Here is a 45,172-nt window from a genome sequence, read left to right on the forward strand (position 1 = left end):
GGGCTAGAGGCGGGCAGCAGGGGCAGGGGTAGGGGCCGGCAACAGCGCCGGGCCCCTCCTAGCCTTGCGGCACGTACGCGTTCGTGAAGGCGTCGCCCTCGAGCGGCTTCTCGAGGAGGTCCTGCTCGCTCATGAACGTCGCCATCGTGGCCCACACCTCGGCGTCGTTCGTGAAGAGCGGCTGCCCGTCCTGCGCGGACAGGAACGGGATGGTCGCCTCGAGCGTCGCGAGCGCGTCGCTCTTCGCCTCGTCCGTGTAGAGGGTCGGGATGTACTCGGCGGCGATGTCGATCGATTCCTCCGGGTTGTCGATCACGTACTGCGTTGCGAGGGCAAGCGCCTCGAGCACGGGCGAGATCGTCGCGTCGTCACCCTCGATGATCGAGTCGGCCACGCCGAGCGACGGGCCGACGAGGGTCGGCGCATCCGCCGGCGCGATCTCGATAGTGCGCACCGGGAAGCCCGCCGTCTCGAACTGGACCGCGTCGTTGTTGATGTAGCCCATGACGCCGTCGACGGCGCCCGTCGTGAGCGCCGCCTGCTGCGTGTAGCCGATGTGCTCGATCTTCACGTCATCGGCCGTCAGCCCGTTGCTCTGCAGCAGCGAGAGGAGCGCGAAGTAGGTCTGCCCGTAGGGGCCGGGCGTTCCGATCGTCTTGCCGCGTGCATCAGCGGCGGTCTTGATGTCGGAGCCTTCCGGCACGATGAGCGTCGCCGGGTAGGTGTTGTAGAGCGTCGCGACCGACGTGACCGGGATGTCTGCGGCGCGGGCCTGCGTGATCTCGTCGCCGCCCGCGTACACGAAGTCCTCCGTGCCGTTCGCGAGTGCCCCGAAGAGGTCTTCGCCCTCACCGTGGTGGCGCAGCTCGACGTCGACCCCCTCATCCTCGAAGAAGCCATTCGCCTCGGCGACGTAGAACGGCACGAACTGGATGTTCGGGGTGTACGTGAGCCCTATCGTGACGGCTCCCGCGGGCTCGGCCGTTGCGTTCGTGGCGTTGCCGTCGGCGGAGGTTGAGCAGCCGGCGAGCACCGCCACTGCGGCCACAGCGCCAGCGGCGATGACGGTGCGCATGACGCGCGACCGGCGAGAGGATCGGCCCGCGGTTGTTGGACGAGTGTTCATGAGCGTCTCCTGGTCGAGAGATGAGGGGGGTTTGGGTCAGGTGGGGAGCGGTTCGTCCGCGAGCACGCGGGCGCGACGCTTCGTCTTGGGCTCGTCGTCGTTCCAGGTGACTGCGTTCTGGAAGAGGCGCATGAGGACGTACAGCGCGACGGCGAGGAGGACGAGCATGAGGAGGGTCGAGAAGATCCCGGGGATGTCGTTGGCGTCGCGGTTGAGGGTGAGGAGCATCCCGAGTCCCCTGCCGCCCATCGTGAACTCGCCGACGACGGCGCCCGTGATGGACAGGGTCACTCCGGCTCGAATGCCCGCGAGCACGCTCGGCAGGGCCAGCGGCCCCTCGACCCACCACAGCAGCTGGTACCAGTTGGCGCCGTCGATGCGGCCGGCCTCGATGACATCCTGGGGCAACTGCCGCACGCCGAGAACGGTGGTCACGAGCATCGGGAAGAACGACATGATCGCGCACAGCACGACGGTCGGGGCGAGGCCGTAGCCGATCCACAGCACAAGCAGCGGGGCGAGCGCGATGGCTGGCACGGCCTGGGATGCGGCGACGTACGGGGTGACGGCGACGTCGACCCAGGGAAGCCTGGCGATGAGGTAGCCGAGCGGCACGGCGACGACGATCGCGAGGAGGCTGCCGAGGAGCGCTGCAGACAGCGTCACCCAGGCGTGGGCCAGCATGGGCCCTTTCGTCACGTCGAGCCAGAAGCGCTCGGCGAGGTGGCCCGGGGCGGGCAGGAACTGCGGCGAGATGAGGCCCGCCGCCGTGACGAGCCACCACACAGCGAGCACCGCTACGGCCACCGAGATCGGTGCGAGGATGCGTGCTGACGTCGTGTTCATCTACCCGGCTTTCGTGGAAAGCTCCGGGGATGACGAGGCGCGTGGGCTCGCCGAACTGGTCGACGGGTTCCACGAGCTGACGGTACGCCGAGGCGTGCCGTCACGTGCGCCTCCCTTCCGGACTTTCACCGTCGGTTCCGGAATTTCACCAGATCAGCCGCTCCCTTGCGGGAGCAGGTCGCGGACTATAACCGCCGGCTCGGAATTACACCGACCCCGGAGCACGTGGACTCTGCCGTCAGGTTACGCCAGGTCCCCGGGAAGCGCGACATCGTGACGCTCCGCGACAAGCGAACAGTGCAGCGACCAGCGCAGCGGAAGAGCTCGCCGCCGTCGCGATCAACTCGGGATGGGTTACACACACGCGGATGGCTTGCAACGCATCCCGAAGTGCGAAGGCCATCCCGAAACGTGGCTGACTAGCTGGCGGCCTGCGCCTCAGCTTTCTTCTTCGCGTTGCGGAGCTCGTTGGCGATGGCAGCCGCCGCGATTGGCTTCGCGAGGCCAAGGCGCTCGGCGATGCCGCCCGCGTCGAATTCCGCGTCAACCGTCACGCGGGTGCTCGCTGGCGTGATCGCCTGAGTGCGGACCTCGGCGGCGAACGATGCGCGGCCCTCGACCGACTCCCAGCGCAGGCGCTCGCCCGGCTCGTTGACGACGACCCTCGCGTCGATGGACCGGCGCTGGCCGACGAGCTCCACATCCCAGCGGATGAGGTCGGGGCCGAGCACTTCGACGTGCTTCACGATGCTGAGCACGCTGGGGAGCGACTCCGGCTCCGCGTACAGGCTGAAGAGCACGTCGACGGGCACATCGATGTCGATGGATTCACTCACGAAGGTCATGCGACGAGCGTAGCCGCCGCCACCGAAGTCTGCCCCCGGCTAGGAGCTCGCGGCGAGTGAACCCGTCGTGGATGCACCAGGGGTGGATGCGAAGCAGCGATAGCCGCGGAGCCCCGAATCCCAGTCGGCCTGGTTCAGCGGGTAGCTGGCCTCGATAACAAGGCCGGGAACGGCGGATGCCGCTGCCGTGTCAAGGACATCGCCCGCCTGGCAGGTGATCTGGGCTCGGTCGCGCAGCGCTTCCTCGCCCGGGTACTCGTCGCTGCCAGAGAGGGTGGTCGCCTCGACCTCGGCGAGCAGCTGGCCCGAGTGCTCGAGGGCGCAGTCGACCACCTCGAAGCGCGGCTCCCACGCCGACACGAAGTCCTGGATGCACTGCCCGGGTTCGAGCAGCGCCTCATCCACCCCGGAGAGCGGCACAGTCGTGATCGGCGAGCCTGCTGTCTCCTCCGGGGGCACGGTCCCGTCACCGAACGGCTGGAGCCAGACGCCGAGCGCGACCCCGCCGAGGACGAGCACGCCGATCAGCGCCGCCAGCACGCCACGGTTGCGGCGCCCAGCAGCTCCGCGGGTGGCGCTGGCGTCGTTGCCGACGCCAGCATCTGCGTTCGAGTCGTCTTTGTCGCTCACGAGCACGTCCGACTTTCAGCGTCTCTGAGACCGCTGTCCATCTTCAGTGCAATATCCGCCGGAACACGGACCGCTGGACGAGATCCGAGGCTTTCTGCACTGATGTTGGTCACGCCGCGAGTGCCTAGGCGAGGCCCAGGTCTCCGAGGCCGATGGCGGCGCGGTACGGGTACCCGGCGGCCTCGATGATGCCCTGCGCCTCGGTTGCGCGGTCGACGATGACGGCGACGCCGACGACGTTCGCGCCGACCTTCTCGAGGGCTTCGATTGCCTTGAGTGGTGAGCCGCCGGTCGTCGACGTGTCCTCGAGGACAACGACCCGCTTGCCTTCGAGGTCTGGCCCCTCGACCTGCCGACCGCGGCCGTGGTCCTTCGGTTCCTTGCGCACGACAAACGCGTCGACGATCTTGCCCTGCGCGAGTCCCTGGTGCATGACGGCGCTCGCGAGCGGGTCGGCGCCCATCGTGAGGCCGCCCACTGCGTCCACTGGCCCGAACTCCTCGATGAGGTCGAGCAGCACGCGACCCATGAGCGGGGAGGCGCGGTGGTCGAGGCTCAGCTTGCGGAGGTCGATGTAGTAGGTGGCCTTCTTCCCGCTCGTGAGGGTGAAGTCACCGTGGAACACGGCTTCGTCGCGGATGAGTTCGATGAGGGCGTCGCGGTCTGTCGTCACGGGTCAAGCCTACGACGCGAGCGACAAGGGTCGCGCCTGCCCCGCCCCTCTATTGGAGCGAGGGGCGGGGCAGGACAGGGCGGGGCGGGGCGGGATGTGCGCTCAGCCGCGGAGGCGGTGCGCGCCGACGGCGTCTGCGATCGTGGCCCCGGGGTGCTCGCTGCGCCACTCTCGCAGCTCAGCGCCGCTCGGGAGCGCTGCTGCGGAGCCCGTCGCCCGGTTGGGGGTCTCCCCCGAACCGGTTCGGGTATCGGTGCCGGACGTGAAACGCCCGAGGATGGGTGGCCCTGCAAAGACGACGAGCAGTGCCGCGACCGCGAGGCCCGCGGAGAGCAGCCATTGCCCCGTGATCAGACCGGTGGCGACGGCGGCTGCGAGGAGCGCCAGGGAACCTACTGTGGTGAGCGTTGCACGTGTGGACTCTTTCGACATCTCAACTCCTTGGTTTCCGGGGCCGGAGCCCCGGTCTTGTCAGGGTCGCGTATGGGGCTTGTCAGTGTCGCGCTCGGGCGCGCCCACTCGAAGCACTGCGCCGCGCTTACTCGAAGCACTGTTCCTTGATGGACGCGATGCCGATGAGCTCGGCGCCGAGCGATGCCAATGCGCCACCGGCAGCCTGCACCTTCTCGTAGTTGAAGCTCGCGCCCCAGAGCAGGTCGACCGCCTTCGCGACGCCACCGAGCTCATCGGCGAGCTTCTTGATCTTGAGGATCTTCGCCGCGGGGAATGCGACGCCGGCGATGGCGACCGCGATCGAGCCGATGCAGCCGGGGATGCTCGCGTCGCGAGTCGTCGATCCGCCCGTGTCCACGTCGGTGTTGGCCTCGATCCACGCGATCGTGGCCTCGTCGCCCTGCGCGAGCACAGAGTCGGGAACGGCTGTGATGTCTTCCAGGAACGCGGTGAGGTCGGCGGCCTTCTGCTCGTCGGTGAGGGTCGCGCTTGTGGAGGAGGCGAACGGGGAGGCGGCTGCCTCGCTCGCCGTCGCGGCCGCCTGGGCGGGGGCAGCGCTCGCGGCGGACGCACCGCCGATCGCGAGGGCGATGGCGGTGATGGAGCTGAGGCCGATCGTGCAGATCTTCTTGTTCATCGAGTTTGCCTTTCTCGTGATGCCGCCCAGGAGGCGGCCGGATCAATGCGTGCGATTGCCCTCTCATTCGAGCAAGCGGCGCGTTCGAGGTCAAACTCGTGGGCCGACACGCCCGGCAACAGCCGCAGGAATCCGCGCATTCAGGCAACTCACCGTTCGGCACGAGCGCAGCGAGGACGGCGGCGCCAGGGGCCGGCGAGGGGCGAACCTGAAAGTTCGCGCCTTTCTCGCCGGCCCCGGCGTCGCTACACCGGTCGCTACTCACCAGTCGCTGCTCACCGGCGCTGCGGTCAGCGGCTCAGGAACTCCAGCACAACTCGGTTCCACTCGTCGACGTGGCTGACGTTGACGCCGTGGGGCGCATCGGCGACGACGTACAGCTCGGATCCATCGATGGTCTCCTGCGTGCGTGCGCCCGACCCCTCAAACGGCACGGTCGCGTCGCTGTCGCCGTGGATAACCAGTGTCGGCACCTTCACTGCCTGCAGGTCGTCGCGGAAGTCGGTGCTCGCGAATGCCGCCATCGCCTGCAGCGCGGCGGGTTTGAAAGCCTGCTTCGTGAGCTCGATTGCCGCGAGACGTTCGTCCTCGGAGACGGCGAGCTTGTCGTCGACCGAGTAGAACGTGGTGATGAAGTCGTCGTAGAACGACTCCTGGTTGGCGGTGAGCGCCGCCGTCATCTTGGCGGCCTCGCCAGCCTCGAGCGGGCCGTCGGGGTTGGTGGCATTCTTGAGCAGGTATGGCGGCACGGCGGATGCGAAGACAACGCTGTGCACTCGCTCGTCGCCGAACTTCGCGAGGTAGCGGGCGACCTCGCCGCCGCCCATGGAGAAGCCGACGAGCGTGGCATCCCGCAGATCGAGCGCCTCGAGGACCGCCTGCAGGTCGTCGGCGAAATTGTCGTAGCTGTACCCGGTGAGGGGTTTGTCGCTGCGACCGAACCCGCGGCGGTCGTAGGTCACGACGCGGTAGCCGGCCGCCGCGAACGCGGGCACCTGGTGGTTCCATGCCTCCCCCGAGAGGGGCCAGCCGTGGATGAGCACAACCGGGCGTCCGGTTCCGCCCGTGTCGTCGACGTGGAGCTTCGTGTCGCGGAGCAGGCCGTGGTGTGCGGTGATCTCAGTCATTGCGTCGCCTTCCCGCGCCGCGATCTGCGACGCATCGACAATCGTTCGGAACGAACCTCCGCATCGGATCGGCGGCTCCCGGGCAACGCCCAGGAGCCGCCGAGGTCACGCGCGGGATGTCAGCGGCAGTATCGAATCTCGACCTGTCCTGCGTGCCCGCGGAGGTTCGGGACGTCGGGGTTGAGCGTCGACGTCGTGTACACGTTGGTGTTGACGCGCGCCGAGACTGTCCCCGAGGTAACCGCGGTCGTCGCGACGAAGGATGAACCCGCCGCTCCGGTCGAGACGGCCGCTGAGGTGCTGGTCTGGGCTCCGAAGCGTCCGCGGGCGATGCCGCCACCACCACCGCCGGCGTAGCCGCCACCACCGCCACCCGCGGAGGCGCTCAGGTTGCGGGTGCCGCTGATGGCGCCCAGCACTGCAGCGCCGTTTCCGCCGTTTCCGCCGATCGTCGTGCCGAAGCTTCCGCCGATGCTGCCCGAAACGGACGACACCTGCGACCATCCGGTCGTGGGGTTGGCCGTCGGACTCGGGAGGGTTGAGTAGGTCTGCGCGCCGCCGGCGATACCGCCGACGCCGGCAAGCGCGCCCGTTGGCGCGAGTCCGGGAGAGACGGAGAAGGTCGTCACGGTCTCGTTGATGCCGGCCATGCCGGAGCCGCGGCCGTTCGGGGAGGCGATAGCGCTTGCGGTGCCGTACTGGAGGCCCTGGAACGGCGCCGACAGCACCGCCTGCTGCTTCGTGCTGTTGGTGATGAACTCGGAGATGCCTCCACCACCGCCGCCGCCCGCGACGACCAGCGGCACACCGCTCGCGAGGGTGATCGCGCTCGCGCCGCCCCCACCTCCCGTGTAGATGGTGGCCTGGTTGCTCTGCGCGGGACGCGTCGGCGTGGAGCTGCCGCCCGCGCCGTAACCGGTGCCGCCGAGGGCGACCGTTCCGGTCACGTTCGAACCCAGCTGGCCGCCCTGGCCGACGTAGACCCGCAAGGAGAGCGGGGCCGTGAGCGCGGAGCCGAAGACAACCCGCCCCGTCGCGATGCCGCCCTGGCTGCCGGGAATCGTCGAGCTTCCCGAGCTCGAACCGCGCCCGCCGCCCGCGCCGCGCACGACGTAAGTGAACGCGCGGGTTCCGGTCGGCACTTCGACCGCTGTGAATGAACCTGGTGTGGTGAAAGGGACAACGGCGCCGGTGCAGACAGCCGAGGCGGCGAATGCCGGAGTCGCGGCAGCCAACGCGATGACCGGCACGCTCCACGCGGCACCCTGCAGCAGAGCCCGGCGGTTCGGGGATGGAATAGGGGAAGAGGAGGGGGTTTCGGACACGCTATTCCTTGGGTTCGGACCGGCACAGCTTCTCTGTGAGTTGCACCGGGATCAGAGAGGCGCGGTCGCAGAGGAGGGAGGGCACGGGGGATGCTCTCCGCAGTTCATTCGGAACCGCGCGAATCATGGATTGCAGGGTTCTGGCAGGAACTTGACACTGAGTTTACTGAAGATCGTCGCCTGCTCAGACGTCGATCGTGAAGGCGAGCAGCTGGAACGGCGCGCGCCCGTCCCCCGGGTCGACGGTGCGCACGCGCGACTCGAGGTTCGAGAAGCCGAGCCGCTCGTAGAGCCGGTGCGCCCGCACCATCTGCGGTCCGCTGTTCATGACCACCCGCCGTAGGCCGCGAAGGCGCGCGAGCTCGACCACGAGCCTCGTGAGGAGCGCACCGACCCCGCGACCGCGAGCGCCGGGGTCGACGGCAAGTAGCCGGAAGTCGAGCTCGTCGCCGCTTTCTGGCAGCGAGGTGAGATGCTCCCCCGGCTTCGGCGTCGTGACGGATCCGAGCAGCTCGCCGCTCTGCGCATCCACCGCAACCCAGACCTGGTGTGTCTCGGCGCGTTGCCCGACGGACACGATGTCGTCGCGATAAGCGCTGGAGATCTTGTACTCGAGCTCATAGGCCCGAAGGGACAGCTTGGCGACGGCCTCGATCTCGTTCGGGTGTACGAGCCTCACGACCGCACCGTGCTCGAGCTGCAGCGGCAGGCGGTAGTCGACGTGCGGGATGCGCCCCTCGGTTTCATCGGACTGGCTAGGCTCGCTGGTGCGTTGGTAGCCGAGGCCCTCGTAGAGCGTTTGGGCTGCGAAGTTCTTCCCGCCTGTGTCGAGCACAAGCGCGGATGCGCCCCAGCCGAGGGCAGTCTCGCTGGCCGCGAGCATGAGGCGCCGCGCGACGCCGAGCCGCTGCGCCGTCGGCGACACGGCGAGGAGGCGCACCTCCGCCTCATCAGCGACCGCGAGCCGCGACGGACCAGTACCCGCGCGGGCGATGCTGAGCGTGCCGACGATCTCGCCGCGGCTGGAGCCATGACCCGCACGCTCGGCGACCAGCACAGTGCCTGCGGCGGCGCGGCCCTCGACGTCACGCACGAAGCGCTGCCGTTCCTCTCGCACGGGAAGGTGTCCGTATGGCCCGGCCGCGAAAGCCGCCTCGCTGACGCGAACAACGTCTGGCCAGTCCGCGGGCTGCGCCTCGCGGACACGCACGGCTGCGGGCCTGGTCGCGTGCGCATCCTGGACTGCCACAGGTGCCGTCTGCGTCATGCGGCGGGCGCCCCAACAAGCTGCTCGCTCCACAGTGTCGTCGGGAACTCCTCGCGGAGCGCGGGGATGACGGCGGTCGCGAAGTACTCGAGCTGCTCCAGCTGCTGATCGTGCGGGAGGGTCGTTGGCAGGCTGATCGACTGCAGGTCGTGGTCGAACGCCCCGTGGAAGCGGCCGATCTTGTCGATCACCTGCTGCGGGCTGCCGACGAGCGCGGGGCCGTCGGCGATGGCGTGGTCGATGTCGCGGAAGACGGAGTTGTTGCCTGGCACGTTCGTGGCGGCGACGAGTGCCTCGTAGACGGGGCCGTACTGCTCTTTGGCTTCCTGCGAGGTTTCGGCGATGAAGAGCGACCCGGCACCGGCGCCGACGTACGCCGTGCTCGGGTCGTGGCCGTGGCGCTCGAACTCGTCGCGGTAGTGGCGCACGAGCACCTCGTAGTTGCGGAGCGGCTGGATGGCATTCGCCGAGAAGAGCGGGTCGCCCCACTTCGCGGCGAGGGCCGCAGAGGCGAGGGTCGTCGCCGAGCCGTGCCACACGCGGGGCGGGCCGGCGTAGGGCCTGGGCAGGGTCGTGACCTTCGTGAGCGGGCGCGTGAACTCGGTGCCTGGCCAGTCGAGGTCAGTCTCGCGCCACAGCTGCCGCAGGAGCGCGTACTTCTCAGCGAGGAGCTCCCACTGGTCGTCGATTTCGAGGCCGAAGAGCGGAAACTGGGCGACCTCGTTGCCCTTGCCGATCGTGATCTCGAGGCGGCCGCGGGAGAGCTGGTCGATGGTGGCGAAGTCCTCGGCAACCCGCACGGGGTCGAGGATGGAGAGCACCGTCACGCCCGTCTGGAGACGGATCGTGGACGTCTGCGCGGCGATGGCCCCGAGGAGCACGCTCGGCGACGACGAGAGGAAGCGGCCCGCGTGGCGCTCGCCCACGGAGAAGGCGTCGAAGCCGAGCTCCTCGGCGCGCAGCGCGAATTCGAGGGTCTCGTGGAGGCGCTCCGATGGGGTCAGCTGCTCCCCTGTGACGGGGTTGGCGACATACGGGACGATGTCGAGGACCTGGAACTTCACGCCGACGCGCTTTCTGCGTGCTCGCCGGCCTTCGCGAGCGGCGTCTTCTCGCCGGCCTCGACGCCGACCGGGAGGCGGTTCTCGGCGGGCGGCAGGGGGCACGTCGCGAAGACCGTGTACGCGCACGGCAGGTTCACGGCGCGGTTGAAGTCGACCGTGACGCGCCCATCCGCATCCGGTGCCGAAACCGAGAGGGCGCGGTTGGCGGCGTACGTCGTGAGCCCGCTCGTGGCATCAGTGAACAGCACCAGCAGCGAACCCGCCTCGTGGCCGTTGAAGGCCGTGAGCGAGAACTGCTCTCCGCGCAGCTCGAAGTTGACCTTGCCTGGCGAGGAGTACACGTGCTCAAGCCCCTCGACGGCGGCGCCGACGGTGACGTCGCGCGGCTCGTCGAATGCCTCGAAAGTGCCCTCGGCGCGCCACCGCAGGTTGGGCAAGTACGTGGGGGTTCCCGAGTAGGCGGCCAGGTAGTTGTAGTCCGGGTCGCGGGGGCGCACGATCGTGAAGCCGCCACGCTTAGCGATCTCGATCAGCACCTTGCCGGCACGCGCATTGACGCCGTCGCGCTCGGCGATGCATGGGAAGCGGTGGAGACGCGGGCCCTGCAGGAGCAGGCCGTCAGCCTCGAGCGTCTCACCGTCGGCGAGGTCAACGATCGCCCGCCCATCCTCGAGCGACCAGGTGCCGGGGATGCCCTCGATGGCCTGCGGCTCCTCGGAGAGGAAGTTGAGGCTCGTCACCGCGAGGAAGCCGTGGCCGTCTGTGCGCCGCTTCTCGTGCTCGACATGCCACGCCTCCCAGTCCTGGTTGAACTGGGCGCGGTCGACGGATGCGTCTTGGACGAGAGAAACCGAGGTGCTCATGCGGGGATGGTAGGCAGACGCCGCGTGCATCCGTAAGACGGGGACTACGCCGGGCTACTCAGGGCGTCACATTGCGCAAGGCGGGCGGTGAGTTTCGCGCGATGCCGTGGAAACACGACCGCAACACACTTCGTTCGTTCGCGTAACACGACCGCCGCGCAGGCGAAACAGGCTGAGCGCAAGCTGAATGCACCCCGACGCCCCACGTGCGTCCCTTGCAGAGAGGTCTACAACGATGGATCAAGGAAATACCGCATTCATCCTCTTCGCGGCGGCGCTCGTGCTGCTGATGACACCAGGACTCGCCTTCTTCTACGGCGGCCTCGTGAAAGCGAAGAGCGTCATCAGCATGATGATGATGAGCTTCGGCGCGATCGGCCTGATCGGCGTCCTGTGGGTGCTCTTCGGCTACTCGATCGCATTCCCGGCGGCTGAGGGCCTGAGCCCGCTCTTCGCGATCGACCCTTCCGCGATGGGGCTCTCCAGCCTCCTCGAGGTTCCGGAAGACGCCGCCTACCCGCCGCTCGCGTTCGCCGCCTTCCAGGCGACCTTCGCGATCATCACCGTCGCTCTCGTGTCCGGTGCGATCGCGGACCGCGCGAAGTTCGGCTCGTGGATGATCTTCGCCGGCATCTGGGCGACCGTCGTCTACTTCCCCGTCGCCAGCTGGGTCTTCAACTTCGGTCTCGCCGAAGACGGCTCCTTCGCGTACGGCGGATGGACCACCTACGGCTTGCAGGAGACGTTCGGCCTCGGCGTCATCGACTTCGCCGGTGGCACCGCAGTGCACATCACGGCTGGTGCGGCAGCCCTCGCCCTCGCGCTTGTCCTCGGCCGCCGCGTCGGCTTCGGCAAGGGAGCGCATGTCCCCCACAACCCGCCGTTTGTGCTCCTCGGCGCGGGCCTCCTCTGGTTCGGCTGGTTCGGCTTCAACGCCGGCTCGGAACTCGCAGCTGATGGCGTCGCAGCTCTCGCCGTCGTGAACACGATCGCAGCACCCGCGGCGGCGCTCCTCGCGTGGCTCGTCGTCGAGAAGGTCCGCGATGGCAAGCCCACCTCGGTTGGTGCCGCATCCGGTGCGGTCGCGGGCCTCGTCGCCATCACCCCGGCCTGCGCTTCGCTCGACCCGGTGTGGGCGATCCTCCTCGGCGTCATCGCCGGCGCGGTCTGCGCACTCGCGATCGACCTCAAGTTCAAGCTGGGCCTCGATGACTCGCTCGATGTCGTAGGCATTCACCTCGTCGGCGGCCTCATCGGAACCCTCTACCTGGGCTTCTTCGCCAACGGAACCGGCCTGTTCCTCGGTGGCGACGGCACGCAGCTCCTCGTGCAGGCCATCGCGGCCTTCGCCATCATGGCGTACTCCTTCGTCGGCGCCCTCGTGATCGGGTTCATCATCCACAAGACGATCGGGTTCCGCGTCAAGGACGAGGACGAGATCGCAGGCCTCGACACCGTCTCGCACGGTGAGGCCGGCTACGTGCTCGAGGATGCCCGCGTCTAGCATCCGCCCCGCACGACGAGCATCCGCTCACTGACTATGAAGGTGGCGGCACAGTTTCCCGACTGGCCGCCACCTTCTGGCCATTTCTCCCCCGGTCGGCTGACCCCCACCAACCGAGCTTCACGCAGATTGGACGCCGTTCGATGAAGATCGTCACGCCGCAGTCGCTGCCACGGGAACGACTGGGCACGGACCTCCGCTCCGGGAGCGTGCACGAGATCTGGCGGGACCCCGACGACGAGGTCGACCCGAGGTGGAGCCTGTCCCTCGTCGATGTGAAGCGCAACGTGAAGTCGCTGCACAGGCCGGAAGGCACGGTCGACCATTGGCTCGGCATCAGCGGGCCGCAGCTGCGGCTCGTGGATGGCACCCGGCAGGAGAAGGTGCGGGCCGACCACCAGATCGTCGTCGAGTCGACGACGCCGCTCCTCCTGCTGCGCAGCTCCATCGGCCGCGCGAAGAGCACCAGGCTGCTGCGGGTGACACGCAAGTCGGAGATGCAGCCCATCATCCTCGGGCGGGTGTTCGTGAGCGACCCCATCGAATTCGACCCCGACGTTCGGGCCATCTACCTCATCAGCGGCCGCCTTCGTCTCGCCGACACCGAGCTCGCCGAGGGCGAGGCAGCCATCTTCGACGAGACCGTCCCGCCGGTCATGCACTCCGACGGCGCCTTCGTGGCGACCATGGCGATCCCCTGCGTGGAGCTCGGCGCCTGACTAGCCCAAAGTCCATGCAAAGTCAAGAGATTCAGGTCTAACTGCCCGGTTCATTAGCGTCGTCCGCCGACACCATGGGCACCTTCATCTACGACAACACACCGGCCGAGTTCGACGACCGGGTGCTCGCGCACCTCGAAGTCGTCGTCTCGACGAAACTCAGGCGCGGCGAATCGTTCCTGCTGAGCTGGCGCAACGACCCCCTCGCCGGCGGCGGCCGCGACGCCGTGTGGATGAGCGCCAACGTTCCCGTGCTGTTCAACTACCAGGGCGAACGACCGGCTGACCTGGACACCCGCGCCGTGGAGCGACTCCTGCGAATGGCACACAGTCCCGGAGGGGTCGTCGCGCCGAGCCCTGAAGACCTCAGACCGCTCTAGCGTTCCGTCCGGGTTGCCTAGCCGTTTGGCGGGGTGGCGCCATCGCTCGGTGCTCCCCCGCCGCCCATCCCGGTAGCCGCCCCCTGCGCAACACTGTTGGCGTAGTCGTTGGTCGGGTCGCGGTAGATGGTGTGCACGTGGCCCCACCCGCTCGTGTTGACGCCGCTCACATCAGCCCCTGCCGAGCCCTGCTGGCCCGCGAACTCGACGTACGCCTTCGGGCCAGAGATCTGGAAGTAGATGCCATCGCCCTGCGTCATGTCGTAGACGGTCTCACCGGACCAGTTGATGTACGTGTCGTCGAGGGTCGCCTCGATCTCCGCGAGCGCGTTCGCCGTGGTCTCCTCATCGGCGAGCCCGACCCAGTTGGCGATGACGTCGAGGAGGAGCTGCTTCTGCTCGTCGGTCAGCTCAGACCCCGCCAGCCCGGTGCCGGTCGGGTAGTCGCAGGTCGAGCCCGGCGCGCAAACCATGCTGGCGATCTGTTCCCCCTGGTAGAGCTTCGCCTGCTGCTCGGCCGTGAGGCTGTCGTAGAACGCGAACGCGCTCTCGTAGATTGCAGCAAACGGCTGCACCTCGTTGCCGTCCTCGTCGGTGTAGACGGCTGGCTGCACGCCGAGGTGGGTTGGTGCGAACGTGATGGCATCCGATGCGCCGTCGAGCGTCGCGTTGATGCCGAGGTGGTGCCCACCGAACTGCACTTCCCACGCGCTCGAGTCGGAGGCGTCGCCGAGGAAGGCGATGTAGTACTGGCCGAGCGAGTCCTCGGTGCTGCTGCTGTTGTCGAGGAGGTACTGGTCGCCGTTCATGATGCCCGTGACGGTCGTGTAGCCCTCGTCGCTGAGCAGCGCCTCGAGCACCTTGAGGGCGGCGGCCCGCTGCACCTCGGTCAGGTCGGTGAGGTTCAGGCCGGCGCGCTCGACGAACGTGACGGGGAAGTTCGACCACGACGTCGACTTCGTCTCGTCGTCGTACGCGTAGGTGAGCTGCTCGACCTGCTCAGCCGCGAGGGTCGCCATGAACGCCTCGGCCGCGGACGTCGTGTCGGCGATCGTCTGCGCCGTCGTTCCGGCTGACACGTCGGCAACGGCACCGGTGCTCTCCGGCGTCGCGACGGCAGAGCTGGTCGCCGTGGCAGTGACGGCGCTCGCCGCGCTGTCCACGGCGGCGCATCCCGACAGGACGAGGCTGCCTGCGAGCAGGACCGAGGCGATCCAGGCCGTCCTCTTGCGGCCCGAGCGCCGCTTCGCGTTCACGTCTACAAGCTTGATGTTCTCCATGGCCCCGAAGGTACGAAGCGGGACTATCGCTTCCCTACGCGGATCCTATGGAGTTCCTACGACACAGGCCCTACGACACGTAGGAGCTACGACACGGGCCCTACGACACGTAGAGCTCGGCGTAGCCGGCGACCTCACGCGCGTACTCGGCGGGCAGGTTGTAGGCCGAGATGGCGGAGTTCCAGCCGTCGTCGGTCGTGAGGTCGCCGCCCCGCTCACACAGGTAGGCGGCCGCCGTCTGCACGGCGTCGTCGATGTGATGCGGGTCGGCGACGCCGTCAAAGTTCGCGTCCTGCCCATGCTTCGCCCAAGTTTCGGGGATGAACTGCATGGGGCCGACTGCGCGGTCCCACTCGGTGTCGCCGTCGAGGGCGCCGCTGTCGGTGTCCGGGATCGCGAGGAAGCCTGCGCTGCCGTCGAGAGGCACTCCGATGATGGGCGGTTCGACCTGGCCGGAGTCGAGCACCTGAGACCCGCCGTACGTGCCGTGCTTCGACTCGACCGCGCCGATGCCGGCGAGCGTGTTCCAGCCGATGCCACACTCCGGGCGCGTTTCCGCAACGCGGATGGCGGCTCCCGCGTATGCCGAGAGGGCCCGCACCGGGATGCCAGTCGCCTCGGACGTCGCCTGCACCCAGGTGGGCGACGGCAGCTCGGCGACGGGCACATCCCAGATCCCGTACTCGCCCGACTCGGGAAGCAGTTGCGCGGGGGCAGCCGGGTAGCCCTCCGCCGCGGGGTCGAGGTAGGGCTCCGTCTGCACCTGCTGCTCCTGCATTCCACTGCCGACCTCATCCTCGCCGTAGGCAGGCGAGAAGAAGGACCCGGCGCATCCCGTCAGCAGCGAGGCCGAGGCGACGCCGACGCCGGCCACCAGGAGGAGACGGGTGCGAGCGGGGGAGCTTGCAGACGAGATGATAATTCTGACCTTCCTGGGGTCGGCAGTTGGGAACAACAGGCGGGAACAGCAGTTGGGAACGGCAGGCGGGAACGCTTGAGCCCCGAAGAGCACAGCGTACGTGCGACGGCGGACACTCGACTGGATGCGCGCCGAGGGCCGTCACGATCCCAGCTCGCAGAATCCGGTCGCCGGCGCAGGTTTAGTGCACCGGAGGTTGCGCGGCCTCAGCGGTACCAGGAATCGCCTCGGTTTTCTTGTCTGGCACGAGCTTCAGACCGATGACGGCGAGGATGATGCCGGAGATGAAGACGGCCTTCCACGGCGAGAACGCTTCGTCGCCGGTCGCCATCGCGTAGATGACGGTGAGCGCCGCCCCGATGCCAACCCACACGGCGTAGGCGGTGCCGATCGGGATGCGCGCGGCTGCCCAGCCGAGGCCGAGCATGCTGAGCACGACGCCGACGAAGAAGACGATCGTTGGGACCGGCTGCGTGAACCCGTCCGACTGGCCGAGGGCCGTGGCCCAGACGGCTTCGAGGATGCCGCTGACGATGAGCGCGATCCAAGCCATGGTCAGCTCACCACCTTGAGGCCGACGACGGAGCCGACGAGGAGCAGGAGCAGCATCACTCGGGCGACGGAGACGCGTTCCTGCTTGGTGACCATCGCCCAGATGACGGTGAGGGTCGCACCGATGCCCACCCACACGGCGTAGGCGGTGCCGGTCGGCAGTTGCGTCATAGCCCACGCGAGGCCAGCCATGCTGACCGTGAGCGACGCGAGGAAGACGACAACGGGGACGGGTTTCTTGAACCCGTTCGACGCGGAGAGCGCTGAGGCCCAAACGGCCTCGAGCATTCCAGACAGAATCAATACGATCCAAGCCACGACAAGTCCTTCTGAGTCAGTCTTGTCGTGGTGCGGGTACTGCTCCCTCGTCCGCAAGCCCGATTCCGGGGCTTCAACGTCCAACGTTAGCAACAGCCCGCGCCCTTGGCCAGGGCAGATGAGCCTCAACGTGCACGTGCTGTGCGGATGCACAGGCAAGTCGAACGCACGCTCGCTCTTCGAAGCCTGCCCTTCGATGCACACGGTCGGATGCACAGGGTCGGATACACACGGGCAGTTGCACACGGGCTGTGACACACGGACTGTTGCACTCAGGCTGTTGCACACGGTCGGATGCACACAGGGCCGTTGCGCACAGGCCGTTGCACACAGTGGCGCGCCTGACAAGGGCGAACCTCACGCTCGGGCCGCGCCGCAGACTTGGAGCATGACCTCCTCCGCGTCTGCACCTTCGCCGAGCCCTACCCTCAAGCGCGATGTCACGGGCCTGCTGCTCTTCGTCTTCATCCTGGGCGATGTGCTCGGGGCCGGGATCTACGCCCTCGTCGGCACCATCTCGGGTGAGGTCGGCGGCGTCACGTGGCTGCCGCTGCTGGTCGCGCTCGGCATGGCGCTGCTCACGGCGGCGTCCTATGCCGAGCTCGTCACGAAGTACCCGAAGGCGGGCGGGTCGGCGGTGTTCGCGCAACGCGCCTACCGTTCGGAGTTCGTGTCGTTCATGGTGGGCTTCTGCATGCTCGCGGCGGGTGTCGTGAGCGCCGCGAGCCTCGCTCTCGCCTTCAGCGGCGACTACCTGGCGACCTTCATCGACTTGCCACCAGTCGTCGGCGCGACCCTCTTGCTTGTGCTCATCGCCCTCGTCAACCTGCGCGGCATCAAGGAGTCGCTGCGCTCGAACATCGTCATGACCTGCATCGAGCTGACCGGTCTCGTGCTTGTCGTGGTCCTCGTCGGGGTACTCGTCGCGGGTGGCGGCGGGGACATCGGCAGGGCCGTCTCGTTCGGCGACGACATCGACCCGTTCCCCGCGGTGCTCGGTGCTGCTCTGCTCGCCTACTACTCGTATGTGGGGTTCGAGACCTCGGCGAACCTCATCGAAGAGGTGCGCGAACCGTCGAAGGTGTACCCGAAGGCGCTGTTCTTCTCGCTCCTGACGGCCGGAGCCATGTACATGCTCGTCGGTACGGCCGCCTCCATCGCCGTCCCATCGAACGAGCTCGCCGAGTCGACCGGGCCCCTGCTGAACGTCATCGCAGCAACCGGGGTGCCCGTGCCTGCTTGGCTGTTCAGCGCGATCGCCCTCATCGCGGTTGCCAACGGAGCCCTGCTGACCATGATCATGGCGAGCCGCCTCACTTACGGCATGGCAGGGCAGGGGCTGCTGCCGCGGATGCTCGCGCGCGTGCTCCCCGGGCGTCGCACCCCGTGGGTCGCGATCATCGTCACGACGGCCTGCGCAATAGCACTCACCGCCACGGGCGGGGTCGCCGTGCTCGCCGAGACCGTCGTCATCCTGCTGCTGATCGTGTTCATCAGCACCAACCTCGCGGTGCTCGTGCTGCGGCGCGACAAGGTCGACCACCCCCACTTCAAGGCCTGGACCGTGCTGCCCGTGCTTGCGATCATCACCTGCATCGTGCTGCTCACCCAGCAGAGCGGCGAGGTGTGGCTGCGCGGCGGCATCATCGTGGCCGTCGGCGTCGCCACGTACCTTGTGCTGCGGTTCGCGCGACGGCGGGACAGCGAGGGAAACGCGGGCCGAGACAGCTCAAGCCCGAACAACTCGAGCGGGACCAACTCGAGCGGGGACACCTCGACCGGGACCAACTCGAGCGTGACCTAGCCTCTACACCCTCGCCTCCGTTCGCGATACCCCTTGGTCAATCACAGTGCCGTTTGGTCTGGTGGAGCCAACGGCGCCCCACGGCGTCGTACTCAACGACGAGGAGATTCCCCTATGTACTTCCACGCGCAGACCTGGATCAACGACATCGCGGACGGCGAACCGGACCCGACGGCGGCGAACGCCCTGCAGGAGGGGCTCGGTGGGCAGTTCGGTGAGATGCGCACCATGATGCAGTACCTCTTCCAGGCTATGAACTTCCGCGGCCCGACGGCGAAGCCGTACCGTGACCTCATCCAGGGCATCGGCACCGAGGAGATCAGCCACGTCGAGCTCATCGGAACCACCATCTCGCGGCTGCTCGACGGGTCGCCCGAGTACACGGGCAAGCTCACCGACCCCGTCGACAAGCCGGGCGCCGGCGGTGCCACGCCCTTGAAGATCGCCCTCGACACCAGCAACATCCACCACTATCTGGTCGGCGCCCAGGGCGCCCTGCCGGTGGATGCGGCCGGCAATCCGTGGAGCGGCAGCTACGTGTACAACTCCGGCAACCTTCCCCTCGACCTGCTGTACAACCTCATGCTCGAGTCGACGGGGCGCCTGCAGAAGTGCCGCATCTACGAGATGACGGACAACCCGACGGCGCGGGGCACGATCGCCTACCTCATCGTTCGCGACCAAGCGCACGAGAACGCGTACGCCAAGGCCCTCGAGACGCTCGGCGTGAGCTGGAAGTCTCTGCTCCCCATCCCCAAGACGAACGCCGAGTCGTTCCCGGAGGTGAAAGAGCTGCTCGACCTGGGACTGCAGAGCAAGCAGTACTCGTTCGACCTCGACGGGAAGTCGGAGGCGGGCAAGATCTTCCAGGGGGCGTCCCCGTCGAATGACGGAACAACATTGGATGCCTCGGAGCAGGCCCCGGCCGGCGCCCCTTCGTTCATCGCCGACGAGCGCCTCGAAGAGTTCGCGCCTGGCCTCGACGCCGACCTGCTGACGCTCATCCAAGCGACCGCCGAGCTCGAGCTCTCCGAAGTCAACGGGTTCTACGGCCCGACGACGGCGTAAGAGCAGAGCAGAGCAGGCCAGCGCAGGCCAGAGCAGTCAGGCAGAGCAGAGCAGAACAGGCCAGAGGAGAACAGAGGAGAACAGGCCAGAGCAGCGCAGGCCAGCGCAGGCCAGCGCAGTCAGGCAGGCCAGAGCAGAGCAGAGCTACCCCTCGCGGCAGCTCCTCGTGACCGCACCGTGCGGCGGCGAGGAGCTACGCGGGCGAGCTGGGCTGAGACGTCGGCGCGTTGAAGGTCGCACGCATGGACCGAGGGCCCGCATTGACCACAAGGACCGCATGGACCGCACGGACCGAGGGACCACAAGGACCGCAAGGCGATCGGCGGCCAGCCGGAGCCGGGCACGGACGTTGGTACGGACACGCACACGCACACGCACACGTACACGGACACGGACACGGACACGGACGCTCGGACACGGACAACGCCGTCACCTCCTCGACCCTGCACCGATCAGAACGGTGGAGGGTCGAGGCCTGCCTCTGGGCCAAGCGCTGGGCCAAGCGCTGGGCCGGGAACCCCGCCGGGCGCCGGGCCAGGTTCGGCCCCCTGCGGCTGCACCCGGTAGGCCACGCCCCCGATCTCCACGCCCGGTTCGCCGGGCGGCGAGGGCCCGAACGTGACGCCTCTCGGTTCAGGAACATCGTTCAGCACGATGCCCGTCGGCGACGTCCACTCCATGACACCGCCGGGCAACTGGCTGACCTCCCAGCCGGTGCTGCCCTTCACCGTGTGGTTCCACCGGCAGAGGTCGGCGAGGTTGACGAGGCTCGTCGGCCCGCCCTCTGATGCCGGGATCGTGTGGTCGAGGTCGCAATTCTCTGCGGGGAGCCGGCAGCCCGGGAACCTGCAGTGCACATCCCGTGCCCGGAGCCACGCCCGCATCGCCTCGGTCGGCCGGTAGCGGTCGACCTCGACGACCGTTCCCGTGATCGGGTGAGTGAGGATGCGCTCGAAGGCCGGAACGTTGGCGGCGAGGGCTTTGGCCACGCTCATCGGGATCGGCGTGACGCCGTCCAGGAGCGCGGGCGTCGTGTCGAACGCGCCGCCGTCGCCATTCTGAGCGTCGAGCATCGTGAGCACCGGCATCGTGAACGACGCCTTCGCGGTGATGCCTGCCACCTCTGGGCAGGTCGTCAGTTCGCCCGTGAGCAGCAGCTCAGCGAACACGTCGGCCCGCACCTGGTGGAACGTTCGCGGGTCGTCGGAATCGGCGCCCCGAGCCGCGATGATCGCCTTCGCCATCTCAGACAGACGCCCGTCGATCGCCGTCAGCACGGGCAGCGAGTGCCGCCCGCCGAGCGAGCCCATGCCGTCCCCCTCGCTCGTGACAAGCACAGCCCGCGACGCCATCGCGTGCTCATAGCGCTCCTCAAGCGATGACGCCGTCAGCCGCTCTGCCTGCTTGATGGCGAAGTCCTTCAACCTGCCAGGCGACGTCGAGCGGGCCTTCTCGAGCACCACTTGCACGAACAGCTGGCGACGCGCAGCCTGCTCAGCCGGGTCGTCGTGCACGATGATCGTGCCCGCCTCACACACGATGCGGGCGTGCACCATCGACACCTCGCCCGCCGCGAGCGCCCCGTGAACCAGCGGGAAGTCCTCCGTGAGGACCGCCGAGCGACCCATGATTCCCGCCACGGCCTGCCTCGACGTGTTCGTGACCGCGGCGATCTCCGCCTTCCACGAGCGCAGTGCCCACTCCTGCTCGAGGGTGCCCTCTCGTTCGTCTTCGGCAACCGCCGTTCGTGCCGCCAACGCATAGGCGCGCGCCTGCTCGGCCTGCGCGCGGGCGAGGTCGGCTTCTGCGTCGGCGACGAGCCGGACCACGAGGAAGCGCTCGAGCATACGTACGCACTCGACAACGCGAACGGGTGGCTTCCACCCCTCCGGGATTCTCGTCGCGAGCGCTTCATCGATCATGCGACCAGCCTCCACCCGACCACCGACATTCTTGGTCCGGTCCGACAATCTCTTCGAGAACCTGCCAGAGCATTCCCCGAATCTGCAGATCCCCGCACGGTAGAACGGGCTGGTGCAGACCTTCCTCCCCTATGCGGACTTCGCCGAATCAGCGAGAGTGCTCGACCGGCAACGCCTCGGCAAACAGCGCGTCGAGACCCTGCAAGTCATGAAAGCGCTGACCGTGCCCGGGTACGGGTGGCAGCAGCATCCGGTCGTGAAGATGTGGGTCGGGTACGAGAGGACCCTCCTCGCCTACCAGGACGCGTTCTGCGCCGAGTGGGTGGGGCGCGGATATGCGGACACCTGCGCCGAGAAGACGCTCGCCGCCTTCGAGGAAGCGGCGGCAAGCAGAGGGCCGGACTTCAAGGAGTCCGGCCCTCCGCCTTGGCTCGGCGACGAGGCCCTGCACGAGTCGCACCGCTCGAAGCTCATTGCCAAGGACGAGGAGTTCTACGGCGCCCTCTTCTCCGACGCCGAACGCGGCCTCGAGTATGTTTGGCCGGGCGTCACCTCGAAGTGACGCCGTGTCTCGCGCCTTCCCGTGCGGGTGTAGCCGTCTCCGCCGAACTCCTCGCTCGAGACTTGCGCCTCTCGACGAGCCCGAGGCCAAGATCGAGCACCACAAACCCGGCAAGCGCCACGCCTATGAGCGGCAGGAACAGCCCGATCACGGCGGCACCTGTCAGCACGAGCGCGACGCCCCACCAGGGAGCACGCCTGAGCGCTCCCCGCGGCGGCACATCACCCACGAGCCGCGACGGGTCGCGCCTCGGACGCCGCTGCCACCACATCACGTAGCCCCACACGACCATCCCCGCGATACCAACCGCGACCGCGAAGAGCACAAGCTGGTTGGCGAGGCCGAACAGCGAACCCATGTGCAGGTCGATGCCCCAGCGGCTGAGCTTCGCCATCAGCCCGAACTCGGCGAAGTCGACGCGGTCGGTGACCTGCATCGTCGCCCCGTCAATGGCGACCGCGTCCACCTCGGTCGGGAAGCTCCGCTGGATCTCCTGCACAACCCACGCAGCACCGGGCTCCGTCGGTGGCCTGATCTCGACGAGCCCCGTATTGACGTTCACCTCGTGGGCGACGGACAGCACCGAGTCGTAGGCGCCCGGGCTGAGCTCGCCGCGCTCAGCACTCGGCGCCGGTGCCCCCGCCCCATGCCCGCCGTGCCCCGCGTGCTCGCCCGCGCCGCCCGCGCCCGCCTCGGCATCACCATCGAGGCTCGTGCTGAGCGACGGCGTCGTCCATCCCACTGCGGCGCGCAGCTCGGTGAAGTTCGCCCCGCCGTACTGCGACCAGGTGATGCCGGTCGCCGAGAGGAAGAGCGCGCCCGCGAGCACCCAGATGCCGGTGGATGCGTGCAGGCTGCGGGTGCGCGCGAACCCGTTCGCCCTGAAGTTCGGCCGCAGAAGGTCGCGCTCACGCGAGGAACGTCTGGCCCGGCGCGCCCGCCGATAGCGGGTCACCCAGAGGCCGAGCCCCGCGAGGGCAACAACACCGAGCCACGACGCGGCGAGCTCGCTGTAGAGCCGGCCCGCGTCGCCGAGGTGGAGGCTGCGGTGCAGGTCGGAGATCCAGGTGCGCAGAGGCAGGGACCCCGACGTGCCGTAGACGGGCAGCTCGCCGCGGATCTCGGCCGTCGCCGGGTCGACGAAGACCGCTCGGGTCTTGCTCTCCCCGAGGGTCGCATCCGCGTACATAACTCGCGTCGTGTCGCCCGGGTTCGGAGCAGGACGGACGGCGACGATCGTCGCCCCCTGCCCGATGTAGGCGTCAGTCGCCTCGATCTGCTCGGCGAGCGGAAGGGAAGCGCGCGCGAGCGGCGCGTGCAGCTCGTGGTTGTAGACGAGCTGCTCAAGCTGCGGAGTCAGCGCATAGAGGGCACCGCTTGTTGCCGCGACGAGAATGAACGGGCCGACACACACGCCGGCGTAGAAGTGCAGGCGCAGGAGCAGCTGCCCGAACCATCCTGCGCGAGCACGCGGGCGGGTGGCTGGTCTCGTCGGGCTCGTCGGCCTCATCGGAGGATCCCTTCGCCGATGTAGCCGCCGTCCGCGCACCCTGGCGGTACGACGAAAACTGCCGAGCCGATGGGCGTCGTCCATTCGTTGAGCAGGTCGAGCTCGTCGAGGCGCTTCTGGACGGGCACGAACTGCGCGTCCACATCGGCCTGGAAGGCGATGAAGAGCAGCCCGGAGTTGGATATCTCCTCACCCGTCGGGGCGTCGTCGTAGTTGTAGGCGCGGCGGAAGAACCGCTCGGCCGTGTTCTCCGACCGTGCCCGGCGCAGGTGCGAGAACTCGGCGATCACCGGGAAGCCCGCTGCGTTCTTCGCCGCGAAGTCGGGTTCGTCGTGCTCCTCGACGCCCGTGAGCGGTGCACCGTTCGCGAGCGTGCGCCCCACCGACTGCTCGCGTCCGCTGCGGTCGAGCCTGTCCCATTTGTCGAGATCCATGCGGATGCGCCGCACCACCATGCCAGTCCCGCCCGCAAACGCGCCCTCGCGTATCCACACGAGCTGCTCGAAGTCGAGCGTCGGCGGGGCCGGGTTGACCGTGCCGTCGACTTGCCCGAACAGGTTCCGCATCGTTGTGCCCGTGGCCTCCGAGCCGCGCGCCCGCCGGAACCCGGGCTGGGTCCAGCGCACGGTTGCGAAGCTGCGGGTGTCCTTCAGCAGCATGCGCAGGGCGTGGGCCACGGTGAAGGGGTCGTCCGACGCGATCTGCAGCAGCAGGTCGCCGTCGCTCCACCCGGGCTCCAGGCGGTCGATCCCGAACGCCGGAAGCGGGCACAACCATGCGGGTGCCTCGTTCGAGGTCATGGCTGCCGTGGGTGCTGTGGATGCGCGGCGCACGAACTCGGGCCCGAACCCGAACGTCACGGTGAGGTTCGCGGGCACGAGGGCGAGCTCGGGCTCGGAGTCAGCGAGCGCCGGCTCGCCTTGCGTGAGCCGCGCCGCGTCGTCGGTGAGGAGCTGCATGAGCCGACGCAGCGCGTCGCGGTCGATGCCGTCGCGCAGGTCGAGCGCAACCAGGGTCGCGTGGGCCTGCGGCGTCGTCGCGATGCCGGACTGGTGCGTCCCGTAAAAAGGGACGACGTCAGTCCCCGACGGGGCGTCGGCGTTGTGGGCGTCGGTGTTGTGGGTGTCGGTGTTGTGGGCGTCGGCCCTGCCCTGCTCTGCGACCGGGGTCGCGAGCCGGAGCGCCTGGTCTGCGCCGATGGCCGCGGCCGCGCCGAACCCGGCGACAGCTCCCCCGAAGAGAAGCTGCCGCCGTGTCGGACGCGTGCGACCAGTCGCCTGGTCGCCCGGCACTAGCTGTTGTCCGTGTGCTCGGAGTGGTCCGCCTCAGAGTGGTCCATCTCCATGTCGCCACCCATGTCACTCATGTCGTCGTCCTCGTAGTTCTCGTTGGCGCCGGCGTAGTCCTTCGCGGGGGCCGTGAACTCAAGCGTGGATTTGTCCGAGAAGGTGAGCGTGAAGCTCAGCTCGTCGCCAGCGACGACGGGCTCTGGCAGGTCCATGAGCATGATGTGGTTGCCGCCTGGTTCGAGCGTCAACGTCTCCCCTGCCGCGATCGTGAAGCCTCCGCCCTTCTCGCGCATTGTCATCTCGCCCGTCTCGTTCTCCACGGTCTCGTGGAGTTCGAGGGCGGTGGATGCTGGGCTCGCGACCGACACGATCGTCACGTCGCCCTCACCCGTGTTGTTGATCTCGCCGAACGCGGCCGACATGCCGGAGTCGGCCGCTTTGACCCAGGCGTTCTCGACGCTGACGGCATCGGCCTGCGGTGTCTCCGAGGCCGAGGCCGAGCCTTGGGCTGGCGCGCTCGCGGCCGTGCACCCGGTGAGAGCAAGCGCCGCCGACGCGAGGAAGGCTACCGCCGCGAACGGGCGGTTGAGCTTCAAGGCCCCAGACGTGCCTGTGGAGCTGGACCTGCCTGCGGCGCTGGACGTGCCTGTGGAGCTGGACGTGCCTGTGGAGCTGGACGTGCTTGTGGTGCTAGACGTGCTGGTCATGAGTGGTGTTCCTTTGCGAGAAGAAGATGAGGTGAGAGGCGCGGATTCAGCGCGCATCGGTGTCGCCGTTCACCGGCTCGGATTCGGCCTGGCCGCCCTTGCGGGACCTGACGACCACCCAGGCGACCCCGAGCGCGACAACCGCGCCGAGTCCGCCGATGAGGAGCATCCGCGGCACGTTGAGCGGCGACCGCGAGGTGATCTCGGCCGTCGGTTCGGTGGTCGCGCCGGACGCCGAGTCGGGAGCTGCGGTCGCCGCATCGGGAGCTGCCTCGGTGCTTGCCTCGGTGCTTGCCTCAGTGCTTGCCTCGGCGGGTGCGTCGGCGGCAGGAGCATCCGCCAATGCGGTCGGGTCGCCCACCGTGAACGGAATCGTGCCCGTGATCGGGTGTCCGTCGGAGGAAACGACCCGCCAGTTGATGGCGTACGTGCCCGCGGGAAGCGCGTCGTCGACCGTGCTCGACACGGTGGTGCCGTCGATGACGGGCTCTCCGGTCGCCCAGGTTCCGCCCGCCGCGCCCTGGAGGACGATCATCGGCCCGATCTCCATGATGTTGGCGGAGTAACTGAGCGTGATGTCCGTCGGCGACGCGTCGAGCGTCGCCTCCGGGGCAGGTGAGCTCTGGACGAGTTGGTCGTGCGCCTGCGCGGGAGTCGCCCCGGCGAACCCCAGAAGGCAGGCCAGGAGCAGCGCGATCAGGGCTGAGGCTGCGGGGAGAGCGAGCCTCGGCGTCGCGGATGTGGGTGGTGTCGTGGATGTGAGTGGTGTCGCGGATGTGAGTGCTGTCGCGGATGTGGGTGGTGTCGCGGATATGGGTGGTGTCGCGGATGTGGGTGCTGTCGTGGATTTGGGTGCTGAGTCGAAAGACATCTCGAGTGTTCCTCGGGTCTGTCCGCCCGCGCACGAAGCGGCGCGCGCACTGCCGGCGCGCACGGTGCCTGCACGCACGATGCCTGCACGCACGATGCCGGCCGGCACGATGCCGGCGAGCGAAGACGCGCGTTCCTGCCGCGGACGGAGAATTTTCGACGCCGAACGGCACCGGACAGCGCCTCACGAGCGAAGCGGAGGCGAGGAGGGTGGTGCTAGTTCGAGGTCGCGAATGCTGGGGGCATCGCGATTGTCGGCGGGCCGCGTCGCCGCGTCGCGCGCTCGGCGCGCACCGTGAGCGCCGGAACCCAGGGCAGCTCGAGCGGCGCGGAATCGACGGCGACATTCGGGCGCAGGACGCGCGCGAGGAGCACGAAGACCACGCGGCCAAGCGGCAGCAGCAATTCGACCGCCGCTTCCTTCGCTTTCGCGAGGCTCGCGAGCAGCGCTTCGCCGAAATACAGCGCGAGTGCCGTCAGCACCGCGGCGACGGCGTGCATCGCCCACATGAGCGGGCCGTCGTGCCCGAGGTGGATCGCTGCGCTGGAGGAGCCGGCACCGGCGCTCGAGGCGAAGTCAGCCATGGCCGACGACGCGGCGAGCTGCCCGTGGGCCGCGTGGCCGGCGTGCGCATCCGCCATTGTGCCGGAACCTCCCGCGGCTGGCGGCGTGCCGAGCACAAACAGGGTGTGGAACAGGAACTGGCTCGCCCCGACGGAGAGTGCGAGGCGCAGCGAGTCAGTGCGGATGCGCGCGAGCAGCAGGCAGGCGAGCACGGCCAGCCCGAACGGAAACGCGATGCCGAGCATGCCCGGCAGTCCGCCGCCCGCGAAGACGTGCGACGCGAGGGCGATGAACGTGGAGACCGATGCCGCGACGAACGCGAGGCGAACGCGGCGGACCCGTGCGGCGTCATGCGGGCGCGAGTCCACCGGCGGGGCCAGGCCGGCATCCTGATCGAAGTGAAGACCAGCGTCCTTCAGGTCCACTTCGCCCAAGGCGGGGGTCAGCAGGCCGGGGGAGGTCACCCCAGAAGTCTATGCGCGTCTTCTACTGCTCGTAGACGCGGCCGGTTCGCGGAGCCCGGTGGGCTACGCCTCGTAGGCGCGGCCCTTCCACGCGACGCGGCGGCGCCCCGCGAGCGCGTACACGGGCAGCACCAGCAGCGGACTGACCGGGCCCAGCAGCCCCTCGGCGAGGTCGAGCGGCCGGTGACGGCCAGTGACGGCGTTCACGATCATGCGGTCGAGCAGCCCAGCGATGCGCGCAATGCGCAGGATGCGCGCGGTCGGAGAGTGCTGATCCGCTGAGCCGAGTCCGAGGCGCAGCACCCACGGCGCCGTGTACACGCACAGGGTGAGGAGGCTTGTCGCCACCATGAGCGCGCGCGACCCGTGGTGCAGCCCGAGGAGCGACTTCGCGAACCCCCGCACCGAGCTGCGGTAGCCGTCGTACATTCGCACGCCGATCGCGTTTCCGCCGCGCGCGACGACGACCCGGCCACCAGCAGCGCGCATCCGCTCGGCGAGGCGCATGTCCTCGACGAGCTCGCCGCTCACCGCCGCGTGACCGCCGATGCTGTTGTAGGCGGCGCGCGTGAACGCCATGACCTGGCCGTTCGCGACGACCGGCGCCCGTCGCCCCTGCAGGGCCATCGGCACCGAGCCCAGCACGACCGCGTCGTTGAGGGGCGTGATGAGCCGTTCGCCGAGCGTCCGGGTCTCCTGCCGCGGGAACACGGTGAGCAGGTCGGCGCGGGATGCCCGCATCGTAGCCAGGAGCGCGTCGAGCGCGCCCGGGTTCCAGCGCACGTCCGCGTCGGTGAAGATCAGCACGTCGTCGGCGCTGTCAGCCTCGCTGGACGCGCTGGCCTCGCTGGTTTTGCCGGTCTTGCCGGTCTCGCTGGCCTTGCCGGTCTTGCCGGCGTCGCTGGTCTCGCCGGTCTCGCTGGTCTCGCCGGCCTTGCTGGCGTTGCCGGTCTTGCTGGCGTTGCCGGTCTCGGGCGCGCCTGTCCAACTTCGGTGCGATTGCGGGCGTTCTGGCCCCGAAACGGCTGAAAACGGCTCTATGTGCACTGAAGTTGGACACAGCCCCGCCTGAAAAGCACCGTCGGCAGGATCGGCACGGCCGGCACGGCCGGCAAGATCGGCAAGATCGGCACGGCCGGCAGAGCCGGCAGAGCCGGCAGAGCCGGCAGGATCGGCAGGGCCGGCAGGATCGACCTCGACCTCGACCTCGACGGCAGCCGCGACCGCCGCGAGCTGCGCGCAGGCCCAGTTCTTGCCGGTCCAGCCGTCGGGCCGCGGCGTGCCAGCGAGCACTCGCGCCCCCGCCGTCTCCGCGACGGCCCGGGTCGCATCGGCCGACTCGTCGTCGAGCACCAGAACCTCGTCGGCGCCCTGACTGAGCAGGCCAGGCAGCGTCTCGCGGAGCGTCGCTTCCTCGTCGCGGGCGGGAATCAAGAGGGAGACCCGCGCTGTCGAGGCGTCGGATGCGCCACCAGCCCCGGCCTCGTCAGCAGACCCGTCAGCAGTCCCTGCCTCACCAGCAATCCCTGCCTCGTCAGCAGTCCCGGCCTTCCTCCCCGCCCCGGCTCCACCACCAGCCCCAGTCCCAGCCCGAAGGCTCGGCTGCGTCAACGCGTTCGCCAGCAGAACGGCGGCCCTCGCCCCGAGGTACGCGAGGGAGACGCCGGCGACGATTCGGCTCAGGAGCGACCGGCTCACTCGGGGCCCCTCCGACGAGCAAGGTCGCCGCGTCTCCCGAACCCCTCCGGCCTCGTCAGGTAAGCGAGCATCCGCCCAGCGAAGCCGACGCGATCGCGGCGGAAGCGCCGCGCGTCGAACACGACCCGGTAGCCGGGCAGCGGGATCGCGGGGTCGGCGGCGTCGAGGGCCCGGTCGAGTTCCTCGAGCATCGAGCCGAGCGCGACCGCGAGCTGCTCTGGCCGCACGGGCGCACCGAAGCGGATGAACGCCTCAGGTTTCGCGGCCCCCCGCAGGACGACCCGGATCGCGACGGGCGTCAGCGCGACACCGGCCCGTTCGGCGACCCACTCGGCGCCCGGATGCAGGTCTCCGAGACCGCGTCCAGCGCGGAGCTCACCTTCGGGGAAGATCAGCGCCCAGTCCCCCGAGCGGGCCCGATCTGCGAGGGTGCGAAGCGCCCGCGGAGGCACGGCCCCGACGAGCCTGAGGAACGGGAAGCGCTGCAGCTGCTCGTCGCCCATCATGACGGCGACATCGACGCCGATGTTTCTGGCGTAGAGGCCGATGAGGTACGCGTCCCACCAGGAGGCGTGGTTGGCGGCGAGCACCGCGCCGCCACCTGGCGGCCTGCCGGTGACGGCGATCGACAGCAGGCCCGTTCGCACGTCGCGCACGGCGCTGCGGACGAGGAGCGCGCGAGCCAGGCGAAGCATCATTGTGTCACCGACGCTATCGCAGCGACGCGCGCGACGAGCCGAGGAGGCAGGGAGCCAAGGAGGCCCGCGCATCACCAGCCGCGCAGGGCGGCCGCGACAACCCCGCCGACGACAAGCACGAAGACAAGAAGGTCGGTCCAGGTCGCCACGAGTTCGTTGGTGCTTTTGCCGCGCTTCACGAGGTGCCGGATGCCCGCGAGCCCCAGGTAGATGGCGCCAGGCAGCGCGCCGACAAGACCCCAGCCGGGTACGAGTGAAGAGACGAGCGCCACGGCTCCGAGGCTGAGGTTGGCGAGCCCAAGCTCCTGCACAACCTGCACGGTCGCGGTATCGACCTCTGTGAGGACCACAGCGCCGGTCGGCGTGGTCGCGGCTCCGCCGGGACCACGCTCGTCCGATTCGTCTTGCGCCGCCCCGAGGATCGTCTGCGAGGTGCGCCGCGGGTTCATGAGCTGGCTGATGCCGGCGACGATGAGGCGCGACCCGACACCCCAGAACGCGAACCAGATGCCGAACACAAGGGCCGGGTTGCCGCCCGCTACACCCAGGTGCACTCCACCGAAGACAAGCGGGAGCACCACTGTCTGGAGGATCACGAGGAGGGCGTACATGCAGGAACCGATCGCATCGGGATGCCCAGAACAACAGCACCGATCGGAGCGGTCGGCGCTGCAGGGTGACATCGAGGGGGGTGATCTGAAACCTATTCCATGCCGACTCCCGCAGACAACACGGCGACGTGCGTTTGCATGGAACCAGGTACTGCAAGAATGCGATGGTGAGCATCCCCCCAAGTGTCACGCCGAGACCAGCCAAGAACGCGGCGAAGCCCTGGTACCGCCGCAAGAGCAGGACGGTGCCGCTTGGCGTGCTGTCCGCCGGTCTTGTCGGGGCGATCATCTGGGTGTCGACGCCCTGGCCGGCGGCCATGGTGATCCGTTCCCTCTTCGAGTTGGACGCGAAGCGCACGGTCACCGAGATGGAAACGTTCGCGCCGACGGCCGACAGCCTGCAGTCGCAGCTCGACGTGTCCTACGGCGACGACGGCGCCGACACGACCTTCGACCTGTACTCCCCCGCCGGGACGACGGAGGGGCTGCCGACCGTGGTGTGGATCCACGGGGGCGCGTGGATCTCGGGCGGCAAGCAGAACGTCGACCCGTACGTGCAGATCCTCGCGGCTGAAGGGTTCACGACGGTCGCCGTCAACTACACGGTCGCGCCGGAGGCCACCTACCCAACGGCCCTCACGCAGCTCAACGACGCCCTCACGCACCTGACGGCGAACGCGGCCGAGTACAACATCGACCCGAACCAGATCATCCTCGCGGGCGATTCGGCTGGCGCGCAGCTCGCGAGCCAACTCGCGGCCCTCGCCACGAACCCCGAGTACGCGAAGCTCATCGGCCTCACCCCGGCGCTCGCCGCCGATCAGCTCGCTGGAATGGTACTGAACTGCGGCATCTACGACGTGAGCGGCATCCCGAACGCGCCTGGCCTCGGCGGCTACGGCTTCCGGGTCGCCCTCTGGGCCTACCAGGGCGACAAGGACTGGGCAGACACCCCCGCAGGCCAGGAGATGTCGACCCTCGATTCCGTGACCGCCGACTTCCCGCAGACCTGGATCTCGGGCGGCAACGCCGACCCGCTGACGGCCAGCCAGTCGCAGCCGTTCGCGACGAAGCTGCAGGGCCTCGGCGTGCCCGTCACCACGGTCTTCTACCCGGAGGACCACCAGCCGGAGCTGCAGCACGAGTACCAGTTCAAGCTCGAGGGGGCGGATGCGCAGAACGCGCTCGCCTCGACCATCGACTTCCTGAAATCGGTCACGACTCCTGAGTGACCTCAGCTGACTCCGCGGCCGATTCCGCGGCTGATTCTGCGGCCGGCCTGTGGCGCCGATTGCCGTCGGCTGCGGAGATGAGCATCGCCCCGAGCGACGCGGCGATCGTGATGGACGCGGCGGCACCGAAGGCGAAGCTCGCCGGCATGGTCGCCGACACCGCCAGGTAGATGCCCGCGTAGATCGACAGTGCGAGAGCTGCTGAGAGCCGCTGACTGAGCTGGTAGAAGCCAGCCGCCACGCCGTTCACCCCAACCGGGGCCTCGTTCAGGGTCAGCGATTGGTTCGAGGGCGTGAAGAGTCCCGCGAAGAACCCTTGCAGTGCGCCCGCCCCGACGACGCCGAGCATGATGAGCGGTTCGGAGCCGCCCGTCACGAGCGCCACCTCAGCGGTCACGGCAAGCAGCGCGAGGCCGAGCGCCCACGTGATTCCGCCGCGGCCGAAGCGTCGCACGAGGCGCCAGCTCAGCATCGACCCGGCCACCATGCCGAGCGCACGCGGCGTCAGCAGCAGCGCCGCCACGAACGGCGAGTAGCCGAGCCCGTCGATGAGGAACAGCGTCGTGAGCAGTCCGAGGCCGAGCGCGGAACCGAACGTGAGCGTCGCCACGGCCGTACCGAGCAGGTAGCCTCGGCTCCGCGCGAGTTCCGGATGCAGCACGGCCGGCCCGCCGCCCGCGTGGGCGCGCCGTTCCCACAGCGCGAACGCGACGAAGAATGCCATCCCCGCGAGCGCGAGCGCGAGCGCGGCAAGGAGCCAGCCGCAGCTCGCGGCGGAGACCAGGAACGCGAGGGTTCCGGCCCCGAGCAGCACGACGCCCACCGCATCCACCTGCCTGAACGCCACGCGCAGCCCACCAGGCACGGCCACGGGTCTCGGCAGCACGAACACGGCCGCGACGACAAGCACCACAGCGAGGGGAACCGCGAAGAGGAAGACAAGCCGCCACCCTGTGTCGTCCGTCAGGACAGTCAGCAGGATGCCCCCGCCGAGCGGCCCGATGAGACCGGCCGCCGAGCCCGCGGTTGTGTAGCCCGACAGGGCGCGCGAGCGCATGATGCCGCGGAAGGTGTCCTGGAACAGTCCAAGCACCTGCGGGTTGACGATGCCAGCCCCGAAGCCCTGCACGAGGCGAGCCACGATGACCGTCGTCGCGTCGTCAGCGAGCGCCGCCGCGAACCCCGCCACGGCGAAGAGGACGAGCCCCAGCATGTACAGGGACCGCCGACCGAGCAGGTCGCCGAGCCTGCCAGCCCCCACAAGCGCGAGCCCGAACGCGAGCGAGTAGGACGACGTCAGCCACTGCACCTGCGCGGCATCCGCATCGAGGGAGCGTTGGATACTCGGCACGGCGAAGCTGAACACGGCCTGGTCGAGGAGCGTCGTGAAGGCCGTCGCGACGCCGAGTGCCAGCACGAGCCCGTTGGCTCGGCTCGTCGACGAGGTCACGGCTGGCGCGGCGAAACCCGCCGCGCCCTCAGCCTTCGAGGACGCGGCGGGTTCCGTCACCGATGGATGCGAGATGACTACTCCTCGCGCGGGAGACCCGCAGGGTTCACCTCGGAGACGTCGATGCGCTCATCCTGCAGGCCCCAGCGGTCGAGGATGGCGTCGTACTGGCCGTTCTCGATGGCGTGGTTGAGGACGATCTCGACGGCCTCGATCAGCCCGTTGCCCTTGGCCGTGCCGGCGGCGATCGCAGCGTTGGCCGGGTAGCCGCCGTTGACGGTGCCGACGAGCTTCGTCTCCCCGTCGGTGGCCGCCTTGAACGCTGCCGTCGCGTTGGGACCGAAGTTCGCGTCCACTCGACCCGATTGGAGGGCAAGCGTTCCGGCAGCGTCGTCCTCGTAGTACTGGAAGTCGACCGGCTCGAGTCCAGCAGCCTTGTTCTCCTCATCCCAACCGAGGAGGATCTTCTCCTGGTTGGTTCCCGCACCGACGATGATCGACAGGCCGGCGACGTCCTTCGCCTCCGCGATCGACGTGATGTCGCTGTCGGCCTTCACGTAAAAGCCGAGCACGTCCTGACGGTACGTGGCGAAGTCGAAGAGGTCCTTGCGCTCCTCGGTCACCGTCACGTTCGACGTGATGAGGTCATACTTGCCCGACTGGATGCCGAGGGGCCAGTCGGCCCACGCCGCGACCTCGCCCTTGAGCTCGAGGCCGAGCCCATCGGCGATGAGCTGCGCGAAGTCTGCTTCGCTGCCGAGACGGGTCACGTTGTCGTCCTCGGCGAGGAAGCTGAGCGGCGGGATGTACGCGCTGCCGACGACGGTGAGCTTGCCAGCCTCAGCCGGCTGCCAGCCGGACGCCTCGAGCGCCGCGATGGCCTCGGGAACCGGGTCGATCTGCGGGCGGCCGTCGACGTTAGCGCTGGTCAGGTCGAACTGGATGAGGTCGCTCGCCGGCGCCGCACCTTCGGGCTCCGCCGCCGTGACGGGGGCCGACTGGCCGTTCACGATGAGCGTCGTCGCGACAACTCCGATGACAGCGAGAGCCGCCACGCCGCCGGCGATGACGCCGACCTTCTTCTTGTTGAGCTTTGCCATGAGAGGCACCTTTCGAGGTGAATGCGTTGCTGAAAGTTCAGGGGATCGGGGTCGAAAAAGAGTGGGTCCGGATGCACCGGGCCCGCGCGGGCGGGGCTGCCGGCCGCGGAAAGAGGCGAGGCCCTAGAGCACCTTGCGGATGAAGTCCTGCGTGCGCGGATGCTGCGGGTTCGTGAGCACCTGCTCCGGCGTGCCCTGCTCGATGACGCGCCCCGCGTCGAGGAAGACAATGCGGTCCGCGACCTCGCGGGCGAAGCCGATCTCGTGCGTCACGATGACCAGCGTCGTACCACCGTGGGCGAGCTCGCGGATCACGTCGAGCACCTCGCCGACCAGCTCCGGGTCGAGCGCGCTTGTCGGCTCGTCGAAGAGGAGCACGTCCGGCTTGAGGGCAAGCGCCCTCGCGATCGCGACGCGCTGCTGCTGACCGCCGGAGAGCTGCCGCGGGTAGTGGTGCTCCTTGCCCTCGAGGCCAACCCGCTTGAGGAGCGCCCGGGCCTGCGCCTCAGCATCCGCCTTCGATGCACGCTGCAGCGCGACCGGGGCGGCCGTGATGTTCTGCAGCGCCGTGAGGTGCGGGAACAGGTTGAAGTTCTGGAAGACCATGCCAACCCTCGTACGGCGGCGAAGCGTTTCAGCTTCGCGCAGCTCGAAGAGGCGGTCTCCCTTCCTGACGTAGCCGATGTACTCGCCATCGATGAGGATCGATCCGCCGTCGACGGACTCGAGGTGGTTGATGGTGCGCAGCAGCGTCGACTTGCCGGAACCGGACGGGCCGAGCAGGGCGACGACCTCGCCAGGCTCGATCTCGAGGTCGATGTCGTGCAGCACCTCATGGGTGCCGTACGACTTGCTCACGCCGCACACGCTGACCTGCCCGGATGCTGCACTGCTGCGTTCGAGTTCGGCTTCGACGTTCCTGTTGATGGTTGCCTGGCTCATGCTTCGCTCACGTCCTTCCGTGTTGACGGGGCTCCTGCTGGTACTGGTGCTCCTGCTGGGACGCCGTTCTTTTTCCGGTCGAGCGCCTTCTTGCCCTCGGCAGCCTTTCCGTCCGGTTTCTCGGGGTCCTCATCGCTTTTGTCGTCGTCGAGCAGGGCCCACTTCTCGGAGATCCAGGCCCTCGCCTTCTGGATGGGCGTCGGCGGCAGCTCGCGGTGGGCGCCCTTCGAGAAGTGGCGCTCGATGTAGTACTGGGCGATCGAGAGGAGCGTCGTGATGATGGCGTACCAGACGACCGCGACGAGGAGCAGCGGGATGATGCGCTGGTTGCGGTTGTAGATGACCTGCACCGTGTAGAACAGCTCGGGCAGCGCGACGACGAACACCACAGAGGTGCCCTTCACGAGGCCGATGATCTCGTTGAAGGCGTTCGGCGTGATGGCGCGGGCCGCCTGCGGCAGGATGATGCGGAAGAAACGGTACCGACGCGGGAGCCCGAGCGCGGCGGATGCTTCCAGCTGGCCCTGGTCGACCGAGAGGATGCCGGCGCGGATGATCTCCGCCGAGTAGGCCGCCTGGTGCAGGGAGAGGCCCAGCGTCGCGGCCGCGAACGAGGAGATCAGCTGCACCGTCGGGAACTCGACGAGCCAGAAGTCGGTCGTGAAGGGCGTCCCGAGGCCGAGCGTCGGATACAGGTAGCCGAGGTTGTACCAGACCACGAGCTGCACGACGAGCGGCACCGAGCGGAAGAACCAGATGAAGCTCCACGAGAAGGAGTTCAGCAGCGGCGACTTCGAGAGGCGGGCGAGCGCGAGCAGTGCACCGAGCACGAAGCCGATGACCCCGGAGATGACCGTGAGCTGCAGGGTCAGGATGAGCGAGTTGAGGACGATCTCGCTGAAGAAGTACTCGCCGAACACGTTCCACTCGTAGCGCTGGTTCGTGACGAGCGACCACACGAACTGGGCGACCGCGAACACTGCGACGGCCGAGAGTATCCACAGCACCCAGTGCTTGGGGTGCACAACTTTGAGGTGCTCGCCCGGCCCGAGCGTCTGCATCCGGCGGCTCGCCAATGGCGTGGCGTCGTCCGGCGGCGTCGACGGCGGGCTGTCGGTGGTCGGTGCGGTGTCGAGTTGTGACATCGCGTTCTCCTCTCGGCGGGCCCCCGGATTCTGGGGGCTGGCCCTCAGTTCTGAGGGCATGTCGAGAAGGTATGGGCAGGCGGATGAGCGTCAGTAGCGGTCGGTACTCGAAAGTTCCGAGAGGGACGCCCGGCGCAGTGTTGCGTCACATGCGGTCACGCCGTCGCCAGGTGAAGGGTCAGAGAAGGGGCGTAGCCGTCGCAGTTCACGAGTCGAGACCTCGACAGAATTGTGGCCAGACGCCCCTCCAACCCCGACCACCCGCACCAAGCCACAACTCTCGCGACCCGACGCAGGAAACCACACCTCCGCATCCAGAATCGTGGCCAGACGCACCTCCAACCTCGACCACCCGCACCAAACCACAACTCTCGCGACCCGACGCAGAAAGCCACACCTCCGCATCCAGAATCGTGGCCAGACGCACCTCCAACCTCGACCACCCGCACCAAACCACAACTCTCGCGACCCGACGCAGGAAACCACACCTCCGCATCCAGAATCGTGGCCAGACGCGCCTCCAGCCCCGGCCAGCCGCACCAAGCCACAACTCTCGCGACCCGGATGCGAATTCTCCGCAACCCGCACAGCGCGCGCAACCCCCGCAACCCGAACAGCGCGCGCAACCCGCGCAACGCGAGGCGTCGCGGGACGAAGTTCGCGGACTAGACCGTGACCTGGATGTTCCAGGGCAGCGGGGTGCCGTCGATCTTCTTCGCCTCGGAGACCTCGACGACGGAGGGACCGGCAGGCCAGGAAGTCGTCACGACCTCGGGGATCTCTGCCGTGATGTAGTCGAACTGCGAGCCGTGCACTGAGATCGCGAGGCGCCCGTAGTCACCCGACGTGACAGCAACCTCACCGCCAGCACCCGTGTACAAGTAGAGACCTGGGCCGACTCCGTCGAGCGCCGCGTCGAAGGGCGGGAGCACGGAGACCGGCAGAATCTCTGCCGTCCACTCCCCCTCGCTCATGACCATAATGCTGTCGACGACCAGCGGCGCGGGATCGTCGCCGATCGACTGCGCGAAGGCCGCCTCCGTGTTGATGAGCCATTGCGCCGTCCCACCGGTCGCGCGCTCCACGTACTCGAAGCCGATGACCTGATCGCCGCTGTACATCGACGCGGTGAGCCCGCCGACCTTGTCGTCGACCTGCAGCACGGCCAGCTGGCCGGTGCCCTCCGGCAGCACGACATTGAGGTTGGCCTCACCGAATCCTCCAACGGGGCTTCCGGCCTGCAAGCTGAACTCGGGGAGGGCACCGGTCTCGATAGCGTCGCCCTCGAGACCGACCGGCGTCGACTCGCTGTTCGACTCGCTACTCGACTCACTACTCGACTCGCTACTGACTTCATCGTCGCCACTCGAGGTGCCGGGGAGAATCTGCAGGACCTGGATACCGGCGGCGGCGGCGAGCAGGAGGATCGCAAGGATGGCGGTCGCTATACCCTTGGCGCCGGATGCGAAGCCCCGCTTGATCGGCCCGGCCGAGAACAAGATCGCGATGACCACCGGGATCCAGTAGCCCAGGAACGCCGAGACGATAGCCGCGAGCCCCGCGAAGACCGCGAACCCTGGCCCGAAGCCCGGCTGCCCCAGGTGGGCGGCGTTCTTCGCTGCCGGCCCCTTGGCCGCGCGGCTCTTGGGCACGGCGGGAGTCGGATGCACGCCGGGAGTGGCCGCCTGCGAAACGGGAGGGAGCGGCGGGGCGGGGTTGGATGCGAGGGCCGGCTGGGAGCTGGCTGCAGCGCTCGGCGCCTGGGCCGGCGCCTGGGCCGGCATCTGCGCCCGCCGACGCTGCAGTGCGTCGTTCGCGGAGCCGTGCGAGTAGGCGAGACCGCGCTGGGCACCCTCGCCGCTGCGGTCGAGGTCGTAGGTGGCGCGTGCTGCGGTGCTCGTCGCGGCCCGCCCTGCGTCGCGGGCGAGCTGCTCGGCCGCTCGCTGCGCATCCCGTGCAGCCTGCCCTGCGGCGCGCTGCGCGTCCTGCGAGCTCTGCTCGAGCGTGCGCTGCCCATCTTGCGCCCGCTGCTCGGCGTCGCGCTGCCCGTCTCTCGCGCGCTGCTCGCGCTCCTGCTCGATACGGTCGGCGCCACGGCTTGCGGAGTCGGCCCACTGCCGCACGAAGTCGGGTGCCCGGTAGTCCGCCGGCGGCGTGTACCCGTTCCTGCCATCAACCACGGTCGCACCCCCTCCGTTTTTGTCCCTGTAGCTATCTCGGCTGCTGCCTCGGCTGCTGTCTCCGCTCATTCAACACCACACCTCCGACAGTCGAGTCGTTGTTGCCCGGGCACCACTGACGTAGCATTGTCCTGTCATTAGCATCAATCTCTTCAGCGCAGAATCGAGAGCCCCATGAGCGCATCCACACCGTCCCGCATCGGCGTCGTCGGCTACGGGGCTGGCGGCCACCGCTTTCACGTGCCCTACATCCAGGCCGTCGAGGGCTGGGAGCTGGCCGGCGTCGTGACCCGCTCACCGGAACGCCGCGCCGTACTGGGGGCCGAAGCCCCAGGCGTGCCCCCGTTCGACTCGCTGGATGCACTCATCGACTCCGGCGTCGATGCCGTCGTGATCACGACCCCGCCAGACTCACGTCGCGAACTTGTCCTGCGAGCTCTCGAGCGGGGCGTGCACGTGGTCGCCGACAAGCCCTTCGCCCCCACGGCGGAGGGGGCCCGCGAGCTGCAGGCCGCCGCCGAGCGCAACGGACGCATCCTCACCGCCTACCAGAACCGACGCTGGGACACCGACCTCGTCACCCTCAAGCAGGTCATCGACGACGGCAGGCTCGGTGAGATCTGGCGAGTCTCATCGCGCATGGACCAGGACGACTCCGGCACCCTCGAGACCGGGCCGGCGCACGGGCTGCTGCGCGACCTCGGCAGCCACCTCGTCGACCAGATGGCGTTTCTCTTTGGCCCCGTCGAGCGCGTGAGCGCCCACCTCGACATCACTACGGTCGATGGCGTCGAGGTCGACTGCGGCTTCGACGTCGCCCTGTACCACGCGGGAGGCGCGTTCTCCCGCGTCGCCTCGAGCAAGATCAACCACCTTGAGGGCCGCGAGCTCATCGCGTACGGCGACCTCGGCTCCTACGAGTCGCGGATGGACGACGTGCAGACGATGCAGATCGACGCGGGCCTTCGCCCCGCATCCGCCGTCGATGCCGCAGGCTGGGGCATCGAGGCCGAGGAGCGTTGGGGGGTCCTGCACACCGCCGAAGGCAGCGTTCCCGTACCATCCGCGCGCGGCGACTACTCGGAGTACTACCGAACGCTGCTCGCCGCCGTCCGAGGCGAATCCGCTCCCCCCGTGCTGCTCGAGGAGGCCCTGCACACGGTCGAGATCCTGGATGCTGCCCGCGAGAGCGCGCGCACGGGACACACTGTCACCATCTGAGCGGCGACCCGCCCCCTCCACCCCGGCTACCATCAAGGCACGGGGTGCGATGGCGGGCCAATGGAGGCCCGCCCATAAAGGGGTAGGGAATGATCCACGGAACTGAATTCACCGGCCTGCGCGAGGCGCTCGACGACGTCGAGCCGAGCCTCAGGGCAGGGCTCGAGCGTCTGATCGAAGACGTCGACGCTGACGACATCGCGACACGGGAACCGCGCGACATCGTGGGGGCGGCCGCCACGATGCGGAGGCTCGCGTCCCGGAGGCAAGACAACGAGACCCTCATCGCCGTGTTCACTCCGACGCTCAAGGAAGACGGCTGGAGCTCGCGGCGCACGATCGTCGACATCTGCACCTCCGACGCCCCATTCCTCGTCGACTCGGTGACAGCGGCCATCGCCAGGCAGGGCATCGCCGTCCACCTCCTCGCGCATCCCGTCGTCTCCGTGCGCCGCGACGAGGACGGCGAACTGCTCGAGATGCACACGCACGGCGGCACGCTCGAGTCGTGGATACACCTCGAAGTCGACAGGATCGCCACGGAGGAGGCACGCGAAGAGTTGGCCGACCGGCTGCAGCACGTGCTCGCCGACGTCCACTCCGCGGTCGCCGACTGGCGCCCCATGCGTCGCGCCTGCCTCGACCTGGTCACCGACCTGCGCACGGAGCCGCCGACCAGCGTCACGCAAGAGGAGATCGCCTCCGCTGTCGAGTTCCTGACCTGGCTCGCAGAAGACAACTTCACCTTCCTCGGCTACCGCGAGTACTCGCTGGAGACGGACGAGGATGGCGAGGAAGTGCTGCGCCCGCTGCCGCACACGGGTCTCGGCATCCTTCGCAGGCCATCGACCGCCAGCACCCGCCTCACGCCGGAAGCGCAGCGCACGGCACGCGAACCGCGCCTCCTCACCATCACGAAAGCCAACTCTCGCGCCACCGTCCACCGCGACGTGTACCTCGACTACATCGGCATCCGCAGCTTCGACGAGGACGGCAACGTCACGGGCGAGCTCCGCTTCCTCGGCATGTTCACGTCGGTCGCCTACGCGGCATCCGTCCTGACCCTGCCGATCGTCGGCGCCAAGGTCCGGGCCGTGCTCGGCGCGTCCGGGCACGCCCCGAACTCGCACTCCGGCAAGGATCTCCTGCAGACCCTCGAGCAGTACCCACGTGACGAGCTGTTCCAGGACAGCGTCGAGCACCTCCACGCCGTGGCCTCCGAGGTCAGCAGGCTCCGCGAACGGCGGCGCTACCGCATCTTCCTGCGCCGCGACGAGTTCGGCCGCTTCGCCTCCGCGCTCATCTACCTGCCGCGCGACCGCTACAACACCACGGTTCGCCTGCGCATCGAGGAACTGCTGCGCACGACGTTCGAGTCCAGCCAGGTCGACCACGCCACGCGCGTCGGCGAATCCCCCCTCGCCCAACTGCACTTCGTGGTGCGAGCGCCGAAGGGGACCCCGCTTCCCGACGTCTCCGAACAGGAACTCCAGCCACGCATTGAACGCGCGATCCGCGGCTGGGACGAAGAGCTGGTCGACGGCCTGCACCGCATCTACGACGAAGAGCGGGCCGCAGAGCTCCTCGGCACGTACTCGTCGGCGTTCCCAGAGGGCTACAAGGAGAACATCCCGCCGGAAGACGCGGTCCATGACATCGCGCTCCTCGAGCAACTGGATGAGACCACGTCCTTCGCCGTGCACCTGTACGCGCCAGAGCTGGACGAGCCGGGCAAGCGCTACTTCACGTTCGCCTCCCAGGACGTGTACCCCATCACGAGGGTCCTCCCCGCCCTCACCGACCTCGGCGTGGATGTTGTCGACGAGCACCCGTACGTCATCACGCTGCCGGACGGCACGAACCTGCACATCTCCGACTTCGGGCTGACCGCGCCGAGCGCGGCGGTCTGGAACGACGCCGAGTGGGGCGCGGAGCTGGAGTCCGTGTTCACCGCCGTCTGGTCGGGTGAGTCGGAGACCGACCGGCTGAACTCGCTGGTCCTGCTCGGGGGCCTCCGCTGGCGCCAGATCGTGATCCTGCGCGCCATCAGCATGTACCAGCGCCAGATCGGCGCGACGTTCTCGGTCGAGTACATCGAGCAGGCGCTCATCGAGAACCCGGTGATCGCGGCCGACATCGTGCGGCTCTTCGAGACGAAGTTCGACCCCGCGCTGAACGGCGACCGCGGGGCTGAGCTCGCGACGCTGACCGAGGGCCTCCTCGCGGCGCTCGACGACGTCGCGAGCCTCGACCACGACCGCATCCTGCGCTCCATGATCGGCATCGTCGACGCGACGTGGCGCACGAACTTCTACCAGGTGGATGCGGACGGCAAGCCCAAGCACTGGGTCTCCATGAAGCTCGACTGCACACGCGTGCCCGGGCTCCCGAAGCCGCATCCGATGGCCGAGATCTGGGTCTACTCGCCTGAGGTCGAGGGCGTGCACCTGCGCTTCGGCCGTGTCGCCCGCGGCGGGCTTCGCTGGAGCGACCGCCGCGAGGACTTCCGCACCGAGGTGCTCGGGCTCGTGAAGGCGCAGATGGTGAAGAACGCCGTCATCGTGCCAACCGGGTCCAAGGGCGGGTTCTTCGCGAAGCAGCTGCCCTCCCCGAGCGACCGGGGCGCGTGGTTCGAGGCCGGCAAGTCCGCCTACCGCACCTTCATCCGCGGGCTCCTCGACATCACCGACAACCGGGTCGGCACCGACATCGTGCCGCCGAGAGACGTGGTGCGCCACGACGGCGACGACCCGTACCTCGTGGTCGCCGCCGACAAGGGCACGGCTTCGTTCTCGGACATCGCCAATGGCATCTCGGAGAGCTACGACTTCTGGCTCGCGGATGCGTTCGCGTCCGGCGGTTCGGCCGGCTACGACCACAAGGGCATGGGCATCACTGCGCGCGGCGCGTGGGAGTCGGTCAAGCGCCACTTCCGCGAGCTGGGCCACGACACGCAGACGCAGGACTTCACGGTCGTCGGCGTCGGCGACATGTCCGGCGACGTGTTCGGCAACGGCATGCTGCGCTCTGAGCACATCCGTCTCGTCGCGGCGTTCGACCACCGCCACGTGTTCGTCGACCCGAACCCGGATGCGGCGGCGACGTTCGCCGAGCGTCAGCGGCTCTTCGACCTGCCCGGCTCCTCATGGGACGACTTCGACCGCACCGTCATGTCGGAAGGCGGCGGGGTCTTCCCGCTCTCGCAGAAGTCCATCCCCCTCACGCCCCAGATGCGGGAGGCGCTTGGCCTCGACGCCGACGTGCAGCGCGTCACCCCGCTCGAGCTGAAGAAAGCGGTGCTGCTGGCCCCCGTCGATCTGCTCTGGAACGGCGCCATCGGCACCTACATCAAGGCCAGCGACGAGACGAACGCGGAGATCGGCGACCGCGGCAACGACGCGATCCGCGTCGACGGTCGCGAGCTTCGGCTCCGCGTCGTCGGCGAAGGCGGCAACCTCGGCGTGAGCCAGCGCGGCCGCATCGAGGCGGCGCTGTCGGGCGTGAGCCTGAACACCGACGCCATCGACAACTCGGCGGGCGTCGGCACCTCCGACCGCGAGGTGAACATCAAGATCCTCCTCGGCGCCGTCGAGCGCGACGGGCGCCTCGACCGCGAGGCGCGCAACGAAGTGCTGCGTGCGATGACGGATGAGGTCGCAGCCCAGGTGCTGCGCGACAACTACGAGCAGAACGTGCTCCTCGGCAACTCGCGCTCGAACGCCGCTCAGATGCTCCCTTCCCACAAGCGCCTCATCACGTGGCTGGAGGAGCGCGACGAGCTCGACCGGGAGCTCGAGTTCCTGCCGTCGAACGCCGAGATCAAACGCCGCGTCGAGGACGGACGAGGGCTCACAAGGCCCGAGTTCTCCGTCCTGGTCGCCTACGCCAAGCTGGCGCTCAAGAGCGACCTCGCCGCCACCGAGCTCGCCGACGATCCCTGGTTCGCGAACACCCTGGCCGAGTACTTCCCGGCCGAGGTCCGCGAGCAGTACGGGCCCGACCTGCACGCGCATCCGCTGCGACAGGAGATCGTCGTCAACGCCGTCGTGAACTCCATGGTCAACCGAGGCGGCATCACGTTCGCCTACCGGGCGGCCGACGAGACGGGCGCAACCAGCGAGGAGATCGCGCGCGCCTATGTCGCAGCCCGCGAGATCTTCGACCTGCGCGGGTTCGTCATCGAGATCGAGGCGACCGACAACGTCGTCTCGACCTCCACGCAGACTGAGCTGTACCTCGGCTTCCGTCGACTCCTCGACCGAGCCACGCGCTGGTTCGTGCAGCACCGGCCCGACCGCATCGACATCGGCGAGGAGATCACCCGCTTCACGGGCCCCGTCGCCCAGTTCGCGTCGCGGATCGGTGAGCTGCAGCAGGGTGTGGAGCGCGAGCGGTTCGCGGAGCGCGTGAGCGAGTTCGAGGCGGCGGGCGTGCCGCACGCCCTCGCACTGCGCGGCGCCGGCCTGCTTGAGCTCATGCCGCTGCTCGACATCATCGAGCGCGCCGGGAACGAGGGATGGGACCTCGAGGAGTTCGCGGGCGTCTACTACTCACTGTCGGCCCGCGTCAGCTTCGATGACATGCTCACGCGCGTCACGGCGCTGCCGCAGGACGACCGCTGGGGGTCGATGGCACGCGCCGCGATGCGCGACGACCTGTACGCCGTCATGGTCGAGCTCGCCGCATCCGTCATTTCGCAGACCGACGACGCCGAGCCGGACGAGCGCGTGGACGCCTGGATCGGCAGCCTCGGCCTGACCGCCACCCGAGCCCTCAGCGAAGCAGCGGATGCGGTGCACGCGGGCGACGACACGGGCCTCGCCACACTGTCCGTCGCGCTGCGCCGCCTGCGCTCGCTCGTGCGCTGAGCCCGGGGCGGGGCAGACGGGGCAGGCGGGGCAGGCGCATCCGCCCTGCCTCGCCCGCCGCGCGCTCGCCCGCCGCGCCCGCCGCGCGCCGCGCGCCGCGCGCCCGCGTCCTGCCCGCCTGCCCGCCTGCCCGCCTGGAAAGTTGTGGCCTGTTGCTCTTACCGACGCTCGCAAGAGCAACAAGCCACAACTCTGCGCGCGAATCCGGCCCCGGCGCATCCACCTTCGGAGCGTCCCCGAAGCCCGCGGTGCGTCCCTGATCCCTCGGAGCGTCCCCGATCCTGCGGAGCGTCCCCGATCCTGCGGAAGGGGCCGAGAGTTGTGGCCTTTTGCTCTTGCCGACGCTCGCAAGAGCACCAAGCCACAACTCTGCGCGCGAATCCGGCCCCGGCGCATCCACCTTCGGACGACCCCGAAGCCCGCGGAGCGTCCCTGCTCCTTCGGAGCGTCCCCGATCCTTCGGAGCCGGCCCGATACTGCGGAACGGGCCGAGAGTTGTGGCCTTTTGCTCTTGCCGACGCTCGCAAGAGCAACAAGCCACAACTCTGCGCGCGGATGCGGTCCCCCGCGCATCTGCCTTTGGATCACCTCGCCGCCATCGCAGCGGCTCTCGGCCTGCGAAACGGACTGAGAGTTGTGGCTTGTTGTCCTTCTCGACCATCGCGAGGACAACTTGCCACAACTCTGCGTGCCCTAATCCGCGTGCCCTTGCGGAGCGGGGGCGGGGCAGGGCAGGGC

General features: G+C 68.6%; 39 protein-coding genes and 2 riboswitches. Of the genes, 9 read left to right on the top strand and 30 right to left on the bottom strand.

The window, feature by feature from the left end; translation table 11 throughout:
* Positions 1-58: 58 nt before the first annotated feature.
* The 12 genes from C5B85_RS17825 to C5B85_RS17880 form a co-directional block, all read right to left on the bottom strand.
* The gene (locus tag C5B85_RS17825; RefSeq protein WP_104287355.1) at positions 59-1,126 is read right to left on the bottom strand and encodes an ABC transporter substrate-binding protein; all 1,068 of its coding nucleotides are present in this window, start codon (positions 1,124-1,126) and stop codon (positions 59-61) included.
* Between the two features lie 36 nt (positions 1,127-1,162).
* Positions 1,163-1,972 carry an ABC transporter permease gene (locus C5B85_RS17830; protein ID WP_104287356.1) on the bottom strand — a complete coding sequence of 270 codons (810 nt, stop codon included), beginning with the start codon at positions 1,970-1,972 and terminating at the stop codon, positions 1,163-1,165.
* 101 nt (positions 1,973-2,073) lie between these two features.
* Positions 2,074-2,200: riboswitch (FMN riboswitch) on the bottom strand.
* A 191-nt stretch (positions 2,201-2,391) separates the two neighbouring features.
* The gene (locus C5B85_RS17835) at positions 2,392-2,817 is read right to left on the bottom strand and encodes an SRPBCC family protein (protein ID WP_104287357.1); all 426 of its coding nucleotides are present in this window, start codon (positions 2,815-2,817) and stop codon (positions 2,392-2,394) included.
* A gap of 39 nt (positions 2,818-2,856) precedes the next feature.
* Entirely contained in the window at positions 2,857-3,447 is a 591-nt protein-coding gene (locus tag C5B85_RS17840) for a hypothetical protein (RefSeq protein WP_146078011.1), read from the bottom strand.
* 124 nt (positions 3,448-3,571) lie between these two features.
* On the bottom strand, positions 3,572-4,120 hold the full coding sequence (pyrE, locus tag C5B85_RS17845; RefSeq protein WP_104287359.1) for an orotate phosphoribosyltransferase: 549 nt from the start codon (positions 4,118-4,120) through the stop codon (positions 3,572-3,574).
* Between the two features lie 102 nt (positions 4,121-4,222).
* Positions 4,223-4,552 (bottom strand): hypothetical protein, encoded by a 330-nt coding sequence (locus C5B85_RS17850; RefSeq protein WP_104287360.1) that lies wholly within the window; start codon positions 4,550-4,552, stop codon positions 4,223-4,225.
* Positions 4,553-4,658: 106 nt separating this feature from the next.
* Positions 4,659-5,210 (bottom strand): hypothetical protein, encoded by a 552-nt coding sequence (locus tag C5B85_RS17855; protein WP_104287361.1) that lies wholly within the window; start codon positions 5,208-5,210, stop codon positions 4,659-4,661.
* A gap of 290 nt (positions 5,211-5,500) precedes the next feature.
* The gene (locus tag C5B85_RS17860) at positions 5,501-6,337 is read right to left on the bottom strand and encodes an alpha/beta fold hydrolase (RefSeq protein WP_104287362.1); all 837 of its coding nucleotides are present in this window, start codon (positions 6,335-6,337) and stop codon (positions 5,501-5,503) included.
* A 119-nt stretch (positions 6,338-6,456) separates the two neighbouring features.
* The gene (locus tag C5B85_RS17865) at positions 6,457-7,662 is read right to left on the bottom strand and encodes a hypothetical protein (protein ID WP_146078012.1); all 1,206 of its coding nucleotides are present in this window, start codon (positions 7,660-7,662) and stop codon (positions 6,457-6,459) included.
* A gap of 184 nt (positions 7,663-7,846) precedes the next feature.
* Positions 7,847-8,929: a GNAT family N-acetyltransferase gene (locus C5B85_RS17870; RefSeq protein WP_104287364.1), complete on the bottom strand. Its 1,083-nt coding sequence runs from the start codon at positions 8,927-8,929 to the stop codon at positions 7,847-7,849.
* Positions 8,926-9,993: an LLM class flavin-dependent oxidoreductase gene (locus tag C5B85_RS17875; protein WP_104287365.1), complete on the bottom strand. Its 1,068-nt coding sequence runs from the start codon at positions 9,991-9,993 to the stop codon at positions 8,926-8,928. The genes C5B85_RS17870 and C5B85_RS17875 overlap by 4 nt, the downstream gene beginning before the upstream one ends.
* Positions 9,990-10,856 (bottom strand): DUF1684 domain-containing protein, encoded by an 867-nt coding sequence (locus C5B85_RS17880; RefSeq protein WP_104287366.1) that lies wholly within the window; start codon positions 10,854-10,856, stop codon positions 9,990-9,992. The genes C5B85_RS17875 and C5B85_RS17880 overlap by 4 nt, the downstream gene beginning before the upstream one ends.
* A gap of 235 nt (positions 10,857-11,091) precedes the next feature.
* Between C5B85_RS17880 and C5B85_RS17885 the strand changes: the two genes are divergently transcribed.
* The 3 genes from C5B85_RS17885 to C5B85_RS17895 all read left to right on the top strand — a co-directional run bounded on the left by C5B85_RS17885 (position 11,092) and on the right by C5B85_RS17895 (position 13,459).
* Positions 11,092-12,360: an ammonium transporter gene (locus C5B85_RS17885; protein WP_104287367.1), complete on the top strand. Its 1,269-nt coding sequence runs from the start codon at positions 11,092-11,094 to the stop codon at positions 12,358-12,360.
* 143 nt (positions 12,361-12,503) lie between these two features.
* Positions 12,504-13,079: a hypothetical protein gene (locus tag C5B85_RS17890; RefSeq protein WP_104287368.1), complete on the top strand. Its 576-nt coding sequence runs from the start codon at positions 12,504-12,506 to the stop codon at positions 13,077-13,079.
* A 74-nt stretch (positions 13,080-13,153) separates the two neighbouring features.
* A complete protein-coding gene (locus C5B85_RS17895) occupies positions 13,154-13,459 on the top strand; it encodes an ATP-dependent DNA ligase (protein WP_104287369.1) in 306 nt (101 codons plus the stop codon).
* Positions 13,460-13,476: 17 nt separating this feature from the next.
* Here C5B85_RS17895 and C5B85_RS17900 read toward each other — a convergent pair whose 3' ends face one another.
* From C5B85_RS17900 to C5B85_RS17915, 4 genes are all read right to left on the bottom strand, one after another.
* Positions 13,477-14,739, bottom strand: a complete 1,263-nt coding sequence (locus C5B85_RS17900; RefSeq protein WP_104287370.1) for a DUF3500 domain-containing protein — start codon at positions 14,737-14,739, stop codon at positions 13,477-13,479.
* A 100-nt stretch (positions 14,740-14,839) separates the two neighbouring features.
* On the bottom strand, positions 14,840-15,613 hold the full coding sequence (locus tag C5B85_RS17905; protein WP_258070898.1) for a lytic transglycosylase domain-containing protein: 774 nt from the start codon (positions 15,611-15,613) through the stop codon (positions 14,840-14,842).
* A 226-nt stretch (positions 15,614-15,839) separates the two neighbouring features.
* On the bottom strand, positions 15,840-16,211 hold the full coding sequence (locus C5B85_RS17910) for a multidrug efflux SMR transporter (protein ID WP_104287371.1): 372 nt from the start codon (positions 16,209-16,211) through the stop codon (positions 15,840-15,842).
* Positions 16,212-16,213: 2 nt separating this feature from the next.
* The gene (locus tag C5B85_RS17915) at positions 16,214-16,528 is read right to left on the bottom strand and encodes a multidrug efflux SMR transporter (RefSeq protein ID WP_104287392.1); all 315 of its coding nucleotides are present in this window, start codon (positions 16,526-16,528) and stop codon (positions 16,214-16,216) included.
* A gap of 10 nt (positions 16,529-16,538) precedes the next feature.
* A riboswitch (guanidine-III (ykkC-III) riboswitch) is annotated at positions 16,539-16,605 on the bottom strand.
* 311 nt (positions 16,606-16,916) lie between these two features.
* Between C5B85_RS17915 and C5B85_RS17920 the strand changes: the two genes are divergently transcribed.
* Both C5B85_RS17920 and C5B85_RS17925 read left to right on the top strand, forming a co-directional pair.
* On the top strand, positions 16,917-18,332 hold the full coding sequence (locus C5B85_RS17920; RefSeq protein ID WP_104287372.1) for an APC family permease: 1,416 nt from the start codon (positions 16,917-16,919) through the stop codon (positions 18,330-18,332).
* Between the two features lie 114 nt (positions 18,333-18,446).
* The gene (locus C5B85_RS17925; protein WP_104287373.1) at positions 18,447-19,400 is read left to right on the top strand and encodes a manganese catalase family protein; all 954 of its coding nucleotides are present in this window, start codon (positions 18,447-18,449) and stop codon (positions 19,398-19,400) included.
* A 452-nt stretch (positions 19,401-19,852) separates the two neighbouring features.
* Here the strand turns inward: C5B85_RS17925 and C5B85_RS17940 are convergent, their stop codons facing one another.
* Entirely contained in the window at positions 19,853-21,322 is a 1,470-nt protein-coding gene (locus tag C5B85_RS17940) for an HNH endonuclease signature motif containing protein (protein ID WP_104287375.1), read from the bottom strand.
* A gap of 112 nt (positions 21,323-21,434) precedes the next feature.
* On the opposite strand from C5B85_RS17940, the gene C5B85_RS17945 reads away from it, so the two are divergent.
* Positions 21,435-21,884: an MSMEG_6728 family protein gene (locus tag C5B85_RS17945; protein WP_104287376.1), complete on the top strand. Its 450-nt coding sequence runs from the start codon at positions 21,435-21,437 to the stop codon at positions 21,882-21,884.
* On the opposite strand, the gene C5B85_RS17950 is transcribed toward C5B85_RS17945, so the two are convergent.
* From C5B85_RS17950 to C5B85_RS19320, 8 genes are all read right to left on the bottom strand, one after another.
* On the bottom strand, positions 21,871-23,394 hold the full coding sequence (locus C5B85_RS17950) for a PepSY domain-containing protein (protein ID WP_104287377.1): 1,524 nt from the start codon (positions 23,392-23,394) through the stop codon (positions 21,871-21,873). The genes C5B85_RS17945 and C5B85_RS17950 overlap by 14 nt on opposite strands.
* Positions 23,391-24,686: a Dyp-type peroxidase gene (locus C5B85_RS17955; protein WP_104287378.1), complete on the bottom strand. Its 1,296-nt coding sequence runs from the start codon at positions 24,684-24,686 to the stop codon at positions 23,391-23,393. The genes C5B85_RS17950 and C5B85_RS17955 overlap by 4 nt, the downstream gene beginning before the upstream one ends.
* Positions 24,686-25,390, bottom strand: a complete 705-nt coding sequence (locus tag C5B85_RS17960; protein ID WP_104287379.1) for a copper chaperone PCu(A)C — start codon at positions 25,388-25,390, stop codon at positions 24,686-24,688. The genes C5B85_RS17955 and C5B85_RS17960 overlap by 1 nt, the downstream gene beginning before the upstream one ends.
* A gap of 46 nt (positions 25,391-25,436) precedes the next feature.
* Positions 25,437-26,261 carry a copper resistance CopC family protein gene (locus C5B85_RS17965; protein ID WP_146078013.1) on the bottom strand — a complete coding sequence of 275 codons (825 nt, stop codon included), beginning with the start codon at positions 26,259-26,261 and terminating at the stop codon, positions 25,437-25,439.
* Positions 26,262-26,476: 215 nt separating this feature from the next.
* Complete coding sequence (locus C5B85_RS17970; protein ID WP_104287381.1) at positions 26,477-27,289, bottom strand: hypothetical protein; 813 nt, start codon at positions 27,287-27,289, stop codon at positions 26,477-26,479.
* Between the two features lie 63 nt (positions 27,290-27,352).
* The gene (locus C5B85_RS17975) at positions 27,353-28,987 is read right to left on the bottom strand and encodes a glycosyltransferase family 2 protein (protein ID WP_104287382.1); all 1,635 of its coding nucleotides are present in this window, start codon (positions 28,985-28,987) and stop codon (positions 27,353-27,355) included.
* The gene (locus C5B85_RS19315) at positions 28,984-29,685 is read right to left on the bottom strand and encodes a lysophospholipid acyltransferase family protein (protein ID WP_181064497.1); all 702 of its coding nucleotides are present in this window, start codon (positions 29,683-29,685) and stop codon (positions 28,984-28,986) included. The genes C5B85_RS17975 and C5B85_RS19315 overlap by 4 nt, the downstream gene beginning before the upstream one ends.
* 71 nt (positions 29,686-29,756) lie before the next feature.
* Positions 29,757-30,296 (bottom strand): hypothetical protein, encoded by a 540-nt coding sequence (locus tag C5B85_RS19320; protein ID WP_181064498.1) that lies wholly within the window; start codon positions 30,294-30,296, stop codon positions 29,757-29,759.
* A gap of 167 nt (positions 30,297-30,463) precedes the next feature.
* On the opposite strand from C5B85_RS19320, the gene C5B85_RS17985 reads away from it, so the two are divergent.
* The gene (locus C5B85_RS17985) at positions 30,464-31,528 is read left to right on the top strand and encodes an alpha/beta hydrolase (protein WP_258070900.1); all 1,065 of its coding nucleotides are present in this window, start codon (positions 30,464-30,466) and stop codon (positions 31,526-31,528) included.
* On the opposite strand, the gene C5B85_RS17990 is transcribed toward C5B85_RS17985, so the two are convergent.
* The 5 genes from C5B85_RS17990 to C5B85_RS18010 all read right to left on the bottom strand — a co-directional run bounded on the left by C5B85_RS17990 (position 31,512) and on the right by C5B85_RS18010 (position 38,345).
* On the bottom strand, positions 31,512-33,038 hold the full coding sequence (locus C5B85_RS17990) for an MFS transporter (RefSeq protein WP_181064499.1): 1,527 nt from the start codon (positions 33,036-33,038) through the stop codon (positions 31,512-31,514). The two genes, C5B85_RS17985 and C5B85_RS17990, sit on opposite strands and share 17 nt — an antisense overlap.
* 17 nt (positions 33,039-33,055) lie before the next feature.
* Positions 33,056-34,078 (bottom strand): ABC transporter substrate-binding protein, encoded by a 1,023-nt coding sequence (locus tag C5B85_RS17995; RefSeq protein ID WP_104287385.1) that lies wholly within the window; start codon positions 34,076-34,078, stop codon positions 33,056-33,058.
* Between the two features lie 123 nt (positions 34,079-34,201).
* Positions 34,202-35,020: an amino acid ABC transporter ATP-binding protein gene (locus C5B85_RS18000; protein WP_104287386.1), complete on the bottom strand. Its 819-nt coding sequence runs from the start codon at positions 35,018-35,020 to the stop codon at positions 34,202-34,204.
* Entirely contained in the window at positions 35,017-36,165 is a 1,149-nt protein-coding gene (locus C5B85_RS18005; protein WP_181064500.1) for an amino acid ABC transporter permease, read from the bottom strand. The genes C5B85_RS18000 and C5B85_RS18005 overlap by 4 nt, the downstream gene beginning before the upstream one ends.
* Positions 36,166-36,830: 665 nt before the next feature.
* Complete coding sequence (locus C5B85_RS18010) at positions 36,831-38,345, bottom strand: hypothetical protein (RefSeq protein ID WP_104287387.1); 1,515 nt, start codon at positions 38,343-38,345, stop codon at positions 36,831-36,833.
* Between the two features lie 174 nt (positions 38,346-38,519).
* On the opposite strand from C5B85_RS18010, the gene C5B85_RS18015 reads away from it, so the two are divergent.
* Both C5B85_RS18015 and C5B85_RS18020 read left to right on the top strand, forming a co-directional pair.
* The gene (locus C5B85_RS18015; protein ID WP_104287388.1) at positions 38,520-39,566 is read left to right on the top strand and encodes a Gfo/Idh/MocA family protein; all 1,047 of its coding nucleotides are present in this window, start codon (positions 38,520-38,522) and stop codon (positions 39,564-39,566) included.
* 89 nt (positions 39,567-39,655) lie between these two features.
* Positions 39,656-44,434 (top strand): NAD-glutamate dehydrogenase, encoded by a 4,779-nt coding sequence (locus C5B85_RS18020; RefSeq protein ID WP_104287389.1) that lies wholly within the window; start codon positions 39,656-39,658, stop codon positions 44,432-44,434.
* Positions 44,435-45,172: the final 738 nt, after the last annotated feature.

Origin of the sequence: Pseudoclavibacter sp. AY1F1, from assembly GCF_002931075.1 — a bacterium.
Taxonomy (GTDB): Bacteria; Actinomycetota; Actinomycetes; order Actinomycetales; family Microbacteriaceae; genus Pseudoclavibacter.

Coding starts and splice junctions, on each gene's coding strand:
- C5B85_RS17825 (WP_104287355.1), bottom strand. CDS start 1,126: ATGAACACTCGTCCAACAACCGCGGGCCGATCCTCTCGCCGGTCGCGC.
- C5B85_RS17830 (WP_104287356.1), bottom strand. CDS start 1,972: ATGAACACGACGTCAGCACGCATCCTCGCACCGATCTCGGTGGCCGTA.
- C5B85_RS17835 (WP_104287357.1), bottom strand. CDS start 2,817: ATGACCTTCGTGAGTGAATCCATCGACATCGATGTGCCCGTCGACGTG.
- C5B85_RS17850 (WP_104287360.1), bottom strand. CDS start 4,552: ATGTCGAAAGAGTCCACACGTGCAACGCTCACCACAGTAGGTTCCCTG.
- C5B85_RS17855 (WP_104287361.1), bottom strand. CDS start 5,210: ATGAACAAGAAGATCTGCACGATCGGCCTCAGCTCCATCACCGCCATC.
- C5B85_RS17860 (WP_104287362.1), bottom strand. CDS start 6,337: ATGACTGAGATCACCGCACACCACGGCCTGCTCCGCGACACGAAGCTC.
- C5B85_RS17870 (WP_104287364.1), bottom strand. CDS start 8,929: ATGACGCAGACGGCACCTGTGGCAGTCCAGGATGCGCACGCGACCAGG.
- C5B85_RS17880 (WP_104287366.1), bottom strand. CDS start 10,856: ATGAGCACCTCGGTTTCTCTCGTCCAAGACGCATCCGTCGACCGCGCC.
- C5B85_RS17885 (WP_104287367.1), top strand. CDS start 11,092: ATGGATCAAGGAAATACCGCATTCATCCTCTTCGCGGCGGCGCTCGTG.
- C5B85_RS17890 (WP_104287368.1), top strand. CDS start 12,504: ATGAAGATCGTCACGCCGCAGTCGCTGCCACGGGAACGACTGGGCACG.
- C5B85_RS17895 (WP_104287369.1), top strand. CDS start 13,154: ATGGGCACCTTCATCTACGACAACACACCGGCCGAGTTCGACGACCGG.
- C5B85_RS17900 (WP_104287370.1), bottom strand. CDS start 14,739: ATGGAGAACATCAAGCTTGTAGACGTGAACGCGAAGCGGCGCTCGGGC.
- C5B85_RS17910 (WP_104287371.1), bottom strand. CDS start 16,211: ATGGCTTGGATCGCGCTCATCGTCAGCGGCATCCTCGAAGCCGTCTGG.
- C5B85_RS17920 (WP_104287372.1), top strand. CDS start 16,917: ATGACCTCCTCCGCGTCTGCACCTTCGCCGAGCCCTACCCTCAAGCGC.
- C5B85_RS17925 (WP_104287373.1), top strand. CDS start 18,447: ATGTACTTCCACGCGCAGACCTGGATCAACGACATCGCGGACGGCGAA.
- C5B85_RS17940 (WP_104287375.1), bottom strand. CDS start 21,322: ATGATCGATGAAGCGCTCGCGACGAGAATCCCGGAGGGGTGGAAGCCA.
- C5B85_RS17950 (WP_104287377.1), bottom strand. CDS start 23,394: ATGAGGCCGACGAGCCCGACGAGACCAGCCACCCGCCCGCGTGCTCGC.
- C5B85_RS17960 (WP_104287379.1), bottom strand. CDS start 25,390: ATGACCAGCACGTCTAGCACCACAAGCACGTCCAGCTCCACAGGCACG.
- C5B85_RS17965 (WP_146078013.1), bottom strand. CDS start 26,261: ATGTCTTTCGACTCAGCACCCAAATCCACGACAGCACCCACATCCGCG.
- C5B85_RS19315 (WP_181064497.1), bottom strand. CDS start 29,685: ATGATGCTTCGCCTGGCTCGCGCGCTCCTCGTCCGCAGCGCCGTGCGC.
- C5B85_RS19320 (WP_181064498.1), bottom strand. CDS start 30,296: ATGTACGCCCTCCTCGTGATCCTCCAGACAGTGGTGCTCCCGCTTGTC.
- C5B85_RS17995 (WP_104287385.1), bottom strand. CDS start 34,078: ATGGCAAAGCTCAACAAGAAGAAGGTCGGCGTCATCGCCGGCGGCGTG.
- C5B85_RS18000 (WP_104287386.1), bottom strand. CDS start 35,020: ATGAGCCAGGCAACCATCAACAGGAACGTCGAAGCCGAACTCGAACGC.
- C5B85_RS18005 (WP_181064500.1), bottom strand. CDS start 36,165: ATGTCACAACTCGACACCGCACCGACCACCGACAGCCCGCCGTCGACG.
- C5B85_RS18015 (WP_104287388.1), top strand. CDS start 38,520: ATGAGCGCATCCACACCGTCCCGCATCGGCGTCGTCGGCTACGGGGCT.
- C5B85_RS18020 (WP_104287389.1), top strand. CDS start 39,656: ATGATCCACGGAACTGAATTCACCGGCCTGCGCGAGGCGCTCGACGAC.